Here is a 41041-nt window from a genome sequence, read left to right as displayed (position 1 = left end):
ACTGGCAAGCGCCTCGATAGACGTGGTAGCTTTCTTCATGGTGTTGCTCTCCATTCAGGATTGAACACCCCGAGCCTACGGCTCGAGGAGAGCAACGCCAACCTCACTCCAATTTTCTACATTGAGCGGGACATCCCCGCGCGCCATCCTTGAACCTGAGTTCGCCGACGCCCGTCTGGATCGAATCCGGCGTGAGGACCGAAGGCGGCGGGTTTGCTGTGAATCGCGTGACGTCTGTGGCCTGTGCGGCGCTGGCAAAGGTCAGCATGACCGAGACCGTGGCCGCTGCAAGCAGATGGAGGGAAATGCTCGTCATAGTTGTCTCCAGCGCGTGTTCAACTTGTGCTGAATACCGTTACCGGAAGTCCCTTGCAACATTCGGTGAGTGATTGCCCCCGAAATCGCTCGCAGCAACTAACTATGCCGTGCGGATATTATCCCCGTCGGTGATCTTGAATCCCAGATGAATGAGCGTGGGTTTCAACTTTCCCTTGCCGAGTTCAGTTTCAGGATAGTGCTGCCTGAGTATCGACCCAAGGCCGGGGAGAGTGACTTTGCCAGATGCCGACAGCTTGGCAATCATCGCCCTGATTTCTGCCTCCAGTTTTTGGCTCACCACGACCTTTGAGGGCGGGGTTGGTTGGGGCGTGATGGTTTGTTGCGGAACCTGTTTCGGGCTTTCGACCGCGGCAGGAACGGGCACGACGACAAACCGGTCGAAGGCCTTCCGCATCGCTGCAGTCGCCTTCTCGTCTCCTATGCCGTGGATGCCCTTTCCATGTTCGCGGACATGCATGGCAAGTTGCGTAAAGTCCGTGTCGCTCGACGCGATCACCGCGCAGTCGAACAGGTTTCGGTGCAGCAACGACACGGCATCGATGGTCAGGGCGAAGTCGGTCGCGTTGTCCTTCTTGCCGCCGCTGGGGGACAGCATGGGCATCAGGTGATGCTCGGCAATCACGCTCGCCCATCCTTGCAGGCTCGCCACATTTCCATAGCAGCGGGCAACCGTCGGCTTTCCGAGGCTTCGGCAGTGATCGAGACAAAACTCAATGCTGCGCGGCGGCATGTTCTCGGCGTCGATGAATAATGCTACCCTAATCTTGCCTGTCATGTCTGGAACCCCGGCTTTGATGCCCGTGCAACGTGATACAGATGTCCGTCCGTCCGCAATCCTCTCGGCGCGGTTCGAAACGCCGATCGGGCCGATGGTGCTGCTGGCCCGCGATGGCGTGTTGCTTCTGCTTGAATTCGAGGATGCAGCCGACCGCGTCGCACGCGAAATGAAGGCGCGCTTCGGCGCGGCCGATCATCAGCCGGCGGATGATCCGTTCGGGCTGGTATCGCGCTTGAAAACCTACTTTTCAGGCGAGCTTGGCGCGATCGAGGGGATCGAGACCGATGGCGGCGGCACCGTGTTCCAGCAGCGGGTGTGGGCTGAACTGAAGCGCATTCCATGCGGCGTCACCATATCCTACGGCGAACTGGCGCGGCGGCTGGGCGACAAGAATGCGATGCGCGCGGTGGGCCTGGCCAATGGGCGCAATCCCATTGCCATCGTGGTGCCCTGTCATCGCGTGATCGGGGCCGATGGATCGATGACGGGCTATGGCGGCGGCATCGCGCGCAAGACATGGCTTCTGGCCCACGAGGGCGTGAAAATCGGGTCGGGTCAGGGCGAGCTGTTCTAGCCGCCACGGCCAAGCCTGGTCATGAAGTAGCCGCCGAACTGGCGCGTAAGCTTCCGCACCGCGACGGAGGGGCCGGGCTCGGCATAGAAGCGCATGATGCGCTCCATCACCTCGCCGACGGTGCCCTCGCTGCTGGGGGTGGAGAGCACGGCAATCGCCATGCGGTTCAGCACGTAATTCTTGGCGCCTTCCTGTACGCGCACCATGCCTTCGAGACGGATCCAGTCATCGGCACGGCTGGTGAAGGCGCCGGCATCGTTGTCGTCCATGTTTTCGGTCACGGACTTCATGATGGCGCGGCTGAAGGGCGCAACGGGAACCGGCGTCTTGCCATACATGTTGGCGAGCGACAGTACGAGCAGTTCCATGAAGCGTTCGCGCGTCGAGGCTTCCGGGTCGATCGGTTCCGGCGCCGGGCGGGCGTCCAGAACGGCGGTGATCTGCCGGACAAGTGTCTCGAGCGGCGAGAGTTCCGTGTGGCCGAACGAAAGCGGGGCGATCTGGTTCATGATCGCCCAGACCTAGCGGGAAGTTTTTGGAATTCCGTTAAGACACAGCCTTAACGGTTTTGCGGTTCCTGAGCACATGCTCATGGGCACCGTCGTAGAGAGCCGAGTCCCGGAAATCATGCGCGTCGAGCACTTGCCCGACAAGGATCAGCGCAGTGCGGGTGAGTTTTGCCTCGCGGACTTTCTTCGCGATGGTCGACAGCGTGCCGCGAATGATCATCTGGTCGGGCCAGGTGATGCGGTAGGCGACGACAACGGGGCAATTGGCACCGTAGTGAGGTGTCAAGGCGCGCTCGATATAGCCGAGATTGCGGATCGACAGGTGGATGGCGAGCGTCGCCTTCGAGCGGCCAAGCTCTTCCAGCGTTTCGCCATCGGGCATGGCGGAGGCCTGCATGGCGGTGCGGGTGAGGATCACCGTCTGCGCGATCTCCGGCAGGGTGAACTCTGTCTTGAGAACGGCTGCGGCGGCGGCGAAGGCAGGCACACCCGGCGTCACGTCATAGTCGATGCCGAGCTTGTCGAGACGGCGCATCTGCTCAGCGATTGCTCCGTAGAGCGACGGATCTCCGGAATGGACGCGGGCGACGTTCTGGCCCCTTGCGTGCGCGGCCTCGATCTCGGCGATGATATCGTCGAGCGTCAGGGGTGCGGTATCGATGACGCGGGCGCCTTCCGGTGCTGCCTTGACGATCTCCTCCGGCACCAGAGAGCCGGCATAGAGGCACACGGGGCAGGACTGGATGAGCCTGAGGCCACGCACGGTGATGAGGTCTGGTGCGCCGGGGCCGGCGCCGATGAAATGAACGGTCATTCCGCTGCTTCTCTCTTCTTGGCGTAACCGCGCGGCGTATAGGCATAGGTCTGCCCGTCACCACGCCGAAAGGACTTGGACTGCGATGAACCGACCATCACGAGGGTGAGCATGTCGACATCGTCCGGATTGAACTCGGCGAAGCGCACGATCCGCACCTTCTCCTCCGGCCGCCCGAGGTTGGAGGCGATGATCACCGGCGTATCGGCGGGGCGATGGCGTGCCAGAATGGCGAAGGCGCGTTCCAACTGGTCGCGGCGTTTCAGGGAGCGCGGATTGTAGAACGAGATCACGAAGTCGCCCTCGGCTGCGGCCGTCACCCGCTTCTCGATCGCCTCCCAGGGGGTGAGCAAGTCGGACAGTGAGATGCAGCAGAAGTCGTGGCCGATCATCGCACCCGCCTTGGCAGCAGCGGCCTGGAACGCCGATATGCCGGGGATGACGTTCACCTCGATGCGGCAGGGCTCGAGGTCGATGATCTCATAAACGAGCGCTGCCATGGCGTAGATGCCGGCATCGCCTGAGCAGACGAGGGCGACACGCTTGCCCTGCTTGGCGAGATTGATGGCATGGCGCACACGGTCTTCTTCGCCGCCGAGGGGGAAGCGGTGTTCGATTTGTTCTGACTTTGCGTCGGCAACCAAGTCAAGGTAAAGTCCGTATCCAACCCAGTCTGTCGCATACCACAGCGCGTGTCCGGCTTCACGACTGCGCATTTCTTCATTGCCGGGGCCTACACCAACGACCCAAATTTGACCAACGGGTCGACCCAGGGGCGAGAAATTTGGTATAGGCGAACATGCAACGGCACATGTGACGCGTGCGCTTTTAGTCTTGGGAACAATGAGCTCCGCATCTGGACCAATAGATGCGAGAGCTGCAGCCTCGGCAACACTTGCGACACCCACTTCTGACTGGACAATTTCAGAAGGGTTCTTGACCTTGTGCAATTGCTTCTGGAGTTCCTCAGCACTGAACAATCGAAATCTGCTATCAAATCTGAATTCTGTTCGCAGACCGCGTTCGTCCTCTTTCAGGTCAATTGTTGCATAAGCAGCCACTGCACCGAAATGAATGTTGTTCTCGCGCCTAACCTGTTCGATCAGTTCTTCGACTTCAGATGCCGACGCGCCTCGCACGCAGCCGATACCAATCGCCAGCGTAGAAGCAATAAACACGAGATGATCTGGCGAGCCTTTAATGTCCTGATGGGTTATTGTTATCTTCAGTTGCGCGGAAGGAGACTGCGGTAACTCCGATAGCCACGGAGCGTGACCTTCAATCCTCACAGGCTCACCATCAAGCACTCGTACCGCAAAGTCCTTGTAGTCTGCGTAGTTGGAGAGGAAGTATCCATCCGGCGGGTCGTCGAGAGCATTCCCTGCGCTGAAGAGTTGGTTTGTCACCCCAAACGATACAAACTCAGAGCCAAGTTCTTTGGCTATCTGCTTGGCGATACGATGTGCACCATGGCTGGTGCCGAGGAGAGGCATAACAAATTTGGCTTGGTAATGACAAACCACCACCGGCGGATCGTCGTACTTGCTCCCAAGCAGCGGTGCCAAACTGCGTATGACAATCGGCACTGCAATCATCGCAATGATAGGTCGACCGATCCGGTAAGCAGCTTGTAGAGCGGGAACAAGATTCTCACCGCGCGCAAGAATTAGTTCTGCACCAGCAGCCTCCGCGACCTGCGAGGGCACTCCGTTGCTATCGCCTCTCGCTATAACAACAGCCCGCTTCACCATGCTTCCGCACCAGTGTAGACGAGAATGGTTGAGAAATAGGGCAGGGTGTCTTCTGTGAAATCGGCGAGCGGGATAATTTGTTGATCCTCGTGCGTGGCTTTGATGATGACATGGGCTCTGGTGGCGAGATCGAGAAGACCGAGGATGTTCCTGATCTTGGGTAGGTGACGGCCAACTTTGATGATGGCAGCGCTTTCCGACGTCATCAGTTCCTCGCGCAGGCGGTCGGCTTCGAGCGTTGCGGGCAACACCTTGACGACTTCGTTCCGTGCGGAAAGCGGGCGGCCCATGGCCGCGGCTGAGGCGGTGATGGAGGTGACGCCGGGCACGACGATGGTCGGATAATCCCTCGCGAGCCGCGCGAAGAGATACATGAAGCTGCCATAGAAGAAAGGGTCGCCCTCGCACAGCATGACCACGTCACGGCCAGCTTTCAAATGAACCGCAATCGCGGCGGCGCCGAAGTCATAGGCCTTCTCGCCCGGCTCGCGCTCGACGCGCATGGGCATGTCGATGACGAGATGCTCGGCGTCATCCGGAATGAAGGGGAGGGCGATGTCGCGGGCGGTGGAGTCCTTTCCGTTGGCCACGAGATAGGCGATGACGGGCGCTGTCGAGATCAGGCGCCAGGCTTTCACCGTCATCAGTTCAGGGTCGCCGGGGCCGACGCCTACGCCATAGAGGGTGCCGCGCTTCACCATGGTTTCCGCGTCCGCCATTGAGTAACGGCCATCCGGGGCTTCAATGCCCGTAGGCGCCCGACATGGGTGAGGTGAGAGACTTCCATGCGGACGAGGTCGCCGCCGTTCTTTTCGTGCAGGTCGTAGAGATGCAATTCACCCTCGATGGTGACGACGTTGACGACCATGGTGCCGCCGGGCTTCAGCCGGTCCCATGAGGTTTCAAAAACACCGGGGATACCCAATCCACCGCCGATGAAGACGGCATCGGGTGCCGGTTGGCCTGCAAGCGAGTCCGGTGCCTTGCCGCGGATGATTTTGAGGCGGGGCGTGCCGAGGCGGTCGGCGTTGGTTGCGATCATCGCAAGGCGCTCGACGTCATGCTCGAAGGCGATGGCCTCGCAGCCGCGGCTGCTGCGCATCCATTCGATGGCGATCGAGCCGCAGCCGGCTCCCACATCCCAGAGGAGCTTGTCAGGCGATGGCGCGAGCGCTGCGAGCGTTGCAGCACGGACCTCACGCTTGGTGAGCTGCCCGTCATGTTCGTACGCGTCATCGGGAAGGCCCGCGAGCCGGGACAGTATGATCGCATCAGCTGAGGCGACGCACTGGATGGCGAGCGTGTTGAGTGGCGAGAAGGCTATAGCGGGGACGGAGCGAGCCGTGAAGGACGATATCCGTTCGCGGTCTCCCCCCATGTTCTCGAGCACGGTCATGGTGCTGTTGCCAAAACCGCGCGCGACAAGGCGGCGGGCCACTTCGGCAATGGTCGTTTCGTCCTCGGTCAGGACCAGCAGGCGAACGCCCGGCTGGATGAAGGGCTCGATGCCGGCCGCCGGACGGCCATGAAGTGTTAGCGTGTCACAATCGGGCAGCGACCAGCCGACGCGCGACGCCGCCAGCGAGAAAGCCGACAAGTTGGGGATGACAGTCATCTCGGCGAAGGGGATGAACTCCATCAGCTTCCGCGCCACGCCATAGTTCATCGGGTCACCGGTGGCGAGGATGACGGTCTTGCGGCCCTTGAGCGGTTTCAACTGGTCGATGACAGCGGCAAACGGCTGCGGCCACTCATGGACCTCAGCCTTGTGGGTGGGCAGCATCGCAAGTGTGCGCTCCGATCCGACGAGGGCGTCCGCCTCGGCGATGGCATGGCGGGCGCTGGCGGATAGTCCTTTCCAGCCGTCTTCGCCGATCCCGGCGATGGTCAGCCACTTCATCATGTCTCATCCCGTGTCATCGCGTTGACGACGGCGGCGGCCATGGCGGAGCCACCCTTGCGGCCCAGCAGCGTCGCATAGGGAATGCCGCGCGGATCGGCCACAAGCTCCGCCTTGGATTCGGCAGCACCCACGAAACCCACCGGCATGCCGACGATGGCCGCCGGCTTTGCCGCGCCATTATCGATAAGTTCGAGAAGGGCAAAGAGGGCGGTCGGCGCATTGCCGATGACGACGAGGCTGCCCTTCAATTTCGGCACCCAGAGATCGACTGCCGCCGCCGACCGTGTGGTCTTGCGCTGCAGGCCGATGGCTCGCGCCTTCGGATCGTTCAGTGTGCAGACGACATTCAGCGACTTGTCGATGATGCCGTGATGAACCATTTCGGCATCGACGAAGATCGGCATGCCGTTCTGGATGGCACGGTTTGCAGCCTTGAGGAAATCCGGTGAAATGCGGAGATCGGCCGCGATCTCTGGCATGCCGCAGGCGTGGATGACGCGGGTGGCAATTCCATGCGCCTCCTTCGGCAGCTTCGAGAAATCAGCCTCGGCGCGGATGATCTCGAAGGAGCGCGCGTAGATCGCCTGCGGGTCGCGGAGATAAGGGATCACTTCTTCATCATGCTCTTGGGGCCGAGCGGATGATCCGCATGCGGGTAGGGGGCGTGGGTATGTCCATGATCATGGTCGTGGCTGTGTCCATGGTCGTGGCTGTGTCCATGGTCGTGCGAATGATCATGGCCATGTGAATGATCATGGCCGTGGTGATGGCCTGAAACTCCGGCCAGCAGCTTGTCCGGATCGACGGCGAGAACCTTGGCCTTCTTCGGCATGGTCTTGCACATGGAGTTGCAGACGCCGTCGCAGTATTCGCAGTCTTCCGCTGTGCCGATGCCCTCGACGTGATGGTGATGGCTCTCCTGAACCGCGCCCACGTCGGCCTCGAAGCCCAGAACCTGCGTGCGGTACTTGCACATCTGGCAATTCATGGCGATGTCGCCCGTCAGGATCTGCTCGATTCGTTCCTGGAAGGTGGCGATCACCGAGTCATGGTCGTTCAGATAGGGCGCCTTCACGAACTCGATCTCAGGGTGGCGTGCGGCGACGGCATCAACTGCATTGTAGATGCGGTCCACAAGAATGCCAGTGAAGAGGAAATAGGGAAATACGACGATACGTTTGTAGCCAAGGCGCGTGGCATGCTCGAGGCCGGGTTCGACCAGCGGGAAGGTGACGCCCGAATAGGCGGTCTCCGCCCAACCAAAGCCGAAGCCCTCCCACAACAGGCGCGTGACCTTCGAGACGTTGGAATTGGCATCGGGGTCCGATGCGCCGCGCCCCACGACGACGAGCAGCGTCTCGTGTTTCGGCACGCCAGGGCCTGCCTTGTCGAGCGCTTCCTGCACGCGGTCGCCGGCGGCGCGCATCATCTTGGGGTCGATGCCCAGTTCCTTGCCATAGTCGATGCGGAGGCCGTTGGCGGCGGCATAGGTGTTCAGCACCGAGGGGATGTCATTCTTGGCGTGGCCCGCCGCAAACAGCATTCCGGGCACAGCAAGAACGCGGGTGACACCCTGTTCCTTCAGCTTGTCGAGTCCGGTGCGGATGATGGGCGTGGCGAATTCGAGATAGCCGTATTCGACCGGATACTGCGGAAGGCGTTGCTTCAAATGCTCGGACAGCACGGCGAATTCGCGCACCGCGTCCTTGTCGCGGCTACCATGGCCGCAGAGCATCACACCCAGTTTTTCAGACATGCTTCCGCCTTCCGTTAAAGCAGCATCACCGGGAAATCCGGTCCGGAAGGCAGCCCCGGCATTGGCCCCCGATTGGGTCGGCCGCACCGGAATTTGCTCTCAGTCCCATCGCTGGGGACGCTGCGAAGCCTCTTCTAGTCCCGACCCGGATTTGTCACAAGCCGGAAAGCGGCGTCTCAGAACTCGATCCCGGCCTGGGCTTTCACGCCTGAGCGGAAGGGGTGTTTCACCTGTTCCATCTCGGTCACAAGGTCGGCGATCTCGATGAGCTCGTCCTTGGCGTTGCGGCCTGTGACGATGAGATGCTTGTCGGCGGGCTTGTTCTTCAGTACCTCCAGCACTTCGTCGAGCGGCAGGTAGTCGTAGCGGAGCACGATGTTGAGTTCGTCCAGCAGCACCATCTTGTAGTCCGGGTCGGCGATCATCTTCTTCGCCTCTTCCCATGCGGCACGGGAATGCGCGATGTCGCGCTCGCGGTCCTGGGTTTCCCATGTGAAGCCTTCGCCCATGGCCTTGATCGTCACGAGGTCGGGGAACTTCTCCAGCACAGTGCGTTCGCCCGTGCCCCAGGCTCCCTTCACGAACTGGATGACGCCCGACTTCATGCCGTGGCCGACGCAGCGGAAGACCATGCCGAAGGCGGCGGTGGACTTGCCCTTGCCCTTTCCGGTGTGGACGATGAGCAGGCCCTTCTCGATGGTCTTGCCGGCCATGATCTTGTCGCGGGCGGCTTTCTTCTTCGCCATCTTCTCGTGGTGGCGGGCGTTGTCGTGGTCGGTCTCAGGCGTTTCGTCGGTCATCGGGATAGCTCCTCGAGATGATCATAGGCTGAATTGAGCTTCGGCGTCCAAAGGCCGCGTTGAGCCGCCTCGCGGAAGCGTTCGGCGATTTCCCTCAGCGCGGCGGGATTGTTGGCGCGGATGAATTCGCGGGTCGGTTCGTCTGCCAGAAAGGCATCGTAGGCGAGGTCGAAATGGTGCGTGCGGACGGCACCCGTGGTGGCGGCGAAGGCGAACATGTAGTCAACGGTGGCGGCGATTTCGAAGGCGCCCTTGTAGCCGTGGCGCTTCACGCCGTCGATCCACTTCGGGTTCACCACGCGAGACCGCATAACGCGGCCCACTTCTTCCTCAAGCGTGCGGATGACGGGACGTTCGGGCCGCGAGTGGTCGTTGTGGTAGACGCGCGGGCGGTTGCCCGAGGCCTGTTCCACCGCCGCAGTCATGCCGCCCTCGAACTGGTAATAATCGTCCGAGTCCAGAAGATCGTGCTCGCGGTTGTCCTGGTTGTGCACCACGGCCTCGATGCGCTTCAGTCGCTCGGTGAAGGTCTTCTCGTCATTCACGCCATGCGCCGTTGCGCCATAGGCATAGGCGCCCCAGGTGACGTAAGCCGCCGCAAGGTCGGCACGATCCGTCCAGATCTTTTCGTCGATCAGGGCCTGGAGGCCTGCGCCATAGGCTCCCGGCTTGGAGCCGAAGATGCGATGGCCGGACATGGCGGTCGCGTCTGTCGATGCAATGCCTGAGGCGTGCAGAGATTTCGCCTCGGCCTTCATGCGCGCGGCCAGCGGGTTGTCGGCCTCGTCCTCATCCAGAGCACCCACGGCGCGGATCGCCTTGTCGAGAAGTTCGATCTGCGAGGGAAAGGCATCGCGGAAGAAACCTGAAATGCGCAGCGTCACGTCGACGCGCGGACGGCCGAGTTTCGCCAGCGGAATGATCTCGAAGCCGGTGACCCGCCAGCTTGACGGTTCCCATAGGGGCCTTGCACCGATGAGGGCCAGCACCTGTGCAATGTCGTCGCCGCCGGTGCGCATGTTGGAGGTGCCCCAGGCCGAAAGACCAAGCGCCTTCGGATACTGGCCAAAATCCTGGAAGTGACGCGTCAGAAGGTCCTCGGCGGACTTCTGGCCCAGGTTCCAGGCGGTGGGCGTGGGCACGGTGCGATTGTCGAGGGAATAGAAGTTCCGGCCCGTGGGAAGAACATCGAGCCGGCCCCGCGTCGGAGCGCCGGATGAACCGGGGGCGACGAAGCGGCCAGAGAGACCCCTCAGGAGCGAGGCGATTTCATTGTGGCCGCAGGACCGCAGGTTCGGGCGGATGAAGGTTGCAATGGCTTCGAGGACGGCGCTTGTGGCTTTGCCCTCATCCGTCCTTCGGGCACCTTCTCCCATGCGGTGCACGGGAGAAGGGGAAAGGAGGGAGGCCGCATAAAGCTCCAGCCGTTCCACCGTGTCGCCATTGGTGCGCCATGGATCGGTGGAGAGAGCGGTCAGTTTCTCTGGACGGGAGCCGGTCCACGGTTCACCCAAATCAGAGTTCAGCGGATCAAAATCACCGAAGCCGAAATCATTGCTCAGGGCACGGATCAATGACTGGTCGCCGCCTTCACCAAGCCCGCGCGGCACGCGGGTGAGGGCGACGAGCAAATCGGTTTCGAGCCGGCCTTCCGGCGACGATCCAAGAATGTGGAGGCCGTCGCGGATCTGGGCTTCCTTCAGGTCGCAAAGATAGGAGTCGAGACGCTGGAGGTCCGTGTCGTCATCGCCCGTGAACCCGGCGTCCAGGTCAAGGCGTGAGGATTTCGTGAGGTCGAGGATGTCGCGCCGGAGGGAGTCGCGGCGGCGGCGGTCGAGGCCCGCGGCGAGGTAGTATTCATCGACAAGGGCTTCGAGGTCTTTCAACGGGCCATAGGTCTCGGCGCGCGTGAGGGGCGGCGTCAGGTGGTCGATGATGACGGCGCCGGTGCGGCGCTTGGCTTGCGTCCCTTCGCCGGGATCGTTGACGATGAAGGGGTAGAGCTGCGGCAATGGCCCGAGGGCGATTTCGGGCAGGCATGCCTCAGTCAGGGCATTGGCCTTGCCCGGCAACCATTCGAGATTGCCGTGCTTGCCATTGTGAATGACCGCATGTGCGCCGAAGTGATGGCGGACCCAGAAATAGAAGGCAAGGTAACTGTGCGGCGGCACGAGGGCGGGGTCATGATAGGTCGACTTCGGATCGATGTTGTAGCCGCGTGCCGGCTGGATGGCGACGGCGGCATTGCCGTAGAGCTTGACGGGCAGGTGGAATGCGCCGTCGGAAAAGAAGGGATCGCCGGATGGTTCGCCCCAGCGCGTGGTGATCTGTGTACGGACTGTTTCGGGGAGAGTGGAGAAGTGGACGAGGTAGTTTTCCAGACTTAGCACTATTCCGTCATGCCCGGACGTGTTCCGGACATCTTCACCGCTAGATGGCCGGGACGAGCCCGGCCATGACGAGATCTTGGAAGGCGCGTTGGTCGGTCCGCGCTGTAAGTCCTCCACGATGCCGTTGCCTGTCGCTGGATATCCGTCCACGGAATATCCTTCTGCCGTCATCGCATCGAGCATCGCCACCGTGCTCGCGGGCGTGTCGTAACCCACGCCATTGGCAATGCGGCCGTCCTTGTTGGGGTAGTTGGCGAGAATGATCGCTACCTTGCGCTCCGCCGCAGGAGCGCCGCGCAGCCGGGCCCAGTTGGCCGCGAGGTCGGCCACGAATGCCACGCGATCCGGCACCGGTTTGTAGGTCACGATCCGGCATTGGGTGCCCTCGTGCCAGTGGGTATCGGCCTTGAAGGAGATGGCGCGCGACATGATGCGGCCGTCGAGTTCGGGGAGCACCACGTTCATGGCGAGGTCGCGGGCATTGAGGCCCTGGGCACTTGCGGCCCAGCTTTCTTCCAATGAACCGGAGAGAACGACCTGCAGAACCGGGCAATCGTGAGATGCCAGTGGATCGGTGCCGCCACCGGAGGCCACGGCGAAGCTGGTGGCGTTGAGGATCACATCCGGCGAACGGACCTGCAGACCTGCAGACAGGACGTCGATGCTGGCCCTGTCCTTCAGGCTCGCAACGTAGAAGGCCTTCGTGCCGATGCCGCGCTCTTGCAGGGCATCGATCAGGGCATCGATGGGGGCGGTCTGGGCGCCTTCCAATACCGAACGGTAGAAGGTGATGGCCGCGAGCGGAGTTCCATCGCGCGATGTATCGCGATAAAGTCCTGCCTTCGGCAATTCGGCGGCGGGTTCGGGTGCTGGCGTGCCGTGAAGCAGATGCTGGCAATAGGCGAGGAAGGCCGACGCATTGGCGCTGCCGCCGGTCACCAGATACTGCCGCAGCCGCTCGCAGTGATGGGGCGCTATGGTCGAGCGGCGCGTGAGGTCCGGGTCGGGCTGCGCATCGCCCGGAAGCACCGCCAGCATGATGCCGGTCTCGCGGGCCAGGCCCTCGATCTGGTCGAGGCCATAGCTCCAGTAGGAGGCTCCACCGAGCAGGCGCAATACCACGAGCTTCGCCTTCGAGAGTGTCTTCTCGATATGGAGGTCGACGGAGAGATTGTGCTGAAGCTGGAGGATGTTCGCCAGCCGGAGCGGGCAGGGAGCTGCATCGTGGGCGCGTGCCAGACTTGCAAGCTCGCTGTCCGCGGCCGAGAGCACGGCGAGTTCGGCTGGAGACTGGTTGAGATCGACGGCCTCGGCAGAACCGTCGATCACGCCCGATGTGGTGGCGAGAAGATGCATCAGCCTCGCAGCATGGCCTCGATGGCGGCGCGATCCATGTGCTTCTCTCCGATGACCACAATCTGCGTGCCGCGCGCCTCCTCCGCCTTCCATGGGCGGTCGAAATAGCTGTTGAGGCGGGGGCCAACGCCCTGCACCAGAAGCCGCGCGGGCGATCCCTTGACGTCGGCAAAGCCCTTGAGGCGAAGAACGTCATGCGTTGCGATTGTTGTTTCAATGCGCCTGAGGAGCGCCGCACGGTCAGAGACTTCACCCAGGCTGACGATGAAGGTGACAAAGTCGTCGTGGTCGTGCTGCTGTTCGCCCTCCATCTCATGGTGCGAGAGGCGGTTGTGCATGTCGTCCTCAGCCGAAGCGCCCAAGCCCAGAAGGGCCGCGATGTCGATGACGCCGTGGCGGGTAGGCACGAGACGGGTCCCGGCACGCACGAGGCCCTTGAGGTCACCCGTCACCTGGTCCTGTTCCGCACCATCCAGCAGATCGGTCTTGTTGAGGATCACCATGTCGGCGCAGTTGAGCTGATCCTCGAAGAGTTCCTCGATGGGGTTCTCATGTTCGAGGTTGGGGTCTGCCTCGCGCTGGGCCTGCACGGCCTCTTCGTCGTCGGCGAAGCGGCCCTCGGCCAGCGCCTTTGCGTCGACTACCGTCACCACGCCATCGACGGTCACGCGCGACTTGATCTCGGGCCAGTTGAAGGCGCGCACCAGCGGCTGGGGCAAGGCCAGGCCCGAAGTCTCGATCACGATATGCTGGGGCGGGTCGGGGCGGTCGAGAAGCTTCTTCATGGTCGGCACGAAATCGTCAGCCACGGTGCAGCAGATGCAGCCGTTGGCAAGCTCGATCACGTCTTCCTCGCGGCAGGCATCGACGCCGCAGCCCTTCAGGATCTCGCCATCCACTCCGACATCGCCGAACTCGTTGATGATGAGGGCGATGCGGCGGCCTTGCGCGTTCTCCAGCATGTTGCGGATCAGCGTCGTCTTTCCGGCGCCGAGGAAGCCGGTGATGACGGTGGCGGGGATTTTCTGCGTGCTCATGTGGCTTGAATGTCCTTGGCGTAACGGCTGAAGGCCGCTCCTAAGAATATGCCGATCAGCGACCACATGATCGCGTTGGCGGCGATTGCGTTGGCGGCGAAGGCGGCGGCGAGGCTCGACGGAACGGCACTTTCATGGCTCACGGGCGCGGGGGCGCCGATGATGTGGGGAAGGCCGATCAGCACGATCGCCACCGCAATGGCCCAGGTCTCGCGCCGTGTCGCCAGAAGATAGAGCGCGGCGGCGGTGGCGGCGATGGTGCCCACCCACCAGAGCTGGCGTGCGAAGAGATCGCCCGCCGGCATGCCGGGCAGTTCCGGCGGCAGCCCGGCACTGGGCGCGATGGTCACCGCGATGAACCCGCACAGGCCCCAGATGATGCCGTTCTCCCGTGTTATGGGAATCCCCGTGAGCAGCGACAGGCCCGCAAGGATTGCCGCAAAGGCAGCGCCCGACATGGCAGCGGTGACCGTCGTGCTCAGCGTGCGCTGCCAGCCGTCTGCCGGGGTCCAGCCTTCGCCATGGTCGTGGGCTTCCTCAGGCGCCGCCGCGGTGCCGGTTCCTTCGGCAGGCGCGGCCGTTCCGCCGTGATCATGCGTATGGTCATGGCCTTTCGCTTCGTAGGTCTCGGCTTCAAGAATTAGGGGTGTCAGCCGCACATGCTGGATGGCGCCCATGATCAATCCCGCCGCGATCCCTGCCAGGAGCGCGGCGAGCACAACTCGCCCGATCATATGATGATGCGGCTGCTTAGTGGCAGGGGAAGCCGATGGCGTGGCGGGTGTCGTGCGCGGTGTTGTGCGCCACGGCCATGTTCGACAGGCCGACAGCGAAGAACAGCGTGGCGCCGACAAACACCAGCGCGAGGCCAGCGGCAACACGGTTGGACAGCGACAGGGAAGAAGACGAAATGCGAGCGGTCATGAACACCCTCCGTGGTGACCAGTTTCAAACCGGGCAGTGATGCCCGACGGCGATTGCGTGGCAGGTCTCCTGACTTGCGGGTCTCTGAACCTCGGCGGCCTTCCCGGTTGCCCAGTGGCCAAGGTTGCCGAAGCCCTCTCCGCTCACAGTTGCGGGGGCAGTCACGGTTTTGGCCCCGATTGGGTCGTCCGCACCGTGTTCCCTGTTCGGCCCTTTGCCTTCTGGCTCCGGGCACCACACGCCACTCTTGTGACAGGTCCGGGACCGGTTCGTCAACTCCCAGAAACCGCGTCGGCGTCCAAAAACGACACGCTTTTCAGCGGGCCGTTAAGCACCTGGAAACCCAGATTGGCGTTCCGGGAAACCCGTCTTTAACCCTATTCTACCAATACTGGCGCCCATGAGCGTCCGTACCCAGTTTCTCGCGTCTGTCTGTTCCGCGTTTCTCGCTGCAAGTGCAGCTGTTTCCGGTGCGGCAGCCGCCACCACCCAAAACCAGCTGGTTTCGCAGGCCTACAAGGCGTTGCAGGTTGGCGATGCCGCCTCGGCGGTGACGGCCTACAGCAAGGCCATCGAGTCGCGCAAACTGGAGCCCGAGGTTCTGGCCAATGCGCTGCTCAACAGGGGGCTGGCCTATCAGCGCCTCAACGAGCACGAGTTCGCGATCGACGATTACACCGCGGCCATGCGGGTCGATGCGATGTCGGGAAATCTCCGGGCGCTCGCGCTCTACAATCGCGGCCTCTCTTACCAGCGCCTGCAACGCAATGCGGAAGCGATCGAGGACTTCACGTCGGCGCTCTTCCTCGATAGCCAGTTCAGCCATGCCTATTACAGCCGTGGCACGCTGCTGCGCGATGGCGGGCAGCATCTTTTCGCGCTCGCCGACTTCGACAAGGCGCTGCGCTTCAACTATCCCGATCCGGCCCGCGTCTACTTCGCCGAGTCGCTGACCTACGAGAAGCTGAAACGTACAGGCGATGCGCGCAATGCGTTGAACAAGGCGCTCGATGCCAACCCGAAGTACGAACCGGCTGTACAGCGCCTCGCGGTGCTCGAAGGCAGGCGGCAGCCCATCCTGGCGTTGGCGGCCGCGTCGGATCAGATGGCGACCGCCGCTGTGACCCCGGCCAAGCCCAAGCTTCCGGAAGCGTCCGCGCCTTCGGCTGAACTCATGGGTGAAACGCCTGACGTCACGGTGGCTGAGGCATCGGCCAAGAAGTTTACCGACCGCGTGCCGCCCGAAGCTGAAACCCAACGGGTGGCCAAGATCGTCGCGGCTTCGGCCGCGCCCGATGAGGGCGAGAAGATTCTGGCCGTCGAGACCGTGCCGGAAGAGCCCGCTGACGAGGCAGCGGCTCCTGCTGAAGCAGTTTCGGAGACTGCGGCTGCGCCGAGGATCACCGGATGGGCGGTTCAGCTGGCCTCTGCCTCCACCGAGGATGCGGCCTGGTCTGTCTGGAAGAAGATGAAGGTCCGCAACAAGGCGCTGGCATCCAAGGAGCCGGTTGTCGTTCGCGCCGACCTCGGAACCAAGGGCATTTTCTATCGCGTCCGCCTCGTTGGCTTCGATAGCCAGAACGCAGCCAACAGCGAATGCTCAAAGCTGAAATCCAAGGGCGTACGCTGCTACATCAGCAAAGCTGCATCGTAGGAAACATGGTCCGAAAGGCCCGGAGCGAAGGATCATCTCCCTCGCTCCGGGCTTTCATTATTTTTCGGACCAGCGAGAGGTATCCGGACCCGGCTGACCTTCCTCTGCAGCCAGGCAATCCATCTTGTTCATAAAATTGACCCGCATCGATTAGCTGCTTCCTAAGAGGCATTGGATTACGTAGGGGCAGGAGTTACCCTTACATGTCCCTGATCAATGATTTTCAACAACTCATGCAGCCGACCGAGGAAGATTGCATCCCGGCCGACCCGCGTTTCGACGTTCATCTTCCGCCAGGAAGGCAAACCGCGTGCGAGCCGGATGTGGTGGCGCTCATGCGGATCGCCCATACTTCGCTGGTCGGCGAGATCATTTCGCGCATTCATGCCCAGAGTCCCGAATTCTTCGAGTATCTCGTCATCGATGTACTTCTGGCCATGGGCTACGGTAGCCGCCGCACGGAGATGACACAGCGCCTTGGCCGGTCGGGCGACGGAGGAATCGACGGACTGATCGCGCTTGACGAACTGGGCCTCGACCTCATCTACATTCAGGCGAAGCGGCTGAGGCCCGGCATTCCGGTTCCCATCGGAGAGATCCGCGACTTCGCCGGAAGCCTCGAGGCACGCCACGCTGGCAAGGGCGTCTTCGTCACAACCACGCATTTCTCGCCCGGTGCCACCGAATTCTGTGCCCGGCTGACACGCCGCGTGGTCCTGCTCGATGGAACACGGCTCGCCGAGTTGATGGTGCGCTTCAACATCGGCGTGAAGATCGAGCAATCCTTCTTCCTGAAGCGGATCGATGGTGGATACTTCACTCCAGCAAGAATGCCGGGCAATATCCCGGCAAGTGCGGTGAGAAAGCCGTCCTGAAGGAGAGGGCTATTCCTTCAGCAGGAACGTCACCTTCATGTTCACCCGCCATTCGGCGATCTTCCCGTTCTTCACCACGCACTTGATGTCCTGAACCCACGCACCCTCCACGTTGTCCAGCGACGTATCGGCGCGGCGGATGCCATTCTCGACGGCATCCTCGATGCTCTTCGGCGATGAGGCAGTGAGTTCTATGACCTTGGCAACAGCGTTGGACATGAGTCTGATCCTTTCCTGACGGGTTGGGGAAAACAGCCCATGGCCGGTTTCCTCATGCACAAGGCTAACATATGATGGCCATTCCTGTTCGAAACAATTTGGTGTCATGCCCCTTCATATTCTCAAGCTCTGCGTCGGCGTTTCCGAAATCGATGAGCTCGAATCCTGGGTGAAGGATTGCCGCAAGGGTCTCGACACGCTGAACCATGTCACACGCATGTTTCCCAGGCGGAAAGACGAGATTGTGCCCGGGGGGTCTCTGTATTGGGTGATCCGTGGCATGGTGCTGTGCCGACAGCCGATCGCCGCGCTCGAATCCGTGACGGGTGCGGATGGCATCGAGCGCTGCCGAATCGTGTTCAAGCCGCAGATCATTCCGGTGCGCCCCATCCCTAAGCGCGCCTTCCAGGGCTGGCGCTATCTGGAAGAAGCAGATTGCCCGCCCGATCTTCCGAAATCCGCAAAGGCTGAAGGAATGCCCGAGAAGATGCGGCGCGATCTGGCCGAGCTGGGGTTGCTATAGGTCAGGCCCTGGCCGCGGTCAGACTGCAATATTGTCGATCAGCCGCGTCTTTCCGAGCCATGCGGCGGCGATGAGGCGCAGGGGTTCGTCCTTGTGCTGCGGAATCGCGAGGCTCTCGGCATTGCGGGCGGTGACGTAGTCGACCTTGAAGCCCTGCACCATCAACATGCGGGTGGCGGAACGGGTAGCCGACTGCGGGTTGATGCCGGAGCGGATGCGTTCGGCGGCGGTCTGCAGGCTGCGGTAGATGGCGATGGCCTGCTGGCGCTCGGTCTTCGTCAGGTAGACATTGCGCGACGACTTGGCGAGACCGTCGTCTTCGCGAACGGTAGGCACGCCGATCACTTCGATGGGGATGTCGAGGTCACTTACCATGCGGGTGACGACCTTGAGCTGCTGGTAGTCCTTCTCGCCGAACATGGCGAAGTCGGCGCCGGTCTGGATGAAGAGCTTGGCGACGACAGTCGCCACGCCATCGAAGAAATGTGGCCGGAAGCGGTCTTCGAGGCCGACCTTTGCGGGGCCGGAGAGCGTAATCGTGGTGGCAGCGCCCGCTGGATACATTTCCTCCGGGGCTGGCGAGAAGATCAGATGGGTGCCCGCCTTGCCGAGTTTCCGCACGTCGCCGTCCTCGTCGCGCGGGTACTTGCCGAGGTCTTCTGTTGCCGCAAACTGCTGGGGGTTGACGAAGATCGTTGTGATGACGCGGTCGGCGCGCTTCAGTCCTTCCGTGACAAGATGGGTGTGGCCGGAGTGGATGGCACCCATGGTGGGCACCACCGCGTAAGTCAGGCCTTCAGCACGCCACCTGGCGGTCTCGCGGCGAAGGGCTGCGATGGTGCGGACGAGTTTCGGTTTCATCGGCGGGAGTCTTTGGGAATCGACAGGGGAAGCGTTGGGCTTTCCTTTACCTCCTCCATGACGAAGTAGGAATGGGTACTCTCGACCATGGGCAGCGCGCCCAGCACGCCGCCGAGGATATCGCGGTATTCGCCCATGTCGCGGACGCGGATCTTGAGAAGGTAGTCGAAGCCGCCGCCGACCATGTGGCATTCGAGGATCTGCCTGACCGGCTTCACGGCGGCGTTGAAGGCGCGCAAGGTCGCCTCGTCGGTTGACTTGAGACTCACAGTGACGAACACCATCAGCGCCTGGCCGAGGGCTTTGGGCGCAAGGCGCGCGTGAAATCCGGTGATGACGCCATCCTGCTCCAGCCGGCGGATGCGGAGGGTGCAGGGGGTGGGCGACAGGTTGACCCGCTTTGCCAGTTCCACGATCGGCATGCGGGCGTTGTCCTGCAACGCATTCAGGATGGCGAGGTCGGTCGAATCGAGATTCACTGGCAATTGCGGCTTTGACGGCAAGAAATCACCATGAAATGGTCAATTGATCAGAAAATTCTGTATATTCGTCTTTCTCTTTGGCGAGAAGCCCTTCCTGATTTGTGGCAAGCATGGGTATCCACAGGAGATGCTGCACATGTCCATTCTGCCCGACCGTTCTGCCATTGCCGCAAAGCTGTTCGCCGACGAGACGGCGACCGTCCGGAACCTGGCGGCGGAGGCGGCATTCTTTCCCGATGAGGAGCGGCGCGTGGCGGAACTCGCCCGGCAGCTCGTGGCGGCGGTCAGGGCAGGGCGGCGCCAGCAAGGCGGCATCGACGCGTTCATGCAGGAATATTCGCTCTCCTCCGAAGAGGGCGTGGTGCTGATGTGCCTCGCCGAGGCGCTGCTCCGCATCCCCGATGCCGAGACGGCGGACAAGCTCATCGCCGACAAGGTGGGCGGCAAGGACTGGGAGCGGCATCTGGGTCAATCCGAGTCGCTGTTCGTCAATGCCTCCGCATGGGGATTGATGCTCACGGGCCGCTTCGTCGATCTGGGGCGGATCGCGCGAAGTGACGTGGGCGCCTATCTCAAGAAGCTCGTCACGCGGTCTGGCGAACCCATCGTCCGCAATGCCATGAAGCAGGCCATGCGCATCATGGGTAAGCAGTTCGTCCTTGGGCGGACGATCGACGAAGCGCTGTCGGTTGCCGCCCCGCAGGAGGCGGAGGGCTATCGCTTCTCATACGACATGCTGGGCGAGGCGGCCTTCACGATGGAGGATGCACACCGCTATTTTGCATCATATCAGAACGCCCTGAAGACGCTGGGCGCCAGGACAAAAGGCAGCGACATCTTCGCCCGCGCCTCGATCTCGGTGAAGCTCTCCGCACTCCATCCGCGTTACGAGGAAAAGCAGGAGGCGCGCGTTATGGCGGAGCTTCTGCCGCGCGTCGCCGAACTCGCCATGCAGGCCAAGGCGCTGAATGTCGGCTTCACCATCGACGCCGAGGAAGTGAACCGCCTCGATCTTTCGCTGGAGCTGCTCGGACGCCTCGCGCAGGATGAAAGGCTGTCGAACTGGAACGGGCTCGGCCTTGCGGTGCAGGCCTATTCGAAGCGTGCCAGGCCTGTTCTTGAGTGGCTTGCGGCGGTTGCTCAATCGACGGGCCGCGTGCTGCCGGTGCGCCTCGTCAAGGGCGCCTATTGGGACACCGAAGTGAAGCGCGCGCAGGAGCAGGGGCTCCCCGCCTATCCGCTGTTCACGCGCAAGGTTTCGACCGACGTCAGCTATCTCGCCTGCGCAAGGTTCCTGCTGGCGCGGCGCGATGTGTTCTACCCCCAGTTCGCCACCCACAATGCGCATTCGCTCGCCGCCATTTCGGTGCTGGCCGGCAATGACCGGCGCTTCGAGTTCCAGCGGCTCCATGGCATGGGGCAGGCGCTCTATGAGCAGGTCGTCGGCAAGGACAAGATGAACCAGCCCTGCCGCATCTATGCGCCCGTCGGGAGCCACGAGGACCTGCTGGCCTATCTGGTGCGGCGGCTTCTGGAGAACGGCGCCAACACGTCCTTCGTCAATCGGCTGGCGGACGATGAGGCGCCGATTGCCGACATCATCGCCGACCCCATGGTGGAGGTGGGCAAGCTTGCCGAGATTCCGCATCCGAAGATTCCACAGCCTGCGAACATCTTCCCGGGCCGAGTGAATTCGAGAGGCGCGGCGCTCTGGGATGACGGGACGCGGTTGAAGCTGACACGCGGCATGGACAAGGCGCTGGCCCAGCCCTTCGAAGCCCACGTGCTCATTGATGGCAAGCCGGACATTGGCGGGCCCGTCCGCCGCATCACCTCTCCGCACGATCGCCGCGTCCAGATCGGTGAGGTGTGGGAGGCGGACGAGAATGCCGTAGCCCGCGCCATGGCCGGTGCAGCCTTAGCGCAAATCGAGTGGGATCTCGCGGGAGGCACGATGCGGGCTGCCATCCTCGAAAAAGCGGCCGATCTCTACGAGGCCAACACCGATCGGTTTTCCGCGTTGCTGGCGCGCGAGGCGGGCAAGACCCTCGAAAATGCCATTGGCGATATTCGCGAGGCGGTCGATTTCCTGCGTTACTATGCAGTTCAAGCCCGCGAGGATTTCAATGGGCCGTTGCTTCTCCCCGGGCCTACTGGCGAGCGCAACGAGATGTCGTTGCATGGCCGGGGTGTCTTTGCCTGCATTTCGCCATGGAACTTTCCGCTGGCAATATTCACCGGCCAGGTCTCGGCGGCACTCGCCTCAGGAAATGCGGTCGTGTCCAAGCCCGCCGAGCAAACGCCGTTGATCGCTTTCGAAGCGGTGCGGCTGCTGCATGATGCAGGCATTCCCAAATCCGTCCTGCAACTCCTGCCCGGTGACGGCGCGCGGATCGGCAAGGTGTTGCTGTCTCATCCAGCGCTTTCGGGCGTTGCGTTTACCGGTTCCAACGAGACCGCCGCGATCATCAACCGGGCACTTGCGGCGCGCGATGGGGCCATCCCGACGCTCATCGCCGAGACCGGCGGCATGAACGCAATGATCGTCGATTCCTCCGCTTTGCCCGAACAGGCGGTGCGCGACGTTCTGGCTTCGGCCTTTGACAGCGCGGGTCAGCGCTGCTCGGCGGCACGCCTCCTCTTCGTGCAGGACGATTCCGCGAACCGGGTCATCGCCATGCTGAAGGGCGCCATGGCGGAACTGAAGGTCGGCGACCCCATGGACTTCTCGACCGACGTCGGCCCGGTGATCGACGAGGATGCCCGCCAGTCTCTCGAAGCTCACAAGGCCCGTATGAAGGCTGAAGCAAAAACCATTCTTGATCTGAAGCTTGGGCCGGATTGTTCAAACGGCACTTTCGTTGCGCCCGCGGCCTATGAACTGTCTTCGATCAGTTCCCTGAAGCGTGAGGTCTTCGGGCCGGTGCTGCATGTGGTGCGCTTTTCAGGCGACCGGATCGCGGAGGTCTGCACGGCACTCAACGGCACAGGTTATGGCCTCACGCTCGGGCTTCATACGCGCATAGAGACCACAGCGGCCGAGATCCGGCGGCGAGTGCGGGTAGGGAACCTTTACGTGAACCGTAACCAGATCGGTGCCGTCGTGGGAGCGCAGCCTTTTGGCGGCGAGGGGCTTTCCGGCACCGGCCCAAAGGCAGGCGGGCCGCACTATCTCCATCGCTTTGCCACGGAGCGGGTCTGTTCGACGGACACGACAGCCTCTGGTGGAAATGCCGCACTGATGTCCATGTGACTCACTAAAATTTAAGCTTACTCCTTAAGTCGACGGTGAGCGTCTCGGCTCTAGGCTTCTTCAAATTAGAGGAATGCCATGTGCTTTGAACCGCGACGCGAGCCCCGTGAGGCGTTCACCTCCTTCGAGGACGCGACCCAGTATCTGGAGAAGATGTGCCGCACCTTCATGGTGCGCCATTTCTCCTATTGGAGCCTGTCGCTCTATCATGGACAGCCTGACCAGGTGACCTGGATCGCCACCTATGACCCCGCCTACATGGCCTACTACATGGGCCACTACACGCCGCTGGGTGATCCCGGGTTCGACAGTTCGGGGGCAAAGCAGGGCGTTATCGACTGGTCGGAACTGAATGCTATCGACAGCACGGCGCTGGAAATCCAGGAAGCCGCAGCGCGCTATGGCATCGCCAAGCATGGTCTGTCCTATCACTTCACGGATGGACCGGACCGGGCGATCATGTTCTCGGTCAACGTCGATTGCCTGCCGACGCAATGGGCGGCCGAAAAGGCCCGCATCATCGGTGGCTTCTGCGGTTTCGCGCATTACTTCCATGGCCGTTGCCGTTCATTGGTCGAATCCCGCCGCGCTGCAGCCTGATTTCAATCGTCGTCGCCGAAGCCGATGCCCCGGCCCACCGCCGAGCGGCCGAACTTGTCCCTGATCTTGTCCACGGCCAGTTCGGCCTTTGCGCGGGCTGCCACGCCTGCATCGAGGGTTTCGGTTTCCTGCTCGGGACTGGCCGGCGTCAGTCCCGTGATGCCCACGCCGATCAGCCGGAACGCCGTGCCTGTCGCCTCGCGCTGGAGCATGGGGATTGCGGCGTCATAGATGCGGTTCGCCAGCAGTGTCGGATCCGACAGGGATGAATTGCGCGTGCGGAGCTTGAAGTCCGCGGTCTTCAATTTCAGCACCACAGTATGACCCGCGACACCTTCCGCCTTCGCGCGCCGCGAGACTTTCTCCGCAAGCGGCCAGAGGATGCGTTCGAGTTCGGCGCAATCCGAGATGTCGGTATTGAATGTTGTCTCCGCACTGATCGATTTCGAATGATCGTCGGTCGAGACGTGACGGTCATCCTCTCCGCGCGACAGGTGATAGAGCCTGGCCCCCATGCTGCCGAAGCGGCGCATCAGTTCGATCTTGTCCATGGCCTGCAACTGACCGATGTGGGTGATGCCACCCTTGGCCAGTTGCTCCTGCATGGCCTTGCCTACACCCCAGATGAATCCAACTGGCCGCTCGGCAAGGAAAGTCAACGTTTCAGCCCGCCCGAGCACCGAAAACCCGCGCGGCTTTTCGAGATCGGATGCCAGCTTGGCGAGGAACTTGTTGTGCGACAGGCCAACGGAAGCCGTGATGCCGGCTTCGCTGCTGATGCGGGCCAGCAGCTTTGCCAGTGTCAGGGCGGGGCTCATGCCATGGAGCCTCGCGGTTCCGGTCAAGTCGAGAAAAGCCTCGTCGATCGAAAGCGGCTGCACCAGCGGCGTCACGTCCATCATCATGCCCCTCACGAGGCGGCCGACTTCGGAATATTTCGGCATGTTCGGCTTGATGACAACCGCCTCGGGGCAGAGCTTCAGCGCCTTGAACATGGGCATCGCGGATTTGACGCCACGGATGCGCGCGATGTAGCAGGCGGTTGACACAACACCCCGCACGCCGCCGCCGATGATCAATGGCTTGTCGGCGAGCTCGGGGTTGTCGCGCTTTTCAACCGCCGCATAGAAGGCATCGCAGTCGATATGGGCGATCGAGAGCTGATGCAATTCAGGATGGCGGAGCAGGCGCGGGCTGCCGCAGGAAAGGCAGCGGCGCTCATCGGCACTTGCAGCCGTGTAGCAGTCGCGGCAGAAGCCCGCCGTCGCAGCACCGTCATTCATGGAACGAATAGTAGCGCCAGTCCACGAAATGGGGAACACTGCTACGCTGGACGAAACCCTGCAGGGAGATATTGATGTACAAGCTCTACAATGTGAAGGCCTGGGGATCGATCTCCATCCATTGCCTGCTCGAGGAAATGGAAGTGCCCTACACCAATATCTGGATGACGGCGGAACAGGTGAGGGCGCCAGAGTTTCGGGAGTTCAGTCCTCTGGGCATGATCCCGGCTCTTGGACTGGCGGATGGACGCACGCTCTACGAATCAGCGGCGATCGTGTCGTTTCTGGTAGCGGCCCATCCGGATAAACAGATGTCGCCGCAGCTTGGGAGCGAGGCTTATGGCGATTTCATGAGCTTGCTCCATATGATGAGCACGGAACTCTATCCCACGATCAGCCTTGCCTTTGGCGGGAACGCCTACGCCCAGACTCCCGAACAGGACGCGTTCATCGTCGAGACGGCCGAGGCGCGGGCGGATACCTACTGGAAATTGCTGGAAAAACGGCTGACGAAGGCCACACCATGGCTCATGGGACGTGATTTCTCGGCGCTCGATATCTATGCCTTTATGCTCTCGATCTGGGGAAGGCCCAGCGAGACGGCGCTTCATGGCAAGTTCCCCGCCATCGCAAAGCTGGCGGCATCCGTTCGCGCGCGGCCAAAACTCAAGGCCGTGCTCGAGTCGCATGGCGTTCTTGAACTCGGCGGCTACCCGGCCTGACCACCGGGGGTCGTTCAGGCGCCGCCGATCAACCCGAGGATATGCGGCTTTGCTTCCGTCCAGCTGGCGGTGCGGAGCGACACGAAATCCAGGGGCTCGATGTGGCGCGAAAATCGTTCGTCATGCAGAAAGTGGACGAGATGCACGTCGGGCGCGTGATCATAGGCCGAGGAAATGAAAGCGGGGCTGTCGTCGATGAAGACGGCGGCCTGCTGCTTCGATCGCTTCACCAGATCGCTGATCGCAGGGCCTTTCGGGCCTGAATTGGTGACGACGGGGAACGACAACCCGTGGCCCGCGAGATTCTCGCGGCGATGGTCGCCCGACGTGTGGGGCAGGTTGGTGAGCAGCACCACATCCGCAGTCTCGGCGATATGGAGCAGCGAATCGATGGCCCCGTCGATGGGCGCCAGATGCCGCGTGCGCTCGTCGAAGAAGTCGGAAATCAGTTGGGCGACCTGGGCTTCCGTGGCGGGCCGGCCGCCATCGCGATGACGGATGTTGCCGTTGAGTGCGAAGCTTGACGTGTCGAGCCAAAGGCCGCGGTCACCGATGAAGCTCTCGAAATCGCGGGTGAAATGCACAATCACCTCGTCCACGTCGCAGATGACGAGCGGACGGCCGGTGAAGCTCAAGGTCTCAAGCTGACCCATGGTAATTTCAGAAATCAATGGCTGCTCCCGGCAGTTTGCGGCGAAGTTGTACGATGCGTTCAGGCTTCAGGCCATTTTCCTCGGCAAAGATCAAGAGCAGCGTCTGGTCCGAGAGAACATGGTCCAGCAGCGCGCCCAGGAAGGCAGGATCGGCGGCCGAGGCGCGAATCGCCGCAACGTCAAGGCCCGAGAGGTCCATGAACCGGTGCAGCCGGTCCGGTTCACTTGCCAGAAATCCCAGCACTTTCAGGGCGATGATTTCGGCTTCCTCGGACGATTCGGGGCTGCTATGGCGATTCATCCTGCGATTTTAACCACCCTTGAACCTCGTTGAACAGCCAGAGCGGTTGGTTAAGCTGTTGGTTACCCGCAAGGGTGAGAGTGGCTTCCACGACAAGGGGACGCAGCGCGGACGGAAACATCCGGCGCGCACAACAGAGACAAGGCCTACAATGAGTTGGAACGTGTCAGTTTCGGCAGGATCGATGAGAACGCCAGATGCCGTGCCGGCCATGCCGAAGCGTGTCCTCATTGTCGAGGACAACGAGTTGAACATGAAGCTGTTCAACGACCTGCTTGAGGCCAATGGCTATCAGGTGATCCAGACGCGCGACGGGTTGTCCGCGCTCGATCTTGCACGCAAGCACCGTCCCGACCTCATCCTGATGGATATCCAGCTGCCTGAGGTCTCCGGCATCGAAGTCACCAAGTGGCTGAAGGAAGACGACACGCTGCGGCACATTCCGGTGATTGCCGTGACGGCCTTCGCCATGAAGGGCGACGAACAAAAGATCCGCGAAGGCGGGTGTGAGGCCTACATCTCGAAACCCATCTCGGTCGTCAGCTTCCTGCAGACCATCGACAGTTATTTGAAGAAACCAGAATGACAGCGCGCGTCCTCGTCGTCGACGACATTCTCGCCAACGTCCGGCTTCTTGAAGCGAAGCTGGCGGCTGAGTATTTCGATGTTGTGACGGCGATGAACGGCGCCGACGCCCTCGAGGCGGTCCAGCGCACCAAGCCCGACATTGTTCTTCTCGACGTCATGATGCCGGGCATCGATGGCATAGAAGTGTGCCGCCGCATCAAGGCCAATCCGCAGACCCAGCATATTCCGGTGGTGATGGTGACGGCGCTCGACCAGCCCGAAGACCGTGTGCGCGGGCTCGAGGCGGGAGCCGACGATTTTCTGACCAAGCCCGTCAACGACGTGTCGCTGTTCTGCCGGGTCAAGAGCCTTGTCCGCCTGAAGATGCTCACGGATGAACTCCGCACTCGCACCGGCGGAGACCCACTCCGGCTGATGACCAACGAGCAGATCACCGCCGACAACCGTCCTGGCAACGTTCTCGTCATCGACAACCGCGCGGCTGTTGCGGAGCGCATCAGGACGGCGCTGTCGGGCAAGCATGACGTGACCATCGCCGTCGAGCCGCAACAGGCCATCGAGGCCTGTGCCCAGTCCGAAGGCGGGTTCGAACTCATCATCGTGAACCTCGACATGGAGGGAATCGACGCGCTGCGAATCTGTTCGCAGCTGAAGAGCATGGAGCAGACCCGGCAGACGCCGATCCTCATCATCGTCGATCCCGACGATCACCAGCGCCTGCTCCGGGCGCTCGACATGGGCGTCAATGACTATCTGATCCGCCCGATCGACAAGCAGGAACTCCAGGCGCGCGTCTCGACCCAGATCCGCCGCTACCGCTACACCGAGCAGCTTCGTACCAGCGTCAAGGCCTCGATCGAGATGGCGGTGACGGACGCGCTCACGGGCCTCTACAACCGGCGCTATCTCGAAACCCATCTGGCGCATCTGATCGAGCACGCGGTCAATCGCGGCAAGCCGCTTTCTGTGCTCACCCTCGATGTCGACTTCTTCAAGTCCGTGAACGATACCTACGGTCACGACGCAGGCGACCGTGTGCTGCAGGAACTGTCAGGCCGGATCCGGTCGTCCATCCGGAACATAGATCTTGCGTGCCGGACAGGCGGCGAGGAGTTTGTCGTGGTTCTGCCCGGCACGGACCTCCAGACTGCCGAGCGGGTTGGAGAACGCATCCGCAAGACCGTGGCGGGCAAGCCGTTCAACGCGGCCCCAGAATGTCATCTCACCATTACGGTGTCTCTCGGCATTTCCGCCCTGACGACGGTGGAAGAGGGCGTCGACGATCTGCTGAAGCGGGCCGACCAGGCGCTCTACCGGGCCAAGCGCGAGGGCCGCAACCGGGTCATCCTGTCGGCCGCGTGATCGGCCTCGGCACGTTGCAAGCATTTCCATCGCACGGGAACTGTTGTAGACCCCGCCAGCGATGACGATTGTCGACAAGACATTGACCGAAGACGAGGACAGCAAGCGTTGGGGACCCCGCGGAACGGCGGGTGCAACCTTTGCGGGGCTTCTCGAATTCGAGAATGTCTCCAAGCGGTTTGGCCGCACGGCCGCCGTGATGGATGTCTCCCTGAAGCTCCATCCCGGCGAGATCGCCTGCCTGCTCGGGCCTTCGGGTTGCGGCAAGACCACGCTGCTGCGGATAGCAGCGGGGATCGAGAAACCCGACCTGGGGCGTCTGCTCTTCGATGGGCAGGAGATGGCTGGACCATCACGCTTTGTACCTCCGGAAAGGCGGAACATCGGACTGATGTTCCAGGATTTCGCGCTGTTTCCCCATCTGTCGATCCTCGACAACGTGGCCTTCGGCCTGCGCAACCTGCCGCGCAAGGAAGCTCACACGATCGCACTCCATGCGCTGGAGCGCGTCGGGTTGGCGAGCTATGCCGCGAATTTTCCCCATCACCTTTCGGGTGGCGAGCAGCAGCGCGTGGCGCTGGCCCGCGCTGTTGTGCCCAGGCCGCAGGTGATGCTGATGGATGAGCCGTTCTCCGGGCTAGACCAGCGGCTTCGGGAATCCGTCAGGGCCGAAACCCTGACCTTGCTGCGGGAGACCCGAGCCTCCTGCCTTCTTGTCACGCACGACCCTGTGGAGGCCATGGGGCTCGCCGACCGGATATTCCTCATGCGGCAGGGCCGTCTGATCCAGGCGGGTACGCCTGAAGAACTGTACCGGAAACCCGCCGATGCTGCTGCGGCGAGGTTCTTTTCCGACACCAACGAGATCAGGGGACGCCTGACCGGGGCAGCGGTCGATACGCCGCTCGGCTTGTTCCCGGCTCCGCCCTACGCCAGTGGCCAAACGGCCATCGTCATGGTCCGGCCGCAAGGCATAAAGCGGGCACGGCAAGGAGAAGGCATCGAGGGCTTTGTCACCGAAACCCGTTTCCAGGGTGACGATGTCAAGTGCACCGTGATCTTCCAGGGAATCGAGGAGCCCCTGACGGCGCTCATCGACTCCCGGTCGGCGCCAGTCAAGGGGCAGGCCGCGTGGTTCACCATCGATCAGGAGCACGTTTTTGTCTTTGAATTCGGCAGCGCCGCTCCTATCTCCTGACTTCGTTGGCTTTGGTTGCGGCGCGCGGGGCTTTCTGCTTTAGTGCCGCGAAACGTGAGGAGAGAGGATGCTCTCTCCTGGAAGAGGGAGTTTGTCTTATGGGTGCAATGTCAGTCTGGCACTGGGCGCTGGTGATCCTCGTGGTCGTCCTGCTCTTTGGCCGCGGTAAGATTTCCGATCTGATGGGTGATGTCGCGAAGGGCATCAAGAGCTTCAAGAAGGGCATGGCGGACGACGATACGGCAACGGCCAGCACCGAGCCCAAGCCGATCGAGCAGCAGCCTGTCGTCAAGACTGAAGCCGAGAAGGTCAAGAGCTAAGGCCAGCCGGCCGAGACGGGCCGGAATTCATCATGTTCGACTTCGGCGTCGGTTATACCGAATTGTTCCTTGTTGCTGTGGTGGCGATCATCGTCATCGGTCCCAAAGACTTGCCTCGCGTGCTCCGCGCAATGGGGAAAACCTTAGGGAAGATGCGCGGCATGGCCAGGGAATTCCAGGGCCAGCTGGACAGCGCACTCAAGGACTCCGGGCTCGACGAGGTGAAGAAGGAATTCGACAACCTCAAGAACATCAACCCGATCGAGCCCGTGAAGAAGACCATCGTGGACGATGTGAAGAAGCAGGAAGACGACTTCAAGAAGCTCTTCGGCGAGGTGCCTTCACCTGACGCGCCGAAACCGCCTACAGCTACGGCACCGTCATGAGCAAGAGCGAGATCGACGCTTCGGAAGCCCCTCTGATCGAGCATCTGGTCGAGTTGAGGACCCGGCTCATGTGGTGTGTGGCGGGTTTCATTCTTGCCTTCATTGTCAGCTTCTTCTTTTCGACCGACATTCTCCATTACCTCGTGCTGCCCTTCAAATGGGGGACGGGCGAGGATGTGAGCCTCATCTCGATCAAGCTTCTGGGCGTGTTCCTGGTGAAGCTGAAGATTGCGATGTTCGGCGGCATGTTCATCGGCTTTCCGCTGATGGCCACCCAACTTTACAAGTTCGTGGCGCCCGGCCTCTACAGCCACGAGAAGCAGGCCTTCCTGCCGTATCTGATCGCAACGCCCCTGTTCTTTCTGCTGGGCGCGGCGCTCGTCTATTTCTTCCTGCTGCCGGTCGCCATCCACTTCTTCTACAATCTCGCCGCCGGCACCGGCACGGATGGCCATCAGGGCATCCAACTCATGCCCGACATCGAGGCCTATCTCGATTTCGTGATGATGCTCATTCTGGCCTTCGGGCTTTGCTTCCAGCTTCCCGTGATCCTCACCCTGCTAGGGCAGATCGGCATCCTGACCTACGACCAGCTCAAGAACGGCCGGAAGTTCGCCATCGTGGGTGTCTTCGTGGTAGCTGCGGTGCTGACACCGCCCGACCCCATATCCCAGATCTCCATGGCCGTGCCGCTCATTCTGCTTTACGAGGTGTCGGTGCAGGCGGTGCGCTTCATCGATTTCCGCCGCAAGCGGAAGCAGGCCGCCGAGGATGCCAAGGAAGCCGCCGAGGCATAGCCTCCGCCATCTTGCGTTTTCGGTCCAGCAATCATCTTCCCCTCATGCCCTTTGCCGTCCTATAGGGAGGACCTGACAAGGGATTCACGACATGCACGACATCAAGGCCATCCGCGACAATCCGGAGGCGTTCGACAAGGGTCTGGCGCGGCGGGGCCTCGGCGGCCTGTCGGCGGAGCTTCTGAAGATCGACGCCGAGCGGCGCGACCATGTGCAGAAGTTGCAGGACGCGCAAGCCCGCCGGAACGCGGCCTCGAAGGAAATCGGCGAAGCCATGAAGTCGGGCGACAAGGCGCGTGCCGAGGCGCTCAAGGCCGAGATGGGTTCGATCAAGGATTTCATCGCTTCGGGAGAGGCTGTGGAGCGCGACATCGACGAGCGCCTCAAGGCGGCATTGGCCAGCATTCCCAACATTCCGCTCGATGAGGTTCCGGAAGGTGTCGACGAAACCGGCAATGTCGAGGTCCGGCGCTGGGGCACGGCACCGGCCTTTGCTTATGAGCCCCGACAGCATTTCGACATCGGCGAGTGGCTTGGGCTGATGGATTTCGAGACGGCCGCGAAGATCGCGGGCGCGCGGTTCGTCGTGATGAAGGGACAGTTGGCGCGGCTGGAGCGGGCACTCGCCCAGTTCATGCTCGACCACCAGACGGGCACGAATGGCTATACGGAACACTACGTGCCCTTCATGGTGAATGACAGCGCGGTATTCGGAACGAACCAGCTTCCGAAATTCGCCGAGGACCTGTTCAGGACCACGGATGGCCGATGGCTCATCCCGACGGCAGAAGTTTCGCTCACCAATCTCGTGCGCGAGAAGATCGTTGACGAAAAAGACCTGCCAATACGGCTCACGGCCTATACGCCGTGCTTCCGCGCGGAAGCAGGTTCGGCGGGCCGCGATACGCGCGGCATGATCCGCCAGCACCAGTTCTCGAAGGTCGAACTCGTGTCGATCACTACGCCCGAGCAATCGCGTGACGAACTGGAACGGATGACGGGTTGCGCCGAGAGCATCCTTCAGACACTGGGACTGCCTTACCGCGTGATGCGGCTTTGTGCCGGTGACATGGGCTTCGGCGCGCGTATGACCTATGATCTTGAGGTCTGGCTGCCCGGCCAGAATTCCTATCGCGAAATTTCGTCGTGCTCGGTGTGCGGCGACTTCCAGGCGCGGCGCATGGATGCACGCTACAAGCCGGCCGATGGCAAGGGCACGCGCTACGTCCACACGCTGAACGGTTCGGGCCTTGCGGTTGGCCGCACCATCGTGGCGATCCTCGAAAATTATCAGAACGCCGATGGTTCTGTCACAATCCCCGAAGCCCTGCGCCCCTATATGGGTGGCGCTGACAAGATCACGAGGCCCTGACATGCGCATTCTGGTGACCAACGATGACGGCATTCACGCGCCGGGACTTGAAACACTCGAACGCATCGCCCGGACCCTGTCGGACGATGTGTGGATCGTGGCGCCCGACGAGGAAAATTCCGGGGCAGGGCATTCGCTGTCGCTCGCCAATCCGCTGCGCTACCGAAAGATCGCCGAGCGGCGCTTCGAGGTTTCGGGCACGCCCACCGACTGCGTGGTGATGGCGGCGCGGAAGATTCTTCCCGGCGATCCCGACCTTGTTCTGTCGGGCGTCAACCGCGGCCAAAACATCGCTGACGATGTCACCTATTCCGGCACCATCGCCGCTGCGATGGAGGGTACCCAACTGGGCTTCAAGTCGATTGCGCTCAGCCAGGTGACGGGCATTCATGGCAACGGGTTTTCTTACGAAGTGGCCGAGCAGCATGGTTCCGCCATCGTTCAGAAGCTGCTGCCGATGAACTTCGGCCCCGGCGTGTTGATGAACGTCAATTTTCCCGATTGCCGGCCGGACGATGTGCAGGGCGTGGAGGTGACGCGGCAGGGCAAGCGCGACGCCAACCTGTTGCATGTGGACGAGCGCATGGACATGCGCGGCAACCCCTATTACTGGCTGGGCTTCAAGCGTGAGCGCGGCAACCCGCCGGCCGGCACCGATTTGTGGGCTGTGTTCAACCGCCGCATCTCGGTCACCCCGCTGCACATGAACCTGACGCAGGTCGAGGCGATGGAGGCCGTAAGGACGGTCCTCGGCGCGCCGTGACGCCCGATCCGCGCAAGACCAGTTTGTTGGCCGCTCTCCGGCGAAACGGCATCGCGGATGAACGCGTGCTGGAAGCCATCGAGAAAGTGCCGCGCGAGGTCTTCGTGGAGGATGCGTTCTCGGACCAGGCCTATGCCGACCAGGCCTTGCCGATCTCGTGCGGGCAGACGATCTCGCAGCCCTATGTCGTAGCGTTGATGACGGAGGGCCTCCGCGTCGAAAGTGATCATCGCGTGCTGGAGATCGGCACGGGATCAGGCTACCAGACCGCCGTTCTGGCGCATCTCTGCAAGCGCGTCTATTCCATCGAGCGTTACCGCACGCTCTCCGAAACAGCGGCCGAGCGGCTGAAGTCGCTGAAGATAAAGAACGTGACGTTGCAGGTGAGCGACGGCACCAAGGGCTGGGTGCAGCTTGCGCCTTTCGATCGCATCATCGTGACGGCGGCCGCGCGCGGCGAACCTCAGGCATTGCTCGACCAGCTTGCGCCCGGGGGCGTGATGGTGATCCCCATCGAGGAGCGCGCCGGAAAGCAGGACCTGTTCCGCATCACGCGCACGGCGACGGGCTTCGAACGCGAGCATCTGATCCCGGTGCGCTTCGTGCCTCTGGTGGAAGGCGTGCCGCGCGACGGCTAGAGTATGAAGTCCGCCGCCGTGAGTGTTCCAACCCCTTTCAGCAGGATGGTGAACTCGGCGGCCGCATCACTATCCGTGCTGCCCGAGACGATGACATCGCTGCCGCTCGTGGCGAACGTCACCTGACCCACGCCTGTGAGGGCTGTGGTCTGGAATGTGAAGGGAGCGTTGACGTTGCCTTTGCCTGTCGCGATATCCGAAATGTCGATCTTGTCGCCCGTTGCGAAGCCGATGATGATATCGGTCTTGGTGGAATTCGCGGACAGTTCATTCACCGCATTGAAGTCGAAGATGTCGTTGCCGCCGCCGCCGTTCAGCTTGTCCTGACCCCTGCCGCCGATGAGCGTGTCGGTTCCGCCCCGTCCGTTGAGTGTGTCGCTTCCGCTCCCGCCGTTCAGGACATTGCCCGCACCGTCGCCCTTGATCGTATCGTTCAATGCCGAGCCGGTCACGTTCTCGATTCCGTCAAGCACATCGAGGCCCTGGCCGATTGCCTTGACAAAGCCTTGAGACGTCACCATCCCGGCAATGCCCGTCAGGTCCACGAAAACCGCCGACGACAGCGTATCGAAGGTGGCGGTGTCGATCCCCGATCCGCCATCGACAATGTCATTGCCGGCTCCTCCGGTGAGGATGTCATTGCCCACCTGTCCCTTGATTGTGTCGTTGCCCTCACGGCCATCGATGATGTCGTTGCCGCCAGCGTTCACCGTGGTTCCGAGTGTGCCCGGAAAATTTGGCGTGGAGCTTTCGCCGAAGATGATGTCGTCTCCACTGCCGCCCTTTATGTTGTCGTTGCCCGGAGTGAGGGTTCCGCCCGTGAAGTTGAAAACGTCTCCAGCGATGGTTGTGCCGGTCGCGCTGTTGAGTGTGATCGTGTCATCGCCCGCGATCACCACGCCCGCCGACTGGCTCGCCACATCTCCGGCAATGCCGCCGCTCACGACCGAAGAGGTGATGACGTCATCGCCGCCGGTGACGAAGGAATTGGCAGTGGCCGCCGTGATGACGTCACCGCTCAGTGATATCGCGACGACGGGAATGTCCGTCGAGAAGGGTCTGATCACGATGGTGTCGTTGCCGCCCGTAACCTGCCGCAGCGCTTCCACGGCATCGCCGGTGACGATATAATCCGGTGTTGCTATCGTGGCGACGAGGCTGATCGAGATTCGGTCGGCGCCTCCTGTGAGCACACCATCGCTGATGAGCGCATCGCCTGAGATTGCGGAATCCGCACCAAGGCCCGACTTGATCGCGATGATGTCCGCGCCGCCGATGACTGTGCCGACATGGGTATCGACATCGCCGCTCAGCTTGGCGCCAACGATGCCGCCATTGCCAATGGTGAACCGGTCAGCGCCGCCGGTGAGCGTTCCGCCGATGCCGACGCCGAGTGCATCGCCGAACAGGCGCATGGAGGAACCCAGGAGCATTTCAAATGTGTCAGCGGCGCCGGTCGCCGTTTGCGCGGCACCCACCTGGATGAAGTCGCCCACGAGCCTGTAGACGCCCTCTGCCGCGGCGCTGAAACTCGTGGCGCCCGTGAGCAGGGTCTCCCAATAGGTCTCATGGAAGGCGGCGCTCGAGCTGATGTCGAGCATTGCGGTGAGCGGCGCGGAGAAGCCCGTGACCGTGTAGATTGTCTGGCCCGACCCGTTGAAGGCCATCACGCCGGACGCCGTGCCTCCCGTGGGTTCAGAGGCTCCGTTCACGGTGATGTCGTCATCGGGACTGATCACCAGAATCCGGAAATCTCCGGTCGTCGACCAGCCATAGAACTCCGCCGTGCTCGATACCGTCGCCAGGATAAAATCCGACTGTGTCGAATTGGTCATGTCGAACGCGCCGATGAGTTGAACGGAAGACATTGAAACCTCCTGCGGAAAACACTGAACCTTGCATAGCCATGCGAAATCCGCAACGCCACGGCCTCACGGTTGCCGCAAAGGAAGCGTGAAGTCCGGTCGAGCCGGAGATCACCTTCTTGCGGCCGCCGGGGACCGTTGAGAGACTCAACCCATTCGCGTAACGGGAATATCCGAAGGAAATCAAATTGACACGGGGACACATGACACGGGGATTGAAGACAGCATTCTTTGCACTGGCTCTTGGCTGCACGGCACTGACGGGTGTGGCACAGGCGAAGGAAGTCACCATCGGGACCATCAACCACGAGGCCCGGCCCACGCGCGACGTGATCGAGATCGGCGGCCGCGAGGGCCAGTTCCGTGCGATTCGCTTCGAGGTTCGGCAGAGCGATGTCGAGGTTCTCGACTTGCGTATCGTCTACGGCAACGGCCAGACAGAGGACATCAGGGTCCGGCAGAATTTCAGAGCGGGGAGTTCGTCGCGGGTTATCGATCTTGATGGCGCCAAGCGGGCGATCCGGCAGGTGATCGTGACCTATGTGGCCAAGGGGCCGGCGAGGATCGTCTTCTTCGGCGTGGAGGGCAGTGGCGCGGCAGTCGCGAGCTGGGAGCGGCTCGGTTGCAAGGATGTCCGCTTCTCGGTTGACCGTGACACGCTGACAGTGGGCCGCAAGGAAGGCAGTTTCCGCTCCATCCGCCTGAAAGTCCGGAACGCGCCGGTCGAGATGTATGACCTCCGTGTGGTTTTTGGCAGTGGTGCGCGGCAGGATCTGCGCGTGCGGGCCGTCATCCCCCCAGGCGGCGAAACGCGTGCCATCGATCTCGTGGGCGACAATCGCGGCATCGACCGGGTCGAGATGATCTACAGGTCGATCCCCAACTTCAAGGGCACAGCGGAAGTCTGCGTGGACGGCTTGCAGCGCTGAGGCCAACCACTTCCTTTCGAGAGTGGCCGGGAGTGATCCCGGCCATCTTCGTTATGGCTGCTCGAAATCGCGGATCGACTCGATGTTGCGCGAGCGCTCGCGGATCGAGATATAAATGGCGCATGCGATGAGGATGCCAACACCCACGAAGGTCCACAGGTCGGGGAAGTCGCCAAAGAAGTACCAGCCCGCAGCCACGGCCATGATCATTTCAGTGTAGGCGAGGGGAGCAAGCAACGAGGCCTCTGAATAGTCGAAGGCTTTCACGACCAGATAATGGCCGCCATTCGCGATGAGGGCGAGAAGCACGAAGAGGCCCCATTGCTGCGGTGTCGGCTGCTCCCAGAAGAAGATGACTACGGCGCTCATGATGAGGGCGCCGGTCAGGCTTGTGTAGTAGGTCGTCACCATCGCCGGGGCTAAGCCCGAAATCTTCCGCGTCAGCAGCATGTAGATGGCAAGCGACGCGCCCGCGGCCAGCGCCATCACCACGCCGGGGTTGAGTTCCTGAAAGCCCGGACGAATGATGATCAGTGTGCCGATGAACCCGATGATGACGGCGATCCACCGCCTGATCCCGACATGCTCGCCAAGGACCACCGGAGAGAGAAGGGTTACGATGAGAGGCTGGACGAAGAAGATCGAGAGCGTGTCGGCGATCGACAGGTAGTGCAGCGCCCAGAAGAAGAATGCCGTTGCCGCAATGAGGAAACTGGCGCGGACCGCGTGCATCACCGGCATGTTGGGCATCAGGCCCCTGGGCCCGGCGAGCTTGAGTGCAAAGGGGAGGGTGATGAATGTGCCGAAGAACAGCCGCGCCCACACGATCTGCAGCACCGGCAGGCCCTGCTGTCCGAGATACTTTGCGATCACGTCAAGGAATGGCAGGATCGCCATTGCAAGCAGCATCAGCCCGATGCCGATGAGGGAATTGGCGGGACGTTCGGTCATGCCCCGCCTTTAGCTGCCTCGCCGTTCGAGAACTAGGCCTTGAGCCTTGCGTTCTCGGCATCCCAGACCGACTCGGGGATGATCCGGGCCTTGCGTTTTTCGGTGAAGACGAGAACGTCGAATTCGGTGCCGTTGGCGGTCAGTTCCGGCGAGACATAGGCGAAGGCGAGCGACTTGTCCGTCTTGTGGCCGAAGGCGCCCGACGTGGTGACGCCGACGATCTTGTCGCCATGATAGACAGGCTCGTTGCCGACGCAGTCCGAGTCGGTGTTGTCGACCTCCATGTAGACAAGCTTCATGCGGGGGCCGCGCTGCTTCATGGAGAGTGTCGGTGCCTTGCCGATGAAGTCGGCCTTGTCGAGGCGGAGGAACCGTTCCATCGAGGCTTCGATCATGTCGATCTCGGTGGTGAGTTCCGAGCCCCAGCCGCGATAGGACTTTTCCATGCGGAGCGAGTTCATGGCGTAAGTGCCGAACAGCTTAATACCATGGGGTTTGCCCGCCGCCATCAAGGCATCGAACACCTTCGGCATGTCCGCCATGGGAACATGGAGTTCCCAGCCTAGCTCGCCGACATAGTTGACGCGGAGCAGCCGCACGCCGTCGACGCCCGCCACCGTGGCGGTCTTTCCAGTGAGCCATCGGAAGCTTGCGTTGGTGAGATCGGTCGACGTGCATTGGCTCAGAACGTCACGTGCCAGCGGTCCAGCCAGAACCAGCACGCCATAGTCATCCGTGATGTCGGTGATGGTGACGTCTTCGCCCTCCAGCTTGCGCCAGTTCATCTGGTCGAGGTCGTGGAGTTGGGCGACCGCCGCCGAGAGCACATAGAAATGATCGGCGCTGAAGCGCGTGACCGTGATCTCGGACTCGATGAAACCGTTGGCGTTCAGCAGGTGGCCAAGGATGATGCCGCCATCCTTCGCCGGGATCTTGTTGGCGCAGATGCGCTCGAGGAAGGCATGGGCGTCCTTGCCCTTCACATCGTATTTCGAGAAGGTCGAGAGGTCCATGAGGCCCACGCGCTCGCGCACGGCCAATGCTTCCTCCTTCACGGCGTTCCACCAGTTCGAGCGGCGGTAGGAATACGTCTCCCCTTCGCCTGACGTGTCGTACCAGCGCGGGCGTTCCCATCCGAAAATCTGCGCGAACTGAGCGCCTTCCGCCTTGAGCTTGTCATAGAGGGACGACTTGCGGAGGCCGCGGCCCACCTCGTGCTGCTCGGCAGGCTTGTAGCAGTAATACATGTGGTGATAGTCGGCGACGGAGACCTCCGCCGTGTAGTCCTTCGTCGCCCAGTTGCCGAAGCGGCGCGGGTCGAATTCGCGCATGTTGATCTCGGCCTGGCCATGCACCATCCATTGCGCCAGATACTTGCCGGCACCGCCGCCCTGGCAGATGCCGATCGAGGCGCCGCAATGCATCCAGTAGTTCTTCGGGCCATGCGCCGGGCCTGAGAGATAAACGCCATCCGGCGTGTGGGTGATGGCGCCGGAGATGATGGATTTCACGCCGGTCTGGCCGAACAGCGGCAGGCGCTCGGTGGCCTTTTCGAGCCAAGGCATGATGCGGTCGAGTTCGGGGGCTTCGAGTTCGGATTCATAGTCCCAGCGCGGCGGCTGGCCGTCCCAGCACACATGCGCCGTGGCCGTCTCGTAAGGCCCGACGAGCACCCCGTTGGTCTCCTCGCGGAGATAGGCGTGGGAATAGGGGTCGCGCACCACGGGGAGTTCCATCTTCAGGTCGACCAGTTCCTGCAATGGCTCGGTGATCACATAGTGGTGCAGCATGTTGGCGATGGGCACGTTGTGGCCCGTCCATGCGCCCACCACGTCGCAGTAGGAGCCGGCCGCGTTCACCACATGCTCGCAGTCGATGGTGCCTTGCTCGGTGAAGACCCGCCATTCGCCATTGGGCAGCAGCTTGATGTCCATCACGCGGTTGCGGCGCACGATCTCGGCGCCGAGCTGGCGGGCACCGGCGGCCATGGCGTTGGTGATGTCGGCGGGCGCCACGTGACCGTCACTCACGGTGCGGAAGGCAGCCTTGATGCCGAAGGTTTCAAGATAGGGGTGGTATTGCTTGATCTCGGACGGCCCGATGATCTCGCACTCATATCCGGCGAGCCGCGAAATGCCGTAGACGTATTTCAGCCAGTTCACTTCCTCATCGGTGGTGGCGAGGCGCAAGCCGCCGCAGCCATGCCACGAAACGGCTTGACCGGTGAGCTCTTCAAGCCTGGGGTAAAGCTCGGTGCCATAGACATGCACCTTGGTCATGTTGAGGGAGCCGTTGAAATGCGGGCACTGGCCCGCTGCGTGCCATGTCGAGCCGGAGGTGAGTTCGCCCTTCTCGACCAGGACGATGTCGGTCCAGCCCTCAAGTGCGAGGTGGTAGAGCAAGCCCACCCCCATCACGCCACCACCGACAATTACCACGCGTGCATGCGACTTCATTTCAATCTCCTGAAACTCTCGGCGAAAGAATAGATCGGCCACCTGCCGCCGCTCAAGGTCCAGTCAATCCTCTTCAACTGTCCGGGGCTGTTTTCAAGAGCAATTGCAATCCCGGTGTGGTGAGCTCAGCTCAACAGAGGTTGCCCCCTTGTGCCGCGCAGGCCATATGCACAAACTGGCCGTGATTGGAGGACCCATGCGCAAGATCCTGCTGACTGCCGCTTTCGTTGCGGCCATGAACTCTTCGGCGTTTGCCACGTCCGGGCCGGGCTGCCTCGTCGTGGTGAATGTCGACCGCAACGACGCGCTCAACATGCGATCAAGGCCGACGGCAGAGTCGCGCATCGTGGATGTGCTGGTGCCGGGGAGGCATGGGATCATCCATCTCGATGCTCCGTGCCAGCCGAAGAGCGCGGCATGGAGCAGCCGCTGGTGCCCGGTCACCCACTACAATGGTGACAGCACGCGCAAAGGCTGGGTGAAGGCCCGCTATGTGCGCGACAGCGAATGTCCGTAGTCAGAAGCAGAGCGGGGAGTTGAGTCCCAGTTTCGCGAGAGACTGACAGGCCAGCGTGACCAACTGAGCCCGCTCACCCCACAAGGCCACACCGATGAGCAGCGGCGTGAACGCGCCCGATGCCATGTAATAGAGCAGGTTTCGCACGCTGCCAGGATCCCAGAACCCAGCATCATCCCACTCGGCCCCTACCACATGTTTTTCCCACTGGTAGTCATCACGCGTGAAGGTATTCAACGGCTCGCCCAGCCCCAGGTCCTCCGCAACGATCGTCGCGTGGGCGCGCCAAAAGTGCGCGAGTATGCCCAGCAACGTGCCAAGAACAATGAAGGCGAGGACAAAGGCGATATAGGCGAAGTCGGCCATGCCCCCATGGTGACCGACGGCAGTTAGTCAGAGCTTAAGGACGCGCGCAACGATAAGTGAATCGGTATTGCGTTTTTTGGCGATGCGACGGAATGACTCGGATCTGACGGATTTTTCGGCGTCGGGCGGTAGTTTAGTTTCGGTTGCATGATTGATACGCAGGCGATTCGGCAACG

General features: G+C 61.9%; 42 protein-coding genes and 1 riboswitch. Of the genes, 18 read left to right on the top strand and 24 right to left on the bottom strand.

Annotated elements, in window-relative coordinates:
• Positions 1 to 103: 103 nt before the first annotated feature.
• Both ACEW8Q_RS15555 and ACEW8Q_RS15550 read right to left on the bottom strand, forming a co-directional pair.
• Complete coding sequence (locus ACEW8Q_RS15555) at positions 104 to 316, bottom strand: hypothetical protein (protein WP_373504966.1); 213 nt, start codon at positions 314 to 316, stop codon at positions 104 to 106.
• 102 nt (positions 317 to 418) lie between these two features.
• Positions 419 to 1114, bottom strand: coding sequence for an NYN domain-containing protein (locus ACEW8Q_RS15550; RefSeq protein WP_373504965.1), 696 nt, complete (start codon positions 1112 to 1114; stop codon positions 419 to 421).
• 19 nt (positions 1115 to 1133) lie between these two features.
• Here ACEW8Q_RS15550 and ACEW8Q_RS15545 point away from each other — a divergent pair, with 19 nt between their 5' ends.
• Positions 1134 to 1691, top strand: coding sequence for a methylated-DNA--[protein]-cysteine S-methyltransferase (locus tag ACEW8Q_RS15545; protein ID WP_373504964.1), 558 nt, complete (start codon positions 1134 to 1136; stop codon positions 1689 to 1691).
• Here the strand turns inward: ACEW8Q_RS15545 and ACEW8Q_RS15540 are convergent.
• The 12 genes from ACEW8Q_RS15540 to ACEW8Q_RS15485 form a co-directional block, all read right to left on the bottom strand.
• The gene (locus ACEW8Q_RS15540; RefSeq protein ID WP_373504963.1) at positions 1688 to 2200 is read right to left on the bottom strand and encodes a hypothetical protein; all 513 of its coding nucleotides are present in this window, start codon (positions 2198 to 2200) and stop codon (positions 1688 to 1690) included. The two genes, ACEW8Q_RS15545 and ACEW8Q_RS15540, sit on opposite strands and share 4 nt — an antisense overlap.
• 37 nt (positions 2201 to 2237) lie before the next feature.
• Positions 2238 to 3014 (bottom strand): precorrin-4 C(11)-methyltransferase, encoded by a 777-nt coding sequence (cobM, locus tag ACEW8Q_RS15535; protein WP_373504962.1) that lies wholly within the window; start codon positions 3012 to 3014, stop codon positions 2238 to 2240.
• Entirely contained in the window at positions 3011 to 4720 is a 1710-nt protein-coding gene (gene cobJ, locus ACEW8Q_RS15530) for a precorrin-3B C(17)-methyltransferase (protein WP_373504961.1), read from the bottom strand. Before cobJ ends, cobM begins: the two co-directional genes overlap by 4 nt.
• Before the next feature lie 38 nt (positions 4721 to 4758).
• A complete protein-coding gene (gene cobI, locus ACEW8Q_RS15525) occupies positions 4759 to 5484 on the bottom strand; it encodes a precorrin-2 C(20)-methyltransferase (RefSeq protein WP_373504960.1) in 726 nt (241 codons plus the stop codon).
• Positions 5460 to 6668, bottom strand: coding sequence for a precorrin-6y C5,15-methyltransferase (decarboxylating) subunit CbiE (gene cbiE / locus ACEW8Q_RS15520; protein ID WP_373504959.1), 1209 nt, complete (start codon positions 6666 to 6668; stop codon positions 5460 to 5462). The genes cobI and cbiE overlap by 25 nt, the downstream gene beginning before the upstream one ends.
• Positions 6665 to 7279 carry a precorrin-8X methylmutase gene (locus tag ACEW8Q_RS15515; protein ID WP_373504958.1) on the bottom strand — a complete coding sequence of 205 codons (615 nt, stop codon included), beginning with the start codon at positions 7277 to 7279 and terminating at the stop codon, positions 6665 to 6667. The genes cbiE and ACEW8Q_RS15515 overlap by 4 nt, the downstream gene beginning before the upstream one ends.
• Positions 7276 to 8424 carry a sirohydrochlorin chelatase gene (locus tag ACEW8Q_RS15510; protein WP_373504957.1) on the bottom strand — a complete coding sequence of 383 codons (1149 nt, stop codon included), beginning with the start codon at positions 8422 to 8424 and terminating at the stop codon, positions 7276 to 7278. The genes ACEW8Q_RS15515 and ACEW8Q_RS15510 overlap by 4 nt, the downstream gene beginning before the upstream one ends.
• 176 nt (positions 8425 to 8600) lie before the next feature.
• Positions 8601 to 9224 carry a cob(I)yrinic acid a,c-diamide adenosyltransferase gene (cobO, locus tag ACEW8Q_RS15505; RefSeq protein WP_373504956.1) on the bottom strand — a complete coding sequence of 208 codons (624 nt, stop codon included), beginning with the start codon at positions 9222 to 9224 and terminating at the stop codon, positions 8601 to 8603.
• Positions 9221 to 12970 carry a cobaltochelatase subunit CobN gene (gene cobN, locus ACEW8Q_RS15500; RefSeq protein ID WP_373504955.1) on the bottom strand — a complete coding sequence of 1250 codons (3750 nt, stop codon included), beginning with the start codon at positions 12968 to 12970 and terminating at the stop codon, positions 9221 to 9223. The genes cobO and cobN overlap by 4 nt, the downstream gene beginning before the upstream one ends.
• Positions 12970 to 14007, bottom strand: coding sequence for a cobalamin biosynthesis protein CobW (cobW, locus tag ACEW8Q_RS15495; protein ID WP_373504954.1), 1038 nt, complete (start codon positions 14005 to 14007; stop codon positions 12970 to 12972). The genes cobN and cobW overlap by 1 nt, the downstream gene beginning before the upstream one ends.
• Complete coding sequence (locus tag ACEW8Q_RS15490; protein WP_373504953.1) at positions 14004 to 14741, bottom strand: CbtA family protein; 738 nt, start codon at positions 14739 to 14741, stop codon at positions 14004 to 14006. The genes cobW and ACEW8Q_RS15490 overlap by 4 nt, the downstream gene beginning before the upstream one ends.
• A gap of 16 nt (positions 14742 to 14757) precedes the next feature.
• Entirely contained in the window at positions 14758 to 14931 is a 174-nt protein-coding gene (locus tag ACEW8Q_RS15485) for a CbtB-domain containing protein (RefSeq protein ID WP_373504952.1), read from the bottom strand.
• A 41-nt stretch (positions 14932 to 14972) separates the two neighbouring features.
• Positions 14973 to 15185: riboswitch (cobalamin riboswitch) on the bottom strand.
• A gap of 146 nt (positions 15186 to 15331) precedes the next feature.
• Here ACEW8Q_RS15485 and ACEW8Q_RS15480 point away from each other — a divergent pair.
• Both ACEW8Q_RS15480 and ACEW8Q_RS15475 read left to right on the top strand, forming a co-directional pair.
• Entirely contained in the window at positions 15332 to 16585 is a 1254-nt protein-coding gene (locus tag ACEW8Q_RS15480; protein ID WP_373504951.1) for an SPOR domain-containing protein, read from the top strand.
• Positions 16586 to 16788: 203 nt separating this feature from the next.
• The gene (locus tag ACEW8Q_RS15475) at positions 16789 to 17460 is read left to right on the top strand and encodes a restriction endonuclease (protein ID WP_373504950.1); all 672 of its coding nucleotides are present in this window, start codon (positions 16789 to 16791) and stop codon (positions 17458 to 17460) included.
• A 9-nt stretch (positions 17461 to 17469) separates the two neighbouring features.
• On the opposite strand, the gene ACEW8Q_RS15470 is transcribed toward ACEW8Q_RS15475, so the two are convergent.
• The gene (locus tag ACEW8Q_RS15470) at positions 17470 to 17679 is read right to left on the bottom strand and encodes a dodecin family protein (protein ID WP_373504949.1); all 210 of its coding nucleotides are present in this window, start codon (positions 17677 to 17679) and stop codon (positions 17470 to 17472) included.
• A gap of 106 nt (positions 17680 to 17785) precedes the next feature.
• On the opposite strand from ACEW8Q_RS15470, the gene ACEW8Q_RS15465 reads away from it, so the two are divergent.
• Complete coding sequence (locus tag ACEW8Q_RS15465; RefSeq protein WP_373504948.1) at positions 17786 to 18202, top strand: DUF1489 family protein; 417 nt, start codon at positions 17786 to 17788, stop codon at positions 18200 to 18202.
• Positions 18203 to 18220: 18 nt separating this feature from the next.
• Here ACEW8Q_RS15465 and panC read toward each other — a convergent pair whose 3' ends face one another.
• Positions 18221 to 19063 (bottom strand): pantoate--beta-alanine ligase, encoded by an 843-nt coding sequence (gene panC / locus ACEW8Q_RS15460; protein WP_373504947.1) that lies wholly within the window; start codon positions 19061 to 19063, stop codon positions 18221 to 18223.
• Positions 19060 to 19542, bottom strand: a complete 483-nt coding sequence (locus ACEW8Q_RS15455) for an Lrp/AsnC family transcriptional regulator (protein WP_373504946.1) — start codon at positions 19540 to 19542, stop codon at positions 19060 to 19062. Before ACEW8Q_RS15455 ends, panC begins: the two co-directional genes overlap by 4 nt.
• Positions 19543 to 19681: 139 nt before the next feature.
• On the opposite strand from ACEW8Q_RS15455, the gene putA reads away from it, so the two are divergent.
• Together putA and ACEW8Q_RS15445 are read left to right on the top strand one after the other, a co-directional pair.
• Entirely contained in the window at positions 19682 to 22798 is a 3117-nt protein-coding gene (gene putA, locus ACEW8Q_RS15450) for a bifunctional proline dehydrogenase/L-glutamate gamma-semialdehyde dehydrogenase PutA (RefSeq protein ID WP_373504945.1), read from the top strand.
• Between the two features lie 78 nt (positions 22799 to 22876).
• On the top strand, positions 22877 to 23398 hold the full coding sequence (locus ACEW8Q_RS15445; protein ID WP_373504944.1) for an autoinducer binding domain-containing protein: 522 nt from the start codon (positions 22877 to 22879) through the stop codon (positions 23396 to 23398).
• Positions 23399 to 23400: 2 nt separating this feature from the next.
• On the opposite strand, the gene ACEW8Q_RS15440 is transcribed toward ACEW8Q_RS15445, so the two are convergent.
• Positions 23401 to 24681: a DNA polymerase IV gene (locus ACEW8Q_RS15440; protein ID WP_373504943.1), complete on the bottom strand. Its 1281-nt coding sequence runs from the start codon at positions 24679 to 24681 to the stop codon at positions 23401 to 23403.
• A gap of 74 nt (positions 24682 to 24755) precedes the next feature.
• Between ACEW8Q_RS15440 and ACEW8Q_RS15435 the strand changes: the two genes are divergently transcribed.
• On the top strand, positions 24756 to 25403 hold the full coding sequence (locus ACEW8Q_RS15435; protein WP_373504942.1) for a glutathione S-transferase family protein: 648 nt from the start codon (positions 24756 to 24758) through the stop codon (positions 25401 to 25403).
• Between the two features lie 14 nt (positions 25404 to 25417).
• Here the strand turns inward: ACEW8Q_RS15435 and ACEW8Q_RS15430 are convergent, their stop codons facing one another.
• Together ACEW8Q_RS15430 and ACEW8Q_RS15425 are read right to left on the bottom strand one after the other, a co-directional pair.
• Positions 25418 to 26056, bottom strand: coding sequence for a hypothetical protein (locus ACEW8Q_RS15430; RefSeq protein WP_373504941.1), 639 nt, complete (start codon positions 26054 to 26056; stop codon positions 25418 to 25420).
• 7 nt (positions 26057 to 26063) lie between these two features.
• A complete protein-coding gene (locus tag ACEW8Q_RS15425) occupies positions 26064 to 26357 on the bottom strand; it encodes a DUF3572 domain-containing protein (RefSeq protein WP_373504940.1) in 294 nt (97 codons plus the stop codon).
• Positions 26358 to 26568: 211 nt separating this feature from the next.
• Here ACEW8Q_RS15425 and ACEW8Q_RS15420 point away from each other — a divergent pair, with 211 nt between their 5' ends.
• The 9 genes from ACEW8Q_RS15420 (at position 26569) to ACEW8Q_RS15380 (ending at position 33781) form a co-directional block, all read left to right on the top strand.
• Positions 26569 to 26943, top strand: a complete 375-nt coding sequence (locus ACEW8Q_RS15420; protein ID WP_373504967.1) for a response regulator — start codon at positions 26569 to 26571, stop codon at positions 26941 to 26943.
• The gene (locus ACEW8Q_RS15415) at positions 26940 to 28307 is read left to right on the top strand and encodes a PleD family two-component system response regulator (RefSeq protein WP_373504939.1); all 1368 of its coding nucleotides are present in this window, start codon (positions 26940 to 26942) and stop codon (positions 28305 to 28307) included. The genes ACEW8Q_RS15420 and ACEW8Q_RS15415 overlap by 4 nt, the downstream gene beginning before the upstream one ends.
• A gap of 61 nt (positions 28308 to 28368) precedes the next feature.
• Positions 28369 to 29505: an ABC transporter ATP-binding protein gene (locus tag ACEW8Q_RS15410; RefSeq protein WP_373504938.1), complete on the top strand. Its 1137-nt coding sequence runs from the start codon at positions 28369 to 28371 to the stop codon at positions 29503 to 29505.
• Positions 29506 to 29603: 98 nt separating this feature from the next.
• A complete protein-coding gene (locus tag ACEW8Q_RS15405) occupies positions 29604 to 29825 on the top strand; it encodes a twin-arginine translocase TatA/TatE family subunit (protein ID WP_373504937.1) in 222 nt (73 codons plus the stop codon).
• Between the two features lie 32 nt (positions 29826 to 29857).
• Positions 29858 to 30211: a Sec-independent protein translocase protein TatB gene (gene tatB / locus ACEW8Q_RS15400; RefSeq protein ID WP_373504936.1), complete on the top strand. Its 354-nt coding sequence runs from the start codon at positions 29858 to 29860 to the stop codon at positions 30209 to 30211.
• Positions 30208 to 31008 carry a twin-arginine translocase subunit TatC gene (gene tatC, locus ACEW8Q_RS15395; RefSeq protein ID WP_373504935.1) on the top strand — a complete coding sequence of 267 codons (801 nt, stop codon included), beginning with the start codon at positions 30208 to 30210 and terminating at the stop codon, positions 31006 to 31008. The genes tatB and tatC overlap by 4 nt, the downstream gene beginning before the upstream one ends.
• A 91-nt stretch (positions 31009 to 31099) precedes the next feature.
• A complete protein-coding gene (serS, locus tag ACEW8Q_RS15390; RefSeq protein ID WP_373504934.1) occupies positions 31100 to 32380 on the top strand; it encodes a serine--tRNA ligase in 1281 nt (426 codons plus the stop codon).
• 1 nt (position 32381) lies between these two features.
• Complete coding sequence (gene surE, locus ACEW8Q_RS15385; protein WP_373504933.1) at positions 32382 to 33143, top strand: 5'/3'-nucleotidase SurE; 762 nt, start codon at positions 32382 to 32384, stop codon at positions 33141 to 33143.
• The gene (locus ACEW8Q_RS15380) at positions 33140 to 33781 is read left to right on the top strand and encodes a protein-L-isoaspartate(D-aspartate) O-methyltransferase (protein WP_373504932.1); all 642 of its coding nucleotides are present in this window, start codon (positions 33140 to 33142) and stop codon (positions 33779 to 33781) included. Before surE ends, ACEW8Q_RS15380 begins: the two co-directional genes overlap by 4 nt.
• Here the strand turns inward: ACEW8Q_RS15380 and ACEW8Q_RS15375 are convergent.
• Positions 33778 to 35649: a beta strand repeat-containing protein gene (locus ACEW8Q_RS15375; RefSeq protein WP_373504931.1), complete on the bottom strand. Its 1872-nt coding sequence runs from the start codon at positions 35647 to 35649 to the stop codon at positions 33778 to 33780. The genes ACEW8Q_RS15380 and ACEW8Q_RS15375 overlap by 4 nt on opposite strands.
• Before the next feature lie 212 nt (positions 35650 to 35861).
• Between ACEW8Q_RS15375 and ACEW8Q_RS15370 the strand changes: the two genes are divergently transcribed.
• Entirely contained in the window at positions 35862 to 36575 is a 714-nt protein-coding gene (locus ACEW8Q_RS15370) for a hypothetical protein (protein WP_373504930.1), read from the top strand.
• 51 nt (positions 36576 to 36626) lie between these two features.
• On the opposite strand, the gene ACEW8Q_RS15365 is transcribed toward ACEW8Q_RS15370, so the two are convergent.
• A complete protein-coding gene (locus ACEW8Q_RS15365; protein ID WP_373504929.1) occupies positions 36627 to 37526 on the bottom strand; it encodes a DMT family transporter in 900 nt (299 codons plus the stop codon).
• A gap of 32 nt (positions 37527 to 37558) precedes the next feature.
• Positions 37559 to 39982 carry an FAD-dependent oxidoreductase gene (locus tag ACEW8Q_RS15360; protein ID WP_373504928.1) on the bottom strand — a complete coding sequence of 808 codons (2424 nt, stop codon included), beginning with the start codon at positions 39980 to 39982 and terminating at the stop codon, positions 37559 to 37561.
• Between the two features lie 196 nt (positions 39983 to 40178).
• Here ACEW8Q_RS15360 and ACEW8Q_RS15355 point away from each other — a divergent pair, with 196 nt between their 5' ends.
• Positions 40179 to 40499: a hypothetical protein gene (locus ACEW8Q_RS15355; protein WP_373504927.1), complete on the top strand. Its 321-nt coding sequence runs from the start codon at positions 40179 to 40181 to the stop codon at positions 40497 to 40499.
• Here ACEW8Q_RS15355 and ACEW8Q_RS15350 read toward each other — a convergent pair whose 3' ends face one another.
• Positions 40500 to 40865 carry a hypothetical protein gene (locus ACEW8Q_RS15350; RefSeq protein ID WP_373504926.1) on the bottom strand — a complete coding sequence of 122 codons (366 nt, stop codon included), beginning with the start codon at positions 40863 to 40865 and terminating at the stop codon, positions 40500 to 40502.
• Positions 40866 to 41041: the final 176 nt, after the last annotated feature.

The organism is Aestuariivirga sp. (assembly GCF_041738905.1).
GTDB lineage: Bacteria > Pseudomonadota > Alphaproteobacteria > Rhizobiales > Aestuariivirgaceae > Aestuariivirga.
The sequence above is the reverse complement of the archived record's forward strand: the minus strand, read 5'-3'. Positions and strand labels throughout refer to the sequence as shown.

Coding starts and splice junctions, on each gene's coding strand:
- ACEW8Q_RS15555 (WP_373504966.1), bottom strand. CDS start 316: ATGACGAGCATTTCCCTCCATCTGCTTGCAGCGGCCACGGTCTCGGTC.
- ACEW8Q_RS15550 (WP_373504965.1), bottom strand. CDS start 1,114: ATGACAGGCAAGATTAGGGTAGCATTATTCATCGACGCCGAGAACATG.
- ACEW8Q_RS15545 (WP_373504964.1), top strand. CDS start 1,134: ATGCCCGTGCAACGTGATACAGATGTCCGTCCGTCCGCAATCCTCTCG.
- ACEW8Q_RS15540 (WP_373504963.1), bottom strand. CDS start 2,200: ATGAACCAGATCGCCCCGCTTTCGTTCGGCCACACGGAACTCTCGCCG.
- cobM (WP_373504962.1), bottom strand. CDS start 3,014: ATGACCGTTCATTTCATCGGCGCCGGCCCCGGCGCACCAGACCTCATC.
- cobI (WP_373504960.1), bottom strand. CDS start 5,484: ATGGCGGACGCGGAAACCATGGTGAAGCGCGGCACCCTCTATGGCGTA.
- cbiE (WP_373504959.1), bottom strand. CDS start 6,668: ATGATGAAGTGGCTGACCATCGCCGGGATCGGCGAAGACGGCTGGAAA.
- ACEW8Q_RS15510 (WP_373504957.1), bottom strand. CDS start 8,424: ATGTCTGAAAAACTGGGTGTGATGCTCTGCGGCCATGGTAGCCGCGAC.
- cobO (WP_373504956.1), bottom strand. CDS start 9,224: ATGACCGACGAAACGCCTGAGACCGACCACGACAACGCCCGCCACCAC.
- cobN (WP_373504955.1), bottom strand. CDS start 12,970: ATGCATCTTCTCGCCACCACATCGGGCGTGATCGACGGTTCTGCCGAG.
- cobW (WP_373504954.1), bottom strand. CDS start 14,007: ATGAGCACGCAGAAAATCCCCGCCACCGTCATCACCGGCTTCCTCGGC.
- ACEW8Q_RS15490 (WP_373504953.1), bottom strand. CDS start 14,741: ATGATCGGGCGAGTTGTGCTCGCCGCGCTCCTGGCAGGGATCGCGGCG.
- ACEW8Q_RS15485 (WP_373504952.1), bottom strand. CDS start 14,931: ATGACCGCTCGCATTTCGTCTTCTTCCCTGTCGCTGTCCAACCGTGTT.
- ACEW8Q_RS15480 (WP_373504951.1), top strand. CDS start 15,332: ATGAGCGTCCGTACCCAGTTTCTCGCGTCTGTCTGTTCCGCGTTTCTC.
- ACEW8Q_RS15475 (WP_373504950.1), top strand. CDS start 16,789: ATGTCCCTGATCAATGATTTTCAACAACTCATGCAGCCGACCGAGGAA.
- ACEW8Q_RS15470 (WP_373504949.1), bottom strand. CDS start 17,679: ATGTCCAACGCTGTTGCCAAGGTCATAGAACTCACTGCCTCATCGCCG.
- ACEW8Q_RS15465 (WP_373504948.1), top strand. CDS start 17,786: ATGCCCCTTCATATTCTCAAGCTCTGCGTCGGCGTTTCCGAAATCGAT.
- panC (WP_373504947.1), bottom strand. CDS start 19,063: ATGAAACCGAAACTCGTCCGCACCATCGCAGCCCTTCGCCGCGAGACC.
- putA (WP_373504945.1), top strand. CDS start 19,682: ATGTCCATTCTGCCCGACCGTTCTGCCATTGCCGCAAAGCTGTTCGCC.
- ACEW8Q_RS15445 (WP_373504944.1), top strand. CDS start 22,877: ATGTGCTTTGAACCGCGACGCGAGCCCCGTGAGGCGTTCACCTCCTTC.
- ACEW8Q_RS15440 (WP_373504943.1), bottom strand. CDS start 24,681: ATGAATGACGGTGCTGCGACGGCGGGCTTCTGCCGCGACTGCTACACG.
- ACEW8Q_RS15435 (WP_373504942.1), top strand. CDS start 24,756: ATGTACAAGCTCTACAATGTGAAGGCCTGGGGATCGATCTCCATCCAT.
- ACEW8Q_RS15430 (WP_373504941.1), bottom strand. CDS start 26,056: ATGGGTCAGCTTGAGACCTTGAGCTTCACCGGCCGTCCGCTCGTCATC.
- ACEW8Q_RS15425 (WP_373504940.1), bottom strand. CDS start 26,357: ATGAATCGCCATAGCAGCCCCGAATCGTCCGAGGAAGCCGAAATCATC.
- ACEW8Q_RS15420 (WP_373504967.1), top strand. CDS start 26,569: ATGCCGAAGCGTGTCCTCATTGTCGAGGACAACGAGTTGAACATGAAG.
- ACEW8Q_RS15415 (WP_373504939.1), top strand. CDS start 26,940: ATGACAGCGCGCGTCCTCGTCGTCGACGACATTCTCGCCAACGTCCGG.
- ACEW8Q_RS15410 (WP_373504938.1), top strand. CDS start 28,369: ATGACGATTGTCGACAAGACATTGACCGAAGACGAGGACAGCAAGCGT.
- ACEW8Q_RS15405 (WP_373504937.1), top strand. CDS start 29,604: ATGGGTGCAATGTCAGTCTGGCACTGGGCGCTGGTGATCCTCGTGGTC.
- tatB (WP_373504936.1), top strand. CDS start 29,858: ATGTTCGACTTCGGCGTCGGTTATACCGAATTGTTCCTTGTTGCTGTG.
- tatC (WP_373504935.1), top strand. CDS start 30,208: ATGAGCAAGAGCGAGATCGACGCTTCGGAAGCCCCTCTGATCGAGCAT.
- serS (WP_373504934.1), top strand. CDS start 31,100: ATGCACGACATCAAGGCCATCCGCGACAATCCGGAGGCGTTCGACAAG.
- surE (WP_373504933.1), top strand. CDS start 32,382: ATGCGCATTCTGGTGACCAACGATGACGGCATTCACGCGCCGGGACTT.
- ACEW8Q_RS15375 (WP_373504931.1), bottom strand. CDS start 35,649: ATGTCTTCCGTTCAACTCATCGGCGCGTTCGACATGACCAATTCGACA.
- ACEW8Q_RS15365 (WP_373504929.1), bottom strand. CDS start 37,526: ATGACCGAACGTCCCGCCAATTCCCTCATCGGCATCGGGCTGATGCTG.
- ACEW8Q_RS15360 (WP_373504928.1), bottom strand. CDS start 39,982: ATGAAGTCGCATGCACGCGTGGTAATTGTCGGTGGTGGCGTGATGGGG.
- ACEW8Q_RS15355 (WP_373504927.1), top strand. CDS start 40,179: ATGCGCAAGATCCTGCTGACTGCCGCTTTCGTTGCGGCCATGAACTCT.
- ACEW8Q_RS15350 (WP_373504926.1), bottom strand. CDS start 40,865: ATGGCCGACTTCGCCTATATCGCCTTTGTCCTCGCCTTCATTGTTCTT.